The organism is Amycolatopsis sp. NPDC006131, assembly GCF_040614175.1.
Taxonomy (GTDB): Bacteria; Actinomycetota; Actinomycetes; order Mycobacteriales; family Pseudonocardiaceae; genus Amycolatopsis_E; species Amycolatopsis_E tucumanensis.
In genome coordinates this window covers 1-56,772 of record NZ_JBEXTX010000023.1, presented here as the reverse complement: position 1 = coordinate 56,772, position 56,772 = coordinate 1, and the positions used below count along the sequence as shown (strand labels likewise).

Below are 56,772 nucleotides of genomic sequence, written 5' to 3'. Positions count from 1 at the left end.
CCGGTTACGAGCCGCTCGTGCGACAGGTGATGGGCGCGTTCGAGCAGGAGGGGCCCTACCGGCTCGCGACCGCCCGGACGGTGGCCGAAGCCGTCGTCACCGCGGCCGAGGACGACAGCACCCAGCTCCGGTACCTGGTCGGCGAAGACGTCGAATTCTCGGCCCGGATGCGGCGCGAGACGTCCGAAAAGGACTACAACGACTGGGCACTGGCCCGTGTCGGCGCTCAGTGAGCTCGCCGGCGCTCGGAGCTCTGATCGAGGACGGCCGAGGTGATCGCCTGGGTGACCGCTGAGATCGCCGGCGTGGCAGGGCCGGGGAGCCGGGCGACGAGGACCCTGCGGATCTCCGGTGGCGCGCCCTGGACCCGCAGGGGGATCACGCCCGGCGGCAGCACCGGCGACAACCCTTCCGGGATCGTGGTGACGCCGAAACCACCCGCCACCAGATGCAGTTTCGTCAGCCAGTCCCGTGCATTGTGGACGATGTGCGCTCGCCCCGGCAGGCCCGGCCAGACACCGAGCAGTGGCTCCCCGCTCGAGGACGGGCTGGCGATCCACGGCGCGCCGACCAGTTCGTCGACGTGCACGGACGTGCGGCCAGCGAACGTGCCGGTGGCCGACGCCGCCACGAGAAGCTCGATGTCCTGGACGACCGTGGTGTGCAGCCGCGGCGACTCGCCGTCCGGTGGGCGGTGCGGCGGGCGCGAGGTGAGCACGGCGATGTCGATGGAACCGGTGCGCAACGCCCTGGCCATGCCCGGCGTGGTGCCTTCGCGGGTGGAAACCCGGACCCCGGGCGCCGTCCTGGCGAGCCGGGCGAGTGCGGCGGGCAGGATCACCGGGCCGGCGCTGAGGACCAGCCCGAGCCGCACCAGTTCCGTGCGGGGAGCCGCACCGGTCAGGTCACGCTCGGCCGCGTCGACCGACTCCAGGATCGTCCGGGCATGGCGCAGCAGCGTCAGCCCGCGCTGGGTGAGCCGCACCCCGTCGGTCCGCCGCTCGAACAAGGTGGCTCCGACGCTGCGTTCCAGCGCGATCGCCTGGCGTGAGACCGCGGACTGCGTGTAACCCAGCTCCGCAGCGGCAGCGGTGAAGCTGCCCGATTCGGCGATCTGACACAGCACCCGCAGGCTCGCGCTCGACACGTCCATGCTGACCACGCATACCAGAGATGCCGGATCGTCGCTTCCCGCATGTCCCTGCCGCGCCTAGCGTGGCGGAGGACGAGACAGGAAGGTTTTCCATGCGTGCAGCGACACTCACAGCTTTCGGTTCCCCGCTCAAGGTGCACGACGCGCCGGACCCGCGAACCGGCACCGGTGAGGTGCTGGTCGAGGTCCTGGCGACCTGCGTGCCCCCGTACGCGGCCGATGTGTTCAGCGGCGCCCGGCGCTATCCGCTGGAACTGCCGGTCGTGCCGGGTGTCGGCGGCATCGGCCGGGTGGTGAGCGTGGGGCCGGACGCCACCAAGCTCAAGGTGGGGGACGTGGTGTGGTGCGACTCGACGGTCCGCGCCCGCGACGACGCCCTGACACCGGACATCACGCTGCAGGGGTGGAGCTCCCGCGGCGAGGGCGGCGCCAGGCTGGCCCGGTACTTCCACGACGGACCGTTCGCCGAACTCATGCGCGTTCCCACGGAGAACGTGTACCCCCTGCCCGCCGGGGCCGCGGCCGATCCCGAACGCTGGTCCGTGCTGGGGGTGCACACCATTCCCTACGGCGGGCTGCTGGCAGGCCGGCTCGAGGCCGGGGAGACGCTGCTGATCAGCGGGGCGACCGGCAACCTCGGCAGCAGCGCGGTGGCCGTCGCGCTGGCCATGGGCGCCGGGCACGTGGTGGCCCCGGGCCGCAACCGGGCCGTCCTCGACCTGCTCGCCGACCGGTTCGGCGCGCGGGTGAGCCCGGTCGAGCTCAGCGGAGACGAAGACACCGACCGCGCGGCCATGGCGGCGGCCACCGACGGCCGGATCGACATGGTGCTCGATCTCCTGCCGCCCGAGGCGCCCAGCTCGGTGGCCCGCGCGGCCGCCATGACGGTGCGCGAGTACGGGCGGGTCGTGCTGATGGGTGGCGTCGGCATGCTCGGCGGTGCGGATCTTGCCCTGCCCTACCCCTGGATCATGCGCAACTCGGTGACCGTCCGGGGCCAATGGATGTACCCGCGCGAAGCGAACGTCGGCATGATCCGCCTCATCGCGACGGGAGCACTGGACCTCGCGCCCGAGCGCATCACCCGGTTCGGCCTGGACCAGGTCAACGAGGCTGTCGCCCACGCCGCCGCCCACGGCGGCCCCTTCGACCGCACCGTCCTCACCCCGGGGGCAGGCAGTCGCTAGCCGGATGCCGAGGTGAGCGGGTTCGTGCCGATCGGAACCAGGAAAGCGGGCAACCTCAGCATGTCGGTCGACGGTTTCGGAGCCGCGCTGCGGCCCGGACCCGAGGGCTCCGAGAACGTGCCGTGACCGTGACCCATACCGCTCGGTCATCGCTGTGGGACGTCGGTGCAGTAGAGGTTCTCGTCCGGTAGCCGGCCGGTGGTCAGGAACGTCACCGTCGCCTGGTCGACGCAGGTGGAGCCCTGGCCGTAGACGTAGTGACCGCCGTTGTCGGCGCCGACGAAACCCGCGCGCCGGCCGAGGACCTCGGCGAGCCCGAGGCCGTCCTCCCACGGGGTGGCGTTGTCCCGGCGGTTCTGCAGGATCAGGGTGTTGCGTGGTCCCTCGCCGGTCACCGCGACGGGCTCCTCGGCCGGTTCGGGCCAGAAGGCGCACGCCCAGATGTTGGCGGGCATGCCTGCGGTGAGCGGCCAGGCCGCGCGGTCCGCGGCGGCGCTCCGGGCGTAGGTGTCGACGTCGCGCGACCACCGCGCATCACCGCAGATCAGTGCCAGGAACATGGTGGCCTGGTTGTCGGCAGGCACTCCCGGCGTGGCCGGCGGCGCGGCGAACACCTGCTGCAGCACCTGGCCGTCCGCGTCCGTGAGCGCGCCGTCGGCCAGGTGTGCGGCGGCCGACCAGAACTGGGCCAGCACCGGCAGGGTCTCGTTGTGCAGCAGGAGGCTGTAGGTGACGTTGCGCAGCATCGATCCGGCCAGAGCCACTCCCGCGCCCGGTACGGGGGCGGGAGTGCGGTCGAGGCGGTCGGCGAGTGCCAGGTAGTTGCGGGTGACCTCGTCGGCGGTGCTGCCCAGTCCGAGCACGGCGTCCTGCGCGGCGGCGATCCGGGCCGCGTCGGGGAAGCGGTCCGCCATGCCCTTGCCCCAGTTGTCCGTCGCGTGGGCCCAGACCTTCCTGGGATCGACGTTGCCCTCCAGGACGACCCGGTCGGCGCGGTCGGGAACAGCGACGCGTAGACCGCGCCGAGGTTAGGTGCCGTAGGACTCGCCCCAGTAGGAGATCTTCTCCTCCCCGAGAGCCACCCGGATGCTGTCCATGTCGCGGGCGGTGTTGGCGGTGGTGAAGAACTTGAGGTCGGTGCCCGCGTTCGTCGCGCACCGCTCGGCGACGGCACGAGCGCGGTCGACGTTCGCGGCGATCGAACCGTCCGCGGCGGGGTAGGGGAAGAGGCCGGCGACGGACGGGTCGTCCAGACCGCAGCTCCTCGGCGCGCTGTGTGCAACCCCGCGCGGGTCGAAACCGATCAGGTCGTAGGCCGCCAGCACCGACTCCGGCAGGGTCGGCGCCATGACACCCGGCATGTCCAGGCCGGGCAGGGCCGGACCGCCCGGGTTCAGCAGCAGGACACCGCGCCGCTCCTGGGACTGCGCGGAAGGCAGCTTCGAGACGGCGAGGTCGATGATGGCGCCGCCAGGGTTCCGGTAGTCCAGCGGAACTTTGACTATGCCGCAGACGAGCCGGGGATCACGACTGGCGCCCTCGGCCAGTGGCGGGCACGTGCCCCAGGTGACGTGCGGCGGGGCGGTCGCCTCGGCGACGGTCGGTGGCGCGGCATCGTCCGCGTCCGGGTTGCAGCCCGCCAAAGTGGCGACGGCGAGCCCCACCGCCGTCACCAGCCCGGCGAACCTCCGGGAGACTGATGTGTGGTGTTTCGTCAACGCCCTCGCCCTCCAGTTTTCCAGGGCTTTGATGGCCCAGCCGCAACCTAGTGAGCGACCGGAGCGGCGCGGATCCCCTTGGCGTGGACACTTCGGTAGTCCGCACCGGGATCCCCCGAGCGAGCTACGCGAATCGTCGTCTCTGCGGGGATTCCACGCCGGCCGTGCGCTCGTAGCGTTCGTGGCGGTCACCGGTTCGCGGTGGCCAACGGGTCAACCGGGAGGTCGGAAGTGGACGCGGGAGTTGTGGCGAGCACGGGTCACGGAGCTGGGAAGTTCGGCCGCGTTCTGCGGTTTCCGCTCGTGTGGATGCTCGTGGGGATCGCCGGTGTCGGCGGGGTGTCGGCGCTGACCTCCGGCGGGCCGCCGGTGCTGGCCGCCGTCGGGGCTGTCGCGGCGGTCCCCGTCTACTGGCTGGTCATGCGCTACGTCGCGCGGCGGAGCACGCCGGAACTTCTGTCGGCGCGGGCGGTGCCCCGCGCGCTGACCGGCGTCGTGCTCGGGGTCGTGTTCATCGCCACCTCGGTGATCGTCGTGATGACCGAGTTCTCGTTCACCGGGTCCTCGGGCGACAAGGGCGCGATCGTGGCGAGCGTGGTGGCGGTGCAACTGGGAGCGGCGGTGACCGAGGAGCTGATCTTCCGCGGGTTCGCGTTGCAGGCACTGGAACGGTTGTTCGGCAGCTGGGTCGCGCTGGCCGTCACCGCGGTGTTCTTCGGTCTCGTGCACCTGGCCAACCCGGGCGCCACGCTGTGGAGCTCGTTCGCGATCGCCGTCGAGGCCGGTGTGCTGCTCGGCGCCGCGTTCCTGTGGTGCCGCGACATCTGGCTGGCCGTCGGCCTGCACTTCGCCTGGAACACCAGCGTGGGGCTGCTCGGCATCCCGGTCTCGGGGCACCCGGGCGCGGGCCTGCTGGTCGCCCAGCCGACCGGCCCCGACCTGCTCACCGGCGGCGGTTTCGGCCTCGAGGCGTCGATCGTGCCCGTCATCGTGAGCCTGGTCCTCGCCGTGCCGATGCTCGTTGCCGCGCGCAGGCGCGGCAACCTGGTGCCGATGCGCCGTCGCTAGACTCCGGCGGGTGCTCGCCGACACGGCCGCCCCCATCCGCGCGGTGGTCCGCCAGTGGCCCCGTCTCCCGGTTCTCGTCAAGGACACCGCGTTGGCGGTGGTCGTCGCGGTGCTGGACTTCGTGCCCGCGATCTCCCACATCGGGCCGGAGATCGGCGACCTCCCGCGGCGCGACGCCGGCGCGGTGGCCGGGCTGGTGCTGACCCTGGCACTGTGCCTGCCGCTGGCGGTGCGGACCCGGTGGCCCGCCGTGTGCCTCGCCCTCGTCGGCAGCGCGTTCGCCGCCGGTCAGGTGCTCGGCTACCCGGACACGTTCGGCAAGATGGGGCTCCTCCTGGCGTTGTACGCCGCCGGTGCGCACCTCGCCCGGTTCCGTCGCAGGCTGGCGGCGGCGGTCACGGCGGCCTACGCCGTGCTCGCGGTCGTCCTGCACACCCTGGGGGCGCCCCCGCGGTTCCTCGACTACCTCGCGTTCTACTTGATGATGGCGGTGATCTGGTTGGCAGGGACCGGGGTGCGCCGGTGGCGTGCGGAACAAGCCGAACGCGAGCGGCTGGCCGCTGAGGTGGCCACGTCCACCGAGCGGGCGCGGATCGCCCGCGATCTGCACGACGTGGTCACCCACCACGTGACGGCGATGGTGGTCCAGGCCGACGCGGCGCAGTTCCTGCTCGAGGCGGAGCCGGCACGCGCCGGGGACGGGCTGAGCGCCATCAGCGACACCGGGCGCCGGGCGCTCACCGAACTGCGGGCGCTGCTCGACGTGCTCGAGGTGACCGGCGAGTCCCCGGTCCGGACGCCGGCCATCGGGCGGGTGAGCGACCTGGTCGAGCAGGCCCGGTTGTCCGGACAACCCGTCGAATGGACCGAAGAAGGCGTCAGCAGGCCGCAGCCCGTCGACGTGGAACTGGCCGCCTACCGCGTCGTGCAGGAAGCGCTCACCAACGCGATCAAGCACGCGACCGGGCAACCGACCACGGTCCTGCTCCGGCACGGCCGGGAGAACCTGGAGATCGAGGTGACCACCACCGGGCCCGTCACCGCACCGGTGGCGCCGTCCGGCGGACGAGGGCTCCGCGGGCTCCGGGAACGGCTGCGGATGCTCGATGGCGACCTGGTCGCCGGACCACGCCCGGACGGCGGTTTCCGCGTGCACGCCCTGATCCCGGTCGGCGCCGCATGACCGCGCCGATCCGCGTGCTGATCTGCGAGGACCAGGAGCTGGTGCGCACCGGTTACGTCACCGTCCTGTCGTCACCGCCCGACATGACCGTGGTCGGCGAGGCGGCGGACGGCCGCGAGGCGGTGGAGATGGCGCGCCGGTTGCGCCCCGACGTGGTCGTGATGGACATCCGCATGCCCGTCCTGGACGGCATCGAGGCGACCAGGCAGATCGCCGGCCCCGGCGTCGAGGCGCCGCCGAAGGTGCTGGTCGTGACCACCTTCAACGTCGACGCGTACGTCTACGAGGCGTTCCGCGCCGGTGCCAGCGGTTTTCTCCTCAAGGACGCCAAGCCGGCCCAGCTGGTCGAGGGCATCCGCACCATCGCCCGCGGCGAGTCCCTGATCGCCCCGGCCGTCACCCGGGGCTTGATCGGCCACTTCGCGGAACGGCTGCGCCCGGCCGACCCGTCCCGCGCGGCGAGGGACGAGGTCGTGCGGGCCCTGACCCCCCGCGAGCTGGAGGTCTTCGAACAGCTCGCCGCAGGCCTGTCCAACGCCGAGATCGCCGCGGCGCTGGTCCTGTCCGCGGAGACGGTCAAGACCTACGTCTCCCGCATCCTCAACAAGCTCGACCTGCGAGACCGCGTGCAGGCGGTCGTCCTCGCCTACCGCGTCGGTTTGGTGTCCGATGTGGACTGACGCGGTCGGTGCCCGATCAGCCACTTGTCGAGGGTGGCGCCCTTGGCTCGGCGATCGCGCAGCTGGTAGGCGCGGAGCCAGACCGCCGTCGATGCCGTAGCGGGGAATCCGGTCGTAAGCCTCCGTGCATCCCGCAGAGAACGGCCGGCCGGAGTCTCATCGCACTTCCCCGACCCTGTCGCAGCACCGGCGAACCCGCTGGTCAGCACCTCCCCAGTTGTCGCAAGTCCCGCCTGCGCACGTCCGCGGAGCTTGACGTGACCGAGCTCACCCCTCTACCGTCCAAAACCGCTATACGGTTTTCGAAACCGCAGAACGGTGTGCTTGGAGGATGGATGGCTGAGCCGGGGGTGCGCGTGCTCGGGCGCGCGTGCGACGTACTGGATTGCTTCACCGAGGCCGAGCCTCGGCTCGGGGTGGCGGACATCCGCGCCCGCACCGGGCTGCCCGCGACGACCGTCGCGCGGATCGTGTCCACCCTGCTGCAGGAGGGGCTCCTCGTGCGGGAGGGCGACACCTACCGCGTCGGCCTGCGGGTGCTCGTCTGGAGCGCCCCGGCGCGCTCGGGGTCGAGCCTGCTCGGCGTCGCCCGGCCGTTCGTCGAGCAGCTGCGCGACGTGACGGGGGAGAGCGCCGGCCTGTACGTGCGCCAGGGCGCCACCCGCGTGCTGGTGGAGACCGCGTCGTCCCACCACTCCGTCATCTACCGCGGCTACGTCGGCCAGGTGCTCCCGCTGCACGCCGGCGCAGCGGGCAAGTGCTTCATGGCCTTCGACGAGGCCGCGCTCGGGGCCGCGGTCGACGCCGGTCTGGAGCGCTACACCGACTCGACCGTCGTCACGCGCGCGGAGCTGGACCGCCAGCTGGCCCAGGTGCGCGACCGCGGCTGGGCCTTCACCGAGAGCGAGCGCGAGGTGGGCCTGAACTCCGTCGCCGCCCCGGTGATGGGGTTCGGCGGACGGCCGGAGGCGGCCCTGGCGATCGGCGGCCCCTCGATCCGCCTCGACCGCGAGGAGGCCGAGCGCGTCGGCCCGATCGTCGCCGCCACCGCGCGGGCCATCTCCGCGCGCATGGGGCACGTCCCGGCCGAGGAGCACGCCGATGCCTGACGCCACCGTGCTCGCCGGACTCCTGCGCCGCGAACGGCTGCTCGTCGCACCCGGCGTCTACGACGGACTCTCCGCCGCGGTCGTCGCGCGCGCCGGCGCCGAGGCGGCCTACGTCTCCGGCGCGGCCGTCTCCGCCGCCGAAGGCCTGCCCGACATCGGGCTCACCACCGTCACCGAGATGGCCCGCGCGATCGCCGTGGTCCGGCGGCACCTCGACGTCCCGGTCATCGCCGACGCCGACACCGGCTTCGGCGACGAGACCAACACCTTCCGCACCGTGCGCACCTACGAAGACGCCGGCGCGGCGGCCGTCCAGCTCGAAGACCAGGTGTTCCCCAAGCGGTGCGGCCACCTCGACGACAAGTCGCTCATCGCCGCCGACGAGTTCGCCCTCAAGATCGAGGCGGCGGTCGCGGCCCGCCGACGGGGAACCCTGATCGTGGCCCGCACCGACGCGATCGCCGTCGAGGGTTTCGACGCCGCGACCAACCGGGCGAAGACCTACGTCGCGGCCGGCGCCGACGTGATCTTCGTCGAGGCGCCGCAGACCCTCGACCAGGTCGCCGCGATCCCGTCGGCGGTCGGCGTCCCCGTCATCTTCAACGTCGTCCCCGGCGGCAAGTCGCCGGAGGTGTCGCGGGAACAGCTGGAGCAGTTCGGCTACGCCGGCGCGATCCTGCCCGCCGCCACCGTCGGCGCCGCCTTCACCGCCATGACCCAAGCCATGTCCGACATCGCCGCCGGCAGCCTCGTCTCCGGCCCCGTCACCGGACCGCGCGCCCTGTTCGAAGCCGTCGGCCTCGACGAGTGGACCGCCCGGAAAGAGGCAGCCCGTGCCTGACACCATCATCGAGCGGATCCTCGCCCGCGCCGCCGGACTCGACACCGTCCAACCAGGACAGATCGTCACCTGCGACGTCGACATGACCGTGGTGATCGACGTCCAGTTCGCCCACGACCGCCTCGCCGACGTCCGCGCGGTCCACGACCCGGACAAGGTCGCCGTCGTCCTCGACCACGCCGTCCCGGCGCCCACCCCGCGCGACGCCGGCCACGGCGCCAAGGCCCGCGCGTTCGTCGCCAAGCACGGCATCGACCGGTTCTACGACGTGGGCCGGCACGGCATCGTCCACCAGGTCATCGCCGAGCAGGGCCTGGTGCTGCCCGGCACCGTCGTGTGCTGCACCGACTCCCACACCTGCGCCGGCGGGGCGCTGAACTCCGCCGCGCGAGGGCTGGGGCCGCTGGAGATCCTTCAGATGCTGTGCACCGGCCGGACCTGGTACCGCGTGCCGCCGACGATCCGCTACGAGCTCACCGGCACGAAACCGGCCCACGTCAACGGCAAGGACATCTTCCTGACGATCTCCGGCCGCTACGGCGACGCCACCGACCACGCGCTCGAGTTCGGCGGCCCCGGCCTGGCGTCGGTGCCGATGTCCGACCGGCGGACCATCGCCACACAGGGCGCCGAGATCGGTGCCGACTTCACGCTGTTCCCGTGCGACGCGCTCACCGAGGAGTTCCTGGCCGAGGTAACTCCGGGCACGGACTACACCCGCAGCGACCCCGACCCGGACGCCGTCTATGCCGACGTGCGGACGCTCGATCTTAGTGCCGTCGAGCCGATGGTCGCCCTGCCGGGCACCGTCATCAACAATGCCGTGCCGCTGTCCGGCCTCGACCGCACACGCATCGACCAGGCGTTCATCGGATCCTGCGCCAACGGGCAGCTCGCCGACCTGGAGGTCGCCGCCCGCGTCGTCGAGGGCCGCAAGGTCGCGCCGGGCGTGCGGCTCATCGTCACCCCGGCCTCCCAGCAGGTCTACCTGGAGGCGGTCCGGCGCGGCTACGTCAGCACCCTCGTCGAGGCCGGCGCCGTGGTCACCAACTCCACGTGCGGCGCGTGCTTCGGCTACCACATGGGCGTGCTCGCCCCGGGCGAAGTGTGCGTCACCTCCAGCACCCGCAACTTCCGCGGCCGCATGGGCAGCACCGAGGCGCAGGTCTACATGGCCTCGCCCGCCACCGTCGCGGCGTCCGCGCTCACCGGCTACATCGCCGGACCCGACCAGGTCGCGGAGGTGGCGGCATGACCTCACCCCTGCGCGCCCGGGGACGGGCCTGGGTGTTCGGCGACGAGATCAACACCGACGACATGTACCCCGGGTTCGCGATGAAGCTGCCCGTCGAAGAAGCGGCGCAGCACATGTTCGACGCCACCCGGCCCGGCTGGCCCAAGCTCGTCGAGGCGGGTGACATCGTGGTCGCGGGGCGCAACTTCGGCCTCGGCTCCAGCCGCGCGTGCGCCGAACTGTTCGTCCACTTGCGAATCTCGTGCCTGGTCGCCGAACAGTACAACTCGCTGTTCCACCGCAACGCCCTCAACTACGGCCTCCCGGCGCTCACCGTGCCGGACGCGCGCACGTTGATCGACGAGGGTGACGTCCTCGACATCGACGCGGCCGCGGGCCTGCTGCGCAACGAAACCCGGGGGACCGAGCACCACATCGAGCCCCTGCCCGCGTTCGTCGTCGAGCTCATCGCCGGCGGCGGGCTGATCAACCGCCTGGAAGCCGCCGGCTTCCTGGATCGCAACGACGCGACCACAGGAGGAAACACATGAAGCGCGCGACAGCTCTGATCGCCGGCGCGGCCGCCGCCGCACTGGTGCTCAGCGGATGCGGAGGAAGCGCGGACACGGCCGGGGTGACCTCGTTCGACATCGCGGTCAGCAACGCCTCCGAGCCCTACTCGATCCCCTGGCTGGTCGGCAAGGACCAGGGCTTCTTCGCCAAGCGCGGCGTGACCATCGGCGAGATCGTGCCGGGCAAGGGCGGCGGCACCACCGTGCGCAACATGCTCAGCGGCGACCTGCCGATGGCCGACGTCGGCTTCACCTCAGTGCTGGAGTCCACCGAAGCGGGCACCCCGCTGACCGTCGTGGCCGGCGCGACGCAGAGCGTCTACGGCCTCGACTTCTACACACTCGACACCAACACCCGCGTGCAGACCATCACCGACGTCCGGAAGTGGGCCTACACCAACCCGCAGTCGGTCACCCAGTCCCTGACCTACATCCTGCCCAAGGTCGCGGGCGCGACCCAGGACATCGAGCGGGTCTCTTCCGGCGGTGTCGGCGAGGGAGTGGCTCTGCTGGAGGCCGGGTCCGTCGACGTCGCCGTCGTCCCGCCGTCGGTGGCGGCGAAGACCGGAAAGTTCCGGGTGGTCGTCTCCAGCGCCGACTACCTGAAAAAGTTCCAGCAGAGCGTGATCACCACGACCCCGGAGTTCGCCGAGCGCAACCCCGACACCGTCAAGGCCGTGGTCGCCGGCTACGCCGAGGCCGTCGACTTCATCCGCGCCAACCCCGCCAAGGCCGCCCAGCTCTACGCCGACTACATCGACATCGACGTCGCCGCGGCGACCACGATCGTCGAGAAGGCCATCAGCTACGACAACTGGGGCGCCGGCTTCGACGCCGAAGCGATCCAGCAGGCCGTCGAGGCCCAGCGCCTCGCCATGAACCGCACCGACCTGAAGTTCTGCGACCTGTTCCAGAAGACCTACCTGCCCGCGAACGTGCCCGCCACGCTCCCGGCCGAATGCGAGGGCACCCGGTGAACACGCAGACGCAGGCGCAGCGCGGCACCGCGTCCACCACGACCACGCCGATCGTGCGCGTCGAAGGCGTGGAACAGCACTTCGGCCCCGTCCACGCGCTCGGACCCGTCGACCTCACCATCGGACGCGGCGAATTCGTGTCCATCGTCGGGCCCAGCGGGTGCGGCAAATCGACCCTGCTGGAGATCATCGGCGCCCTCCAGGACCCGGCGCGCGGCCGCGTCGAAGTGGACGGCGCACCGCTCACCGGTCCCCGCCAGCGCACCGCGATCGTCTTCCAGGAGTCGGCGACCCTGCCGTGGCGCACCGTCGTCGACAACGTCGCCTTCGCGCTGGAGGTGCGCGGCGTCGGCCGCAAGGAACGGCGGGAACGGGCCAGGGAACTCGTCGAGGTCGTCGGGCTGGGCGGTTTCGAGAACCACTACCCGGCGCAGCTGTCCGGCGGCATGCGGCAACGCGTCGCCATGGCCCGTGCGATGTCCATGGACCCGGACCTCATCCTCGCCGACGAGCCGTTCGGCGCGCTCGACGAGCAGACCCGCATGCTGATGGCCGAGGAACTCCTCCGCGTCGTCGAGACCATCGGGTGCGGCGTCCTGTTCATCACCCACAGCATCCAGGAGGCGGTGCTGCTGTCGGACCGCGTGCTGGTGATGGGCCGCCGCCCCGGCACGTTCATCGACGAAGTCCCCGTCGGCCTGCCCCGGCCGCGCGCGCACGCCGCACTGGCCGAACCGGCGGCGACGGCGGCCCAGGAGCGGATCTGGGCGCAGATCCGCACCGAGGCCGAGGTCGCGATGAGGAGCGAGCGATGAAGACCCGGTCCTCCGTCGTCCCGTCCTACGTGCGGCCGACTCCGCGCCGGGTCGCCGGGCTGCCGTCCCCGGCGTGGACGCTCGTCCTCGTCATCGGGGCCATCGCCGCCATCGAGCTGTACGCGCGGTCCGGCGCCGTGTCCCGGCTCGACCTGATCCCGGTCAGCGAGATGGTCGCCCGCGCGATCGAGCTGCTCGGCGACCGCGAGTTCGTCGTCGGCGCGCTGCTGCGCAGCGTCCTGCTCATCTGCGTCAGCTTCGCCGCCTCGGCGGTCGCCGGGGTCGCCGTCGCCTACGCCATGGCCCGCTCCCGGTGGGTGCACCGGGCCGTCAAGCCCTACGTCAACGTCTTCTACGCGCTGCCGGTCTTCGCGCTCTACCCGGTGATGGTGGTGATGTTCGGGACCGGCGTGCTGCCCATCGTCCTGCTGGCCACGTTGTTCAGCGTCGTCATCGTCATCGCGAACGCCCTGGTCGGATTCGAGTCGGCGCCACCGATCGTCACCAAACTCGCCCGGTCCCTGGAGATGACCCGGGCGCAGCAGCTGCGCAAGATCCTGCTGCCCTCGGCGCTGCCGGACATCCTCGCCGGGCTGAAACTCGGCCTGGCGTATGCGATCATCGCCGTGCTGGCCACGGAGTTCATCCTCGCCACCACCGGGCTCGGGCAGGTGGTCAACCGGGCCTACAACAACTTCGACACCCTCGACATGTACGCGGGCATCGTGTTCGTCAGCGTCTTCGCGCTGCTCGCCAACCTCGCGCTCGGGGCGGCGCTGAGCGCGTTCGACTGGCGGCGGCGATGAGCGCCCGCCGGAGCCCCGGATGGGTGCCGCCGCTGGTCCTCGCCGTCGCCCTCGTGGCGGTGTGGACGGTGACGGCCGCCCTGGCCGACAGCGCCGTCTACCCCGGACCCGGCGAGGCCCTGCAAAGCCTGCGGTCGGACATCACCGACAGCCGGTTCCTCGGCAGCGTCGGCGACACCGCCCGCGTGCTGCTGCTGTCCTACGCCGCGGCCATCGCCGCCGGAGCGGTCACCGGCATGCTCCTCGGCTTGAGCGCGTTCTGGTCGCGGGCCACCCTGCCCGTGGTGTACGCGCTCAACAGCGTCCCCAAGATCGTGCTGTACCCGATCTTCCTGCTGTTCCTCGGCATCGGCGACCTCAGCAGGGGTTCCTTCGCCTTCGTGTCCGGGGTGCTGCCGATGTTCCTGATCATGGTGGAGGCCACCGCCGGGGTGCGCCGGCTGCACCTGAAGCTGTCGGCGAGCCTGGGCATGTCCCGGTGGTCCCTGCTGCGACGGATCGTGGTGCCCAGCGTGCTGCCCTCGCTCGCCTCGGGCATGCGCCTGTGCTTCGGCCTCACGCTGATCGGCCTGCTGCTGGCCGAGATGTTCTCCGGCTCCTCCGGCCTGGGCTACGAGTTGCTGCGCAACCTGTCGCTGGCGCGGGTGGAGAACATCATCGGCCAGGTCCTCCTGATCGGGGTCCTCGCGCTCGTGCCGACGCTCGCGCTGCAGCAGCTGGAAACCCGCATCCGCAACCGTTACGAGGTGAGCGTGTGAACCCGACCGACCCCGACGGCGTGACCGGGCGGCTGGCGACCTGGATCGCCGGCCTGCGGCACGATGACATCCCGGACGCGGTGCGCGAGCGGGCTCGGCACCTCCTGCTCGACGGGCTGGTGTGCGCGCTGGTCGGAGCCCGGCTGCCGTGGTCCGAGCGGGCCGTGGACGCCGTGCTCGCCCTCGAGGGCAAGGGCGACGTGCCGTTGCTGGGCTGGGACCGCACCACCTCCGCCCCGGCGGCGTGCCTGCTCAACGGCACCTTCATCCAGGGGTTCGAACTGGACGACTACCACGTGCGGGCGCCGCTGCACAGCAACTCGCTCGTCGTCCCGAGCGCGGTCAGCACCATCGCGGCCCTCGACCGCACGGTGTCCGGGCGGGACCTGCTCACGGCGCTGATCGCCGGGTACGAGGTCGGTCCCCGGGTGGGGCTGGCGCTGCACGGCGCCGAAATGCTGTCCCGCGGCTGGCACTCCGGCGCGGTGTTCGGCACCCACGCCAGCGCCGCGACGTCGGCGTGGTTGCGGCGCTTGGACGCCGCGCGCGTCGAGGACGCCCTCGGCCTGGCCGCGACCCAGTCGGCGGGGTTGATGGCCGCCCAGTACGAGGCCATGTCCAAGCGGATGCACCACGGTTTCGCCGCCCGCAACGGCCTCTACGCCGCGGCGCTCGCCGAAGCCGGCTACACCGGGATCAAGCGGGTCTACGAGCGCGAGTACGGCGGGTTCCTCGCCACCTTCGGCGAGGGACACGACCCACGCGCGGACCTGATCACCGCCGGGCTGGGGGAGGAGTGGGTGCTCACCGACACCGGGGTGAAGGCCTACGCGGCCATGGCCGCCACCCACGCGCCCATCGACTGCGCGCTGGAAGCCCGGTCGCGCGGCATCACGGCCGACGACATCGCGGCCATCACCGTGGAGGTGTCGCACGCCGCCTACCACCACGGCTGGTGGCGGCCGGAGCGTCCACTGGAGACGATCGGCGCGCAGATGAACATCGGCTACGCCGTGTCGGTCGCCCTGCTGGACGGCCAGGTCCTCGCCGGGCAGTTCACCCGTGACCGGATCGCCGCCGACGATGTGTGGTCGGTGCTGGATCGTGTCGACGTCCGCCACTGCCCGGACTTCGACACGCCCCAGGACCGGTTCCGCACCCGCATGCGGCTCGCGCTGCGCGACGGCGGCACGGAAGAGATCGAGGTGGACGGCCCGCTCGGCGGCCCGACGCGGCCCCTGCCGAACCCGGCCGTCGTGGACAAGGCACGCCGCCTCGCCGAGTCGATCGGCATCACCGGCCGGTGGGCTCGCATCGAGCGGATGGTGCTGGACCTCGACTCCCTGCCCGACGCGTCGGTCCTGGTCGGCGAACTCGCGGCCGCCGTGCCCGCGCTGCCCGTGACGCTCTGAGAGGACTTCGAATGACGAACCTGGCCACCCTGCTCACCGGCACCGCCGCCGAGCACCCCGACCGCGCCGCGATCGTGTTCGGCGACCGCCGGATCGGCTACGCCCAGCTCGACGGCGCCGCCAATCAGGTCGCGAACCTCCTGGCGCGCCACGGCGTGCGCCCGGGGGACAAGGTCGCGTTGTCCTGCCCCAACCTGCCGCACTTCACGATCGTCTACTTCGGAATCCTCAAGGCCGGCGCGGCCGTGGTGCCGCTGAACGTGCTGCTCAAACCCCGTGAAATCGCCTACCACCTCGGCGATTCCGGCGCGGTCGCCTACTTCGCCTTCGAGGGCACCGCGGACCTGCCGATCGGCGAGTGGGCAGCGGAGGCTGTGTCGGAGGCCTGCTCGCTGTTCGTCCTGCCCGCCGCGGCGCCCCCACCCTGGGCGGACGAGGCCACCGAGTTCGACACCCTCGACGTTGACGACGACGACACCGCGGTCATCCTCTACACCTCGGGCACCACCGGCCGGCCCAAGGGCGCGGAACTGCGGCACCGCAACATGCGCGACAACGCGCTGGCCGGCCGGGACCTGTTCGCCGCCGACCCGGCGAACCCGGACACCTATCTGTGCGTGCTGCCGCTGTTCCACTCGTTCGGGCAGACGGTCGTGCAGAACGGCGCCGTCGCCTTCGGCGGCACCATCGTCATGCTGCCGCGGTTCGAGCCGAGGGCCGCGCTCGGGTTGATGCTCCGGGAGACCGTGACGTTCTTCGCCGGCGTGCCGACCATGTACTGGGGGCTGCTGGGCGCGCTGGACGAGAGCGTGGACGTGTCCGCGCTGGCGGCTCGCCTGCGCGTGGCGGTGTCCGGCGGCTCGGCGCTGCCGGGGGAGGTGCACCGGGACTTCCGGGACCGGTTCGGCGTCACGATCCTCGAAGGCTACGGCCTGTCGGAAACCTCGCCGGTGGCGTCGTTCTCCGTCTACGGTGAGGAACCCCGCGTCGGATCGATCGGCGTGCCCATCCCGGGCGTCGAGATGAAACTGATCGACGACGACTGGTCCGAGGTGACCGGCGGGGTCGGCGAGATCGCGATCAAGGGCCACAACGTGATGAAGGGCTACCTCGGCCGCCCCGAGGCGACCGCCGAGGTGCTCCGGGACGGCTGGTTCCGCACCGGCGACCTGGCCCGCAAGGACGCCGACGGCTTCTACTACATCGTCGACCGCGCCAAGGACCTCATCATCCGGGGCGGCTTCAACGTGTACCCGCGCGAGATCGAGGAGCTGCTGATGACCCACCCGGCGGTCTCGCTGGCCGCCGTCGTCGGCGTCCCCGACGCGTCCCACGGAGAGGAAATCAAGGCGGTGATCGTCCGGGCCAAGGACTCCGACGACGTCACCGAGGCCGACATCGTGGCCTGGTGCAAGGACCGGCTGGCCGCCTACAAGTACCCACGGGTCGTCGAGTTCCGCGACACGTTGCCGATGACCGCGACGGGCAAGATCCTCAAGCGGGAGATCTGAGACCGCGTTTCGCTGCCGCCACCGCCGAAGCCGAACGGCTCGACGACGCGGTTCGGGAGATCCGGGGCAAGGCGGCGGTGCGCATCGGCCTGTGCGCGAACGGACGAGCGCCGACGCCGGATCCCCTCTTCCGCGAGAGCTCGATCACCGGTGACACGGGCGGGCGCCGCTGCTGATCTCGCACCGGCATGACCGCCGAAGCTTCCCGCTTGCGACCGGGGAGTGGGCGCTGGACTCCGGTGCGTACCCATCAGCGGCGCACCGTGCGCAACTACCTGCACCTGCGGGAAGCCGGTGCCTGGACCTGTCGATCACCCCCACCCTCCAGGGCGACGCCATGGCCGGCTACCCCTGGTGCGCCGATGCCTACTAACGTCACGGGATTCGCGTCGGCGACGCTGCCGCTGGTCGGGATCAGCAGCGTCGTTCAACTGCCTGCGCTACGCCCTGCGCGGGCACCGCCAACTACGCCGATGCCTGTCCGCGCCGAAGCGCCCGGCCCGCCGTCGCGGCCGATCTGAGGTGCGTGACGCGGAGCCTCGACCTGGCGTCGGCCGCCAAGGTGTGGGGGTCAGTTCGTTGCTCTGATCATGGTCTCGTCGAGAGCCGGTGCCCGGTGCCGCGCCGTCGCTGGCCTCGTCCGATCGCGAAGCAATCGTATTCAATATTGACTGACGTCATCATATACGTCATTGTATGCACATGTCTTCCAATGGTGGTGACGTCGGCGCGATGCCGGAACTGGCGGGCTGCGGGGGAAGGCCGCCAATGGGTCCGCCCCCTGAGCTCGGCCAGGTAGCGCTCGCAACGCGGCGAGGGGGTGGGGCTCGGTGATCGCCACCTTGTTGAGCGGGCTGGCGTTGGGTGCCGTTTACACCCTGGTCGGAATCGGATTCAACCTTGCCTGGCTGACTACCCGCGCGATCAACTTCGCGCAGGGCGGATTCGTGATGGCCGGTGCCTTCCTGACGGTTTTCCTGCACTCACAGGGACTTCCGGCCGTAGTGATCTTCGTGCTGCTGCTGGCGATCGGCGCGCTCGTGTCAGCGGTCGAGTACAGCCTGGCGATCCGTCCGGTGCAAACGCGTGGTGAGCACGCCGAGCTGGTGACCACGGTCGGGTTCATCACCGTGATCCAAGGCGTCATCCTGTTCTTCGTCTCCGACGACGCGCTGCGCGTCCCGTCGCTGGTGCCGTCCGGGCTTATCCCGGTGCCCGGCGGTTTCGTGAGCCCGGCCGAGCTCCTGTTGGTCGTGGTCGCGGTGGTCGTGGGTGTGGCCGCGCACCTGTGGGCGTGGCACACCCGATTCGGCCTCGCCGCGATGGGTGTGTCCGAAGACCGCGAGGCGGCGATGATCCTCGGCGTCGACACCACCCGCTTCTCCTACCTCACCTTCATGGCCTCGGGTGCCCTCGGATTCGGCGTCGCGCAGGTGGTGGGACCGGAGACGTTCGCGGTCGTGTCCCTCGCGACTCTGATCTCCATCAAGGGGTTCGTGGCGCTGGCGATCGGTGGATTCGGCAGCAACCTGGGGGCGCTCATCGGCGGGCTCGTGGTCGGGTCGGCGGAGACGCTCGTGGCCAGGGCGTTCGGCGCCTCCTGGCAGAACACGGCCGTCTTCGTCATCTTCGTCGTCCTGATGCTCCTGCGTCCGCGAGGCCTGTTCGGTGAGGCGAAGGAGAGGGTGGTCTGAAATGGTTGCCACAGCGGTGAACGCGCGCGTCAAGGGCTGGGGCCGGATCGCGGCCTGGGTCGTGGTCACAGCAGCTCTCGCCTTCTCTCCGGCGCTCGGCCTCGGTGCGTCCGAAGTGCGCCAGCTGATCCTCATCCTGATGCTCGCGATGATCGTGAGCGGCGTGAACCTGAGCTTCGGCTATGCCGGGGAACTCTCCTTCGCCCAGGCTGCGATGTACGCGACCGGCGCTTACCTGACCGCCACCTTGTCGGTTCACTGGGTGAACGATCTGCTCCTGACGCTGGTCATTTCGGCGTGCGGCGGCATGGTGCTCGGTCTCATCGCCGGAATTCCCAGCATGCGTCTCGGCGGGTGGATGCTGGCGATCACGTCGCTCTACGTTGTCCTCATCGTCCCGGACGTGGTCACGATCTTCCGCACATGGACCGGCGGCCACTCCGGGCTGACCGGGATCCCCATCGCCCAGCTCTTCGGACACGAACTGTCCGACGACGAGTACCTCGTTGCCATCGTCGTCGTCGCGTCGGCGTGGTTCGCGGTCTTCCGCAACCTGATCGCGTCCCGGGCGGGCACTACGTTCGCGGTTCTGCGCCAGAGCCCGATCCTGGCCTCCTCACTCGGCATCTCGGTACCTGCGACCAAGTTCAAGACGTATGCCCTCAGCGGGCTGCCCGCGGCAATGGCCGGAACCTTTTTCGCCTACCTCGACGGATTCGTGACCCCGGCGAGCTTCGGGGTCGGGTACGCGATCGTTCTCCTGGCCGCATCGATTCTCGGTGGCTCCCGCAGCGTCTACGGCGCTCTCGTCGGCGCGGCCATCATGCAGCTCGGTCCGCTGCAGAGCAGCACCTTCGGCGAGTACGCGTTCGTGGCGTACGGGATCTTCCTCATCGTCGCCGGAGTCCTTTTCCAGCGTGGCATAACCGGTCTCGTGCGCCGCGGTGCGGAACGGATCCGTGCCCGCAGGCGAACCGGTCGCGACGAGGAAGCACACGCACCGGGGGAGGTCGTCCTGCCACCGATGCGGGGTCGGGCACTGGTGGTCGACGGCGTCGACAAGCGCTTCGGGGGCAACCAGGTCCTGCAGGACGTCTCGCTGACTGTGCCACCGGGTGAGGTCGTGGCTCTGATCGGCCCCAACGGATCCGGGAAGACCACCTTGCTCAACCTCATTTCCGGCTACTACCGGGCCGACAACGGCGCGATCCGGCTCGGCGAGCAGGAGATCACCTCGATGCCCCCGCACGTGGTGGCCCGCGCAGGGGTGAGCCGTACGTTCCAGACGCCGCTGATCCCGTCGATGACTGTCCGGCAGGTCGTCGAATCGGCTCGCACGAACGTCACCCCGGTGTCGGTTGTCGAGACGATGCTCCGTCTGCCGCGGTACCGGCAGGCGGTCCGCCGCGACCGCGAGGCCGTGGACGGCCTGCTCGCTGCGGTCGGCCTAGCCCACCTGGCCGATGAAGACGCCGGATCGCTCCCACTGGGAACCCGCCGCCTCCTCGAACTCGCGAGGGCACTGGCCGCCGACCCGTCCATCGTCCTGCTGGACGAGGTGGCATCGGGACTCGACGACGACGAGATCATCGGGCTCAGCCGGGTTGTCGACGCCGCCCGCCGGTCCGGTGCATCGGTGCTGCTCGTCGAGCACAACTTCGCTCTCGTCCGGTCTCTGGCCGATCAGGTGGTCGTGCTGTCCCGGGGCTCGGTCGTGGTCCAGGCGGCCCCGGACGTCGTCGCCACCCACCCCGAGGTCCTCGAGCACTACCTGGGCGGCCCGGTTGGGGCGGCCACGACGAAGGCGGTGGCAAGCGATGGCTGATCTCCTCGAACTCCAGTCGGTCAGCTCCGGCTACGGCGATCTGACGATTGTCCGGGACGTGTCCTTTTCGGTTGCGGAGTCCTCCGTCACCGTGCTGCTGGGACCGAACGGGGCGGGCAAGACGACCCTCCTGCGGACCATCGCGGGCCTGAACCCATTGCGCCACGGCTCGATCGCGTTCGCCGGGCGTGACCTGGGCGGACTGCGTCCGCACCGCCGTCAGGCGCTGGGCCTCGGGTTCACGCAGGAGAACAAGCGGATCTTCAAGAAGCTGACCGTGGAGCAGAACCTCCTGTTCGGCGCCGTGCGGCTGTCCTCACGCAAACGCGAGCGGCAGGAACTGCTGGCGGAGGCCTACGCCCGATTCCCCATCCTGGGGGACAAGAGGAAACAGACGGCGGGGTATCTGAGCGGCGGTCAGCAGCAGATGCTCGCCATCTCCATGGCTCTTGTCGCACAGCCGTCCCTGGTCATGCTCGACGAGCCGTTCTCCGGCCTGGCCCCGTCGATCGTCAACGACGTGATGGAGACCGTGCGCCGGCTGCGCAGCGAGGAGGGCCGCACCTTGCTGATCGTGGAACAAGCCGTGGACCTCGCCCTCGCCCTCGCCGACTCGGTACTGCTCCTCGACGTCGGCCGGCTCGTCCACCAGGGACCGGCGGACGAACCGGGAATACGTTCGATCGTCGAGTCGACGTACTTCGGAGCGCACGCGGCGAACGCTCGGCGTTCCACCGCTTCCTAGCCCAGCCCTTCACCCCTCACTGCAGAGAAAAATCGGAGGTCCACATGCGATCTGCACGCTCTTGGCGACGAAGCCTGGCGGCCGCCGCGACCACCGTCGCGTTGCTTGCGGCCACGGCCTGCGGGTCGCAGTCAGCCGGCCGCGGCGGGGACGCCCCGCTGCGCATCCTTTACGTCAGTGGCATCACCGGCCTGCTCGCACCGGCGAGCAAGGCGGTGCAGCGCGGGATGACGGCGGCCATCGAGAGCGTCAACGCGTCCGGGGGTGTGCGTGGCCGCAAGCTGGAGCTCACCATCGAAGACAACCAGAGCGACGCAACCCGGGGCTTGACCCTGATCCAGCAAGCACTCACCGGCGACCAGCCGCCGGACCTCATCGTCCCGGGTGTGTCCTCCAGCGAATGCCTCGCGGTGGCGCCGTTGCTGACCCGGCAGAAGCAGGTGGGTATTGGGGTCTCGTCGACCTCGGAACTGAACGACCCCCAGCGGTTCCCGTACTACTTCTCCCAGGCCGCGAGCCAGAAGGCGCCATTGGAGGCCGTGGCCGCTCACGTCAAGGACGCGGGCGGGCGGACACTCGCGCTGGTCGTGCCGAACGACGGACTCGGCGAGTCGATCAGCGACAACCTGGACGCCACACTGGGGCAGGCGGGCATCACCTACTCGGTCGAGCGTTTCGCCGCCGACGGCGTGGACTACAGTGCGGCGTTCGCCGCGGCGGTCTCGAAGAACCCCGACTTCATCTTCGCGGACGCGAGCGCTGCGCAGGTGCCCTACCTCCTGGAGAGCCGCATCAAGGCCGGGGCCGGTCGCATCCCCCTGATCGGCGGGACGTCCATCGCCGTGCAGCCTGTCCTGGACTTGGCCAAAGGCACCGACCAGCTGCAGAACTTCCAGCTCGTGCTCGGCCCGGGCTCCGTCCACAAGCCCCCAGCCGAGGCATCGGAGGCGTTCAAGGAGTTCTACGACAAGGTCAGTGCCCAGGGTGGGCTCGAGGTGCCGCTCAACACCTATGGCTACGGGTGGGACGTGATCCAGACCTTCGCGGCGGCCGCACGCGCGACCGACGGCGAGCTGACGCAGGAGGCGCTGAAGGACGCCCTGGAGCACCTCGGCCAGGTGCCGCAGCTGGTCGGTTTCACCCGGCTCTACTCGACCACCACGCATCAAGTGAGCCCGGCCGCGGGTGACATCACCATCGCGACACCGGTCGAGAAGAACGGCGGCCAGTACGTGGTCAAGTGATCCGTTGTGGACGAGAGGGACGATGGAGGAGGCGTTGTGAACGAGGATGTCTACCGGGAACTGGCGCGCGAACAACCGGACGATGCGGTGCTGGGCGGCGCCCTCGTCACGCTCGTCGAACCGCTGCCCGGGTGCGCCCGGTCGTACAACCGCTGGTACGAGGACGACCACATCTACGCCGGCGCGATGATGAGTCCGTGGGTGTTCGCGGGGAAGCGGTTCATCGCGACCAGGGAGCAGTCGGCGAACTCGCTTCCGCCCGGGGCGGGCGGGCGCTTTCTGGCCTTGTACTGGTACACGGCCGGGCAGGCCCGGCCGGTCGAGGAGTGGGGCGTCACCCGGCTCGTCGACTCACTGGTGCCGCAGGGCCGGGGAAACACCGATCGCCGGCACCACTACTCGGCGTTCCACGACCACCAGTTCAGCCACGTCTTCGACCCGGATCCGATGCGTGACATCCACGCGCTCGACCATCCCTACGCGGGACTCGTCCTGGAACTGGTCGACCTGGCCGAGACCGGAACTCGCGCGGACTGTCTCGCGCGGTTGCGGGATGAGTTCGTCCCGGCGCACGCGCCGGCAGGGGCTGGGCAGTGTGTGGCCCTGACTCCCCGCGTCGTCGACGGCTGGTCTGCCGACGTGGGCCTGCTAGGCCCGGATGACCTCAGGCGCCGTGTTTGCCTGCTCTGGTTCCTCAGGCGCCCCCTCGGTGATCCCACCCAGCCCTTCCACGACCATGCGGCGACGCTGAGCGCCGGTGGGTACGCCCGGTTGACGTTCGCGCTGCCGATGGTGCCAGCCGTTCCCGGCACGGACACCTACATGGACCAGATGTGAACCCCGAAGCGGTCCGCCCCAGTGCCGCGTACCAGGAATTTCTCGATCGCGGGGTGTTCGCCCTGCCCACCTGCGGGCGGTGTGGCGAGAGCCACTTCTCACCGCGGATCCTCTGCCCGCATTGCGGCTCGACCGAGCTGACGTGGCGCGAGTCGACGGGGGAGGGAACCGTCTACTCCACGTCGACCGTGTTCCGGCGCGACCGGGAGCCGTGCGCGGTGGTCCTGGTGGACCTGGACGCCGGTCCCAGGCTCATGAGCAACGTCATCGGCACACCGGCGGAGGAGGTCAGGATCGGCATGCGGGTGAGAGCGGAGATCGGGCTGCGGGAAGGCCAGGCAGTGCCGCTGTTCCGGGCGGTCCCGCGGTGACGGGTGGGGAGGCTTGGCTGCGGGGAAGCACGGCTGTGGTCGGCGTGGCCGAGTCGGACCTCGGCCGCGTCGGCCCAGGCCTGACCGCACTCGACCTGATAGCCCAGGCGACGGCCGGCGCGCTCGACGACGCCGGCCTCGAGAAGGCCGACATCGACGGCTTGTTCTGCCACTCCGCGTTCTTCCAGAACCCGCCACTCGCGGTTGCGCAGTACCTCGGGATCCGGCCTCGTTACTCCGATTCCAGCGCCCTGGGCGGCAGTTCCTTCGTGGCCTACCTGCGTCATGCGACAGCAGCGATCAACGCGGGTATGTGCGAGGTCGCGCTGATCGCCTACGGCAGCACGCAGCTGTCGTCCTCCGGTGGCCTCGTCCGCTCGGGTGCGGCAATGCTCAAGTCCTACGAGCTGCCCTTCGGGCCGAGGCTGCCGGTGACGGCGTACGCGTTGGCGGCGGCCCGGCACATGCACCAGTTCGGGACGACCCGCGAGCAGCTCGCAGAGATCGCTGTCGCGGCGCGGAAGTGGGCTCAGCTGAACCCCCGGGCATATGAGCGGCAGGACCTGACGGTGGCGGACGTCCTGGCATCCCGGATGGTGTCGACTCCGCTGACGATCCGCGACTGCTGCCTGGTCACCGACGGCGGCGGTGCGGTGATAGTGACCTCGGCCGAACGTGCCAGGTCGTTGCGCAAGGCGCCCGTCTTCATCCTGGGCGCGGCGGAGGCCCAGTGGCACAACGACATCTTCCAGATGCCGGAACTCACGACCACGGCCGCCGTCGAGAGCGGTGCCCGGGCGTTCGAGATCGCCGGTCTCAGGCCCGCCGATGTCGACGTGGCTCAGCTGTACGACGCCTTCACGGTGAACACCCTGCTGTTCCTCGAAGACCTCGGCTTCTGCGGCAAGGGAGAGGGCGGGTCGTTCGTGGAACGGGGCGCACTGGCTCCCGGCGGGCGTCTCGCGGTCAACACCAGTGGCGGCGGGCTTTCCTACTGCCACCCCGGCATGTTCGGGGTCTTCCTGATCATCGAGGCCGTGCGCCAACTGCGCGGCGAATGTGGCGACCGCCAGGTCGGCGACTGTCACGTAGGGCTCGTGCACGGCAGTGGGGGCATGCTCTCGTCCCAGGTAACGGCCGTGCTGGGCGATGGATCGACGCTGTGAAACGACGAGCGGGCACATTGCGGAAGGACGACGCGATGACGGATGGGAAGCTGAAGGGCCGGACCGCGGTGGTCACAGGCGCGGGCCAGGGGATCGGGCGGGCGATCGCCGAGCGCTACGCCACCGAGGGGGCGGAGGTGGCTGTCGTGGACTTGAACGAAGACAAGGTGAACGAGGTGGCCGCCGCGATCGCCGCTCGTGGCGGGGCGGCGCTCCCCGTGGTCTGCGACGTGGCCGACCGGGCGCAGGTGGTGGACGCCGCACAGGTCATCGCGGAACTGTGTGGCCCCGTCAACGTACTCGTCAGCAACGCTGGAATCACCCGGCCCGCGATGGCCTGGAACATGACCGTCGACGAGTTCGACGCGGTCATCGACGTGCACGTCAAGGGAAGTTTCTACTGGCTGCAGGAGGTTCTCGGGCCGATGCGGGAGGCCAGGTCCGGCAGCGTCATCCTCACCTCGTCGGGCGCCGGGCTCATCGGATCGGTCGGGCAGCTCAACTACGCCACCGCCAAGGCAGCCCTGCTGGGCATGACCAGGGCCGCGGCGCTCGAGCTCGCGGATTCGAACATCACGGTCAACGCCGTCGCGCCGGCGGCGGCGACACCGATGACGGAGAAGATCCGCACCGACGATCGGTTCAAGGACCGCATGCTCGCCAGCATCCCGCTGGGCCGCTGGGCGGAGGCCGAGGAGATCGCGGGCGCCTACGTCTTCCTCGCGTCCGACGACGCCCGCTACATCACGGGGCAGGTTCTGTCCGTCGACGGCGGGCGCGTGATGGTGCGGTGAAGGCTGTATACACATTTGACTTCTAAAGTGCATTCGATGCACACTCAGACTGGTCCGCAACTGTTTCCCGACCACGAAGGCTCAGAGAAGCGCTGGAGTGATGGATGACTGGTACGACGGAAGCGCGGTCCATGGCGGAAGGCCACGGGCAGCTCCGGCTCCTTTCCGACCCGAACACCTCGCGGCCACGGCGCCAGGACGGCGAGCGCATTCTCACCGGGCGGGCTGTCTACCTCGACGACGTGGTGCTCCCGGGGATGTTGCACGCGGCGGTGCTCCGGAGCCCGCACCCGCACGCGCGGATCCGCAGTATCAACACCTCGGACGCCGAGGCGATGCCCGGCGTTCGCGCCGTGATCACCGGACAGCGTGCGGCCGAGCTGGCCAAGCCGGTGCCGCATTTCATGGACCCGGGGGTGTTCGGCCTCAATACGGCCGAGTTCCCGGTACTGCCCACGGACAAGGTCAGGTGGGTCGGTGAGCCCGTGGCGGCCATCGCCGCGGAGACACAGGCAGCGGCCGAGGCCGCCTGCGACGCCATCGAGGTCGAGTACGAGTCGTTGCCCGCGGTGCTGGATGCCGAGGATGCGCTGCAACCCGGTGCGCCCCGCCTGTTCGAGCACTGGACCGAGAACGTGATCGGACGGTTCCCCAACGGGCAGGGTGACGCGGCGAGGCGGATCGGCGAGGCGGCGCACAAGCTTTCGTTCCGGCTGCGGGTGGGGCGACACCAGTCGGCTCCGATGGAGACCCGAGGTTACATCGGATCCTGGGTCTCGCCGGACCGGATCGAGTGGTGGGGTTCGACGCAAAATCCGCACGTCCTGCGAACCAGGATCGCCGACACGCTGGGCCTGCGTGAGGAGCGGGTGCGGATCGTCGCGACCCGGCTGGGCGGGGCCTTCGGGCACAAGTTCGCCGGATTCGCCGAGGAACTGATCGTCTGCGTCCTCAGCAGGCTCGCCGGGGCGCCGGTGAAGTGGATCGAGACGCGAGCCGACGCGTTGCTCGTCGGGGCTCGGGAGTTCAGGCACGAGATCGAAGTCGGGTTCTCCGACGACGGTGTTCTGACCGGGCTCTCCGACCGCATGGTCGCCAACGTCGGCTCCCTCGCTTCATGGGGCGGCTGGGGCATGTGCGCCATGAGCTCGTTCACCTTTCCCGGCCCCTACCGTTGCGACGGCTACGCGGTCGAAACGATTCCCGCCGTGACCAACAAGGCTCCCTGGAGCGGTTACCGCGGCTACGGCAAGGAACAGGCTGCCGTCGTCATGGAGCGGGTGATGGACTTGATCGCCGCAGAGCTCGACCTTGACCCGGCGGAGGTCCGGTCACGGAACTTCTGGCCCACCGACACCTTCCCGGGGTGGGCGCAGAACAAGCACATCGACTCCGCCGACTATCCGTCCCTGTTGCGGAACGTGCTTGAGCTGGCCGGCTATCCGGAGTTGCGGGAGCGCCGCCGTGTGGCGCAAGAAGAAGGACGGCTGTTCGGCATCGGCATCGGCGTCGAACTCGTACCCGAGGGAGGGGAGCTTCTGGACACACTGGTCCGCGGGCACGACAGTGCCACCGTTCGGGTGCATCCCAGTGGTGCCGTCACCGTGCTGACCGGTGTCACGAGCCCCGGCACGGGCAACGAGACCACCATCGCCCACCTGGTCGCCCGCGAGTTGGGCATCGACCACAAGCGCGTGGACGTCGTGCAAGGCGACACCGATCGGTGCCCCTACGGGTACGGCAACTTCAGCAGCCGGTCGATCACCACCGGCGGCGCGGCGGCGGTGCTTGCCGCCCGGGAAATCCGCGGGCAGATGGCGGCCTTCGCCGGCGCCGGCTGGGGCTGCGACCCCGCGGAGATCACGTTCGCCGGCGACCTGGTGCGCCGGGCGGCGACCGGTGAGACGGTCGGGTTTGCCGAACTCGCCGGCCGCATCTTCGTGCGCGGCTCGAGCGACCCGGGCGCGACGAACGCGCTGCTGGAAGCCACCCGCCTGGACGGCCCGCACAACTTCCACCACGAGCCCGACGACAACGGCATGACGAACGCCTACCCGTCGTATTCGTCGTCAGCGGTGGTCGCCGTGGTCGAAGTGGACCGTGCCACGGGGGTGGTCGAGGTTTTGAACTGTTGCGCGGTGGGGGACTGCGGAACGATCATCAACCGCAACTTCGTCGACGGCCAGCTGCACGGTGCCCTCGCCCAGGGGATCGGCGGCGTGTTGTGGGAGGACCTGCCCTACCACGCCGACGGTACTCCAGCCGCCACGACGCTCAAGGAGTACCTCGTGCCGCGGGCCTCCGACCTCCCGGATTTCCCGGTTGGGCACCAGCAGACGCCGTCGCCGTTCACCGTCTTCGGAGCCAAGGGCGCAGGCGAGTCCGGGGTCGGCGCGAGCATGGCGGCGGTGACGAACGCGGTGAACGACGCCCTCGCGCCGCTCCGGGTGCGCGTCCACGACCTGCCGCTCACGCCGCCCACCGTGCTGGCGGCGATCGAGCGGAGCGCGAGCACGTGATGGCCACAGCCGGGCCCGCCCGACGAGTTCCGTGGTCGGCGCAACGTGACACCGGTGCCCGGTCCACACAGGAAGGCGAGTTCATGAATCAGACGACCTCGACACCAGTCGTACCCATCCGCTTCGACGACAAGGTCGTCGTCATCTCAGGGGCGTCCCGGGGCATCGGTCGGGTGCTCGCCCGTGGTTTTGCGGCCGCCGGCGCCGACACCCTCTTCGTCGCCCGGCGGGAGGACGAGCTGCGGCGCCTCGAAAAGGAGCTGCTGGACGCCGGTCACTCCGGGTTCGCCCACGTCGCGGATCTGTCCGAGCCCGAAGGGGTCGAGTCGATGATCGACGCTGCGCTGTCGCGCTTCGGGGGAATCGACGTCCTGGTCAACAACCTCGGCGTGGCCGGGCCGACCGCCCGCATCGAGGACACCGACCTGTCTGACTGGGAGTCGACCATCGCCGTCAACCTGACCAGTGCGTTCCTCGCCATCCGCGGCGCCGTTCCGTCGATGAAGGCGCGCGGCGGCGGAGCGATCGTGAACATCGGATCGATTCTCGGCAAGACACCATACCGCTACCGCTCGAGTTACGCCGCCACCAAGATGGGCTTGATCGGCGTGACTCGGGTGCTCGCTCAGGAACTGGGACCCGACCGGATCCGCGTCAACGCCATCCTTCCCGGATCGGTTTCCGGCGAGCGTGGTGAGGAGATCTTCGCTGCGCAGGCCAAGGCGCGCGGGATCACGGTGCAGGAGGCGAGGCAGCAGCTGCTGGACATGTCGCCCCTGGGAACTCAGGTGTCGCCGGAGAGCATCCTCAACATGGCACTGTTCCTGGCGTCGGAGCACGCCGAGCACATGACCGGGCAGGACATCAACGTGACCGCCGGCGTCGTCATGTACTGAGGCACCAAGGACTCCGTTCATTTGATGGGGGCGGACTCCGCTTTGCAAAGTATACATTTTAGCATTCAGAATGGATGTTGCTCATGTCTCGTCACGCACTGATCGTCGGCGCAGGGCCAGGCCTCGCGCTCGAGAACGCTCGCCGTCTGGGGGCGGCCGGTCACGAGCTGCACCTCGTCGCGCGCTCCGCCCAGCGCCTGGCCGGGATGGCCGACACCCTGGCAGACGAGGGGATCACCGCTACCGCCCATGTCGGAGATGTCGCGCGGCACGCCGAGCTGACCCGGCTGGTGCGGCTGATCGACGATCAGGCGCCACTGGACGTCTGCGTGTTCCAGCCAGGTGTGCGGGAGGATCACCTCGTCGACGTGCTGGAGCTGACACCGCGGTCGTTCCGCCCGGACCTGGAGATGTTGCCGCTGGGCGCCGCCGCGGTCGGTGAGGCGCTGATCCCTGCCATGCGTGAGCGCGGTCGCGGCACCTTCGTCTGCGTCGGCGGCGCATCGGCGAGGCTCAGCCTGCGGGACTTCGGCAACCACGGCCCGGCCGGGGCCGCATTGCGGTCGTACGCCTTGACATTGGCGAGTGCCCTGGCAGGGTCCGGCGTGCACGTGTCGTTCCTGGCGATCGGCGGCATGATCGGAACCGACGGCCCGCAGGCCATCCCCGCCGGACGCATCGCCGAGCGCCTGGTCAAGCTCATCCACGACAACGATGTGCGTGAGCTGATCCTGACGCCCGAGGGCGAGATCGTCCCGAGGGGGGCGAAATGACGGACTCCGGCCTCGACGGCCCGCCGATGTTGCACCGGTACCTGAGGACGGCCTCGGACGAGAGCGGCGACCAGGTCGCACTGACCTTCCAGGGGCGGGATTTCACCTACCGTGAGATCGAGGACCGGGCCAACGCGGTGGCACACCGGCTCGTGGCGGCCGGGCTTGGGCCTCACCGGCGGGGCATGGTGGTGGTCAGCAACCGTCCGGAGTGGATGATCTGCACCCAGGCGGTGCTCAAGACCGGCGCCGCGGTGGTGACTCCGCTTGCCACGTGGACGGCCTACGAACTGGGTCACGCGTTGGAGGTCTCCCGGCCGGACGTCATCGTGGCGGAGGCCTCGAGCGCCCGGACGCTCGGCGCTCGCCCACCGGGTTCAGGGACGCTCCTCTGTGTCGACGAGCCCTCGCCGGCGGGGTGGACCTCGATCCGCGACGTCGTCGACCAGCGCCTCGACGACGCGATGGGAGTGGTCGTGAATCCCGATGACGATGCGTTCCTCTTCTTCAGCTCCGGAACCACGGGCCTGCCGAAAGCCGTGCGGCACTCGCATTCGTCGATGTCGGCAGTCGTCGCACAGTGGACCCGGCAGGCGGGGCTGACCGCGGCCGATCGCGTGCAGTTCTTCATGCCGGCACCGACGATCTTCGGCATGGCTACGACGCTGGCCTGCTTCGCCGCCCGTGCGAGGATGTCCTTCTTCCAGCGCTTCCACCTCGACACGATGCTCCGGGACATCCAGGCCAACGAGATCACCATCGGCATGGCCGCCGCGCCGGTCGCGGTCGCGATGGCCGCCCACCCGGAGCTGGAGCGGTTCGACCTCTCGTCGTTGCGTTACCTCATCTGGGGCGCGACGCCGATCATCACGGACGTCGCGGAAACCGTGACCCGGCGCAGCGGGGTCCGGTGGCTGCACGTCTACGGAACCAGTGAGCACGGTCAGCTGGCCAGCAACCCGGTGCACGAACCGCATCGTTGGCGGCTGGACTCGCCGGGAACCATGAGCCCGGACGGGGAGTACCGGTTTCTGGACGAGACGGGCGCCGAGGTGCCACCGCACACGCCAGGAGAACTGTGGGTCAAATCGCCGCAGACGATGACCGGGTATCTCCCCGAATCGGCCGACGCCGACGTCTTCGACGGCGCCTGGGTGCGCACCGGCGACATCGCCTACCTCGACCGAGACGGGTTCCTCCACATCGTCGACCGCGCCAAGGAAATGATCAAGGTCGCCGGATTCGCGGTATCCCCGGTGGAGGTCGAGCGGACCCTGTTCGCGCACCCGGACGTGGACGACTGCGCGGTGTTCGCGGTGGCGGACGGGCGCAACGGGCAGCGCCCCGCCGCAGCCGTGGTTCCGCGCGCCGGATCCGTCGTGACCCCGCAGGAGCTCATCGAGTGGGCGGCCGAACGGGTCTCGTCGTACAAGCGGCTGGCCGATGTCGTCTTCGTGGCCGCGATTCCCCGCAGCGCGGCCGGAAAAGTGCTGCGCAAGCATTTGCCGGAAGTCGTGAGCACGGCCCTGGCCGCAACTTCGGGGCGGACTGATGCGTAGCGCTTCCGCCCTGCTCGTCGAACGGCACGGCGGCGACGTACTCGAAGCGACGCTCGCCCGGCCGGACTCATACAACGCGATCAACGCCGAGTTGCGCGACCGGTTGATCGAGCTCTTCACTTCGGCGGAACGGCACGGAGCCAGAGCCATACTGCTGACCGGGCAGGGCAACGGCTTCTGCGCCGGCGTGGATCTCAAGTCCGTCGGATCCGCCGGCGGGTTCGCCACGACTCGCACCATGCGTGAATCGACCCAGCGTCTCGTGACGGCCTTCCTCGAGTGCCCGGTGCCGGTCGTCGCCGCGGTCCACGGTGCGACGGCCGGGATCGGGCTCACCTTGGCTCTGGGCGCCGACGTGTGCGTCGCGGCCGATGACGCGCGGCTCGTCCCGGCGTTCCTGCAGCGCGGGATCGTGCCGGACGGCGCGCTGGCTCACATTCTGCCCCGGTTGATGGGAATGGCCCGCGCGAAGTCGTTCCTGCTCCGAGGCGCCGAGATGTCGGCGAAGCAGGCCGTGGCCGCCGGGGCGATCGCCGAGTGCGTCCCCCTGGCGGACCTGCGCGACCACGCCCGGAACCTCGCGCGTGAGCTGGCAGAGCTGCCCACCGTGCAAGCGTCGCTGCTCAAGGAGATGCTCAGCCGTTCGTTCTCCGATGACGTGGCCGCCACCCTGTCCTCGGAACGGATCGCACAGGGACTGGCGTCCACAACGGAGGACGCGGCGGAAGGGCGCCGCGCGTTCGTGGAGCGCCGGACGCCTGTTTTCCGTGGTTTCTGATCCCCGTTGTCCACCAGGAGGAACTCATGTCCGTCGAATCACCGGTGCTGACCGTCAAGGCCGACGGTCCGGTGCGGATCGTCACGTTCAACAAACCCGACACGCTCAACGCGATGTCGCGGGATCTGCGAATGGCGGTGAACTCGCTGTGGCACGAGCTCGGCGACGACTGGGAGGCGAGGGTGGTCGTGCTGACGGGCGCGGGACGCGCCTTCAGCGCCGGCGGTGACGTGCCGGAGTTCGTCGAGACCATCGAAAACGAAGACCTGCGGCGGGCGAACTTCCGCGAGGCGGGTCGCCTGGTCGCCGAGATGGTCCGGTTCCACCTGCCGGTCATCTCCGCCGTGAACGGGCCCGCGGTGGGACTCGGGGCGAGCATCGCGGTGATGGCGGACATCGTCTTCATGGCCGACAACGCGTTCATGGCCGACCCGCATGTGGCGATGGGGCTGGTCGCTGCCGACGGCGGGGTCGTCACCTGGCCGCTCATGATGAGCCTGTTGCGCGCAAAGGAATACCTGTTCACCGGCGAGCGCATCCCGGCGCGGGACGCGCTGTCCATGGGGCTGGCGAACCGGGTGGTGCCCGCTGACGCGCTCCTGGACGAGGCGGTCGTCTTCGCGCACAAGCTGGCGGCCCTGCCCGCGCAGGCGCTGCAGGACACCAAGCGTGCGCTCAACCTGCACGTAGCCGCGGCGGCGAACGCGGTCCTGCCCTTCGCGCTGATGGCCGAGGAGCTGTCCTTCGGATCCGGCGACGTGGCGCGGAAGGTCGGCGAGTTCGGTGCTCGGCGCAAGCCCGCCACGGAGAAGTGACATGATGGTGATCCACGGCGTCGACGACCTCCTCGGCCGGGCGGGACAGGAGCTGGGGGTGAGCCCCTGGTTTCCCCTCACCCAGGACGACGTCGACGTGTTCGCCGAGGTCACGCGCGACCACCAGTGGCTGCACGTCGACACCGACCGGGCCAAGGGCTCGGTCTTCGGTGGGACGATCGCGCACGGCTTCCTGACCCTGTCCCTGATCACGCACCTGCATCACGAGGTCTTCGAGATGAGGGACTACACCCACGGTCTGAACTACGGGATGGACCGGGTGCGGTTCCCGGCTCCCGCGCGCGTGGGCTCGTCCGTCCGAGCCAGGGTGACCGTGGCGGAGGCCCAGGATCGAGGCGATGCCGTCCAGGCGACGTTCCACACCGTCATCGAAAACGACGCGACGGACAAACCGGTGTGTGTCGTCGACTTCCTGGTGCGGTACTACGGCCCCCGACTGCACCCGCGCTCCCGGGAGGCGTGAACCGGTGGACCTGACATTCACCGCGGAGGATGAACAGTTCCGCGCCCGGGTAAGTGCCTGGCTCGACGAGAACCGCCCAACGAGCCGCCTCCTGCCCCCCACGACGCCAGAGGGCTTCCGGCAACACCTGGACTGGGAACGCCGGCTGTTCGAGGCCGGGTTCGCCGCGCCTGGGTGGCCGGAGGAGTTCGGTGGTCTCGGTCTGGACCTGTGGGGAGAGACGGTCTTCGACGAAGAGTACGTCGCGCGCAGGCTGCCGGAACGACTCAACAAGATGGCCCTGATCCACGGTGCTCGCACCGTGATGGCCCACGGCACCGCCGAGCAGAAGGCCCGCTGGCTCCCGGGCGTGCTCGACTGCAGCGACATCTGGTGCCAGGGGTTCTCCGAACCAGGCGCGGGCAGCGATCTGGCCGCCATCCGAACCACAGGCCGCATCGAAGGCGACGAGATCGTCCTCGACGGCCAGAAGACGTGGACGTCCAACGGTGCCATCGCCACCCGGATGTACGCCCTGATCCGCACGGACCCGCGGGCGAGCAAGCATCGTGGCATCAGCTTCGTCGTCTTCGACCTCGACATCGACGGGGTCGAGATCCGCCCGATGCGGCAGTTGCACGGCAACTCAGGCTTCGCCGAGGTCTTCTTCACCGGAGCGCGGATCCCCGTGTCGAGCGTCGTGGGCGGACTGGGTGACGGCTGGCGGGTTGCCCAAACGGCGCTCAAACTCGAGCGAGGAGCCTCCCGGGGGTCGCACACCAGGTTGAAAGGGCACCTGGACGGCCTGGTCACCGTGGTGGACCAGGCCGGTGCCGACCGCGCCCTGACGGAACGCCTCGGCGCACTGCGCTCATGGGTCTACGCCTACGTGCAGTCGACCTACGCGTTGACCGACACCGTCGCGCGCGGCGGCGACGAAGGTGTTGCGGCCAGCATCAACAAGCTGCGCTCGACCGAACTCCAGACCGCGATCGGGGAGCTGCGGCTGGAGATTCTCGGTGCTGCCGGACCAGTCGTCGACGAACTGGGCCCGGCGGGAGAGCTCGGGGGATTCCACCGGGACTACTGGCACGGCCGTGCGGCCGAGATCTTCGCGGGCACGAGCGAGATCCAGAAGAACATCATCGCCGAGCGGGGGCTCGGCCTGCCGAGGGAGCCAACCGCGTGAAGGTGGAGTTCGAGCCCGAGCAAGAAGCCCTTCGGCAGGCTGTCCGCCGCGTGTTCGAGAAGCATCTGGGTCCCGAACGGTTGCGTCAGCTGTGGGACAGCGAAACCGGCCGGGACGAGGAGTTGTGGGGCCGGCTGGCCGAGATCGGCCTGCCCGCCCTGCTGATCCCCAGTGAACACGGCGGACTCGACGCGGACGAGCTCGACATGTTCCTGGCCCTTGAGGAAGCCGGCCGCGCCGCGCTCCCGGACGCTGTGGTCGAGTCGTGGCTGCTGGCCCCGGCCCTGCTCGGTGGCGCCGGGGACGCCGATCTTGCCGGCTTGTGGCTTCCGCGACTCGCGGCCGGGACAGCCCGCGCCACCGTCGTTTTCGACGGGGGAACCCTCGCGGCTGACGCGCACCTCAGCGACCTGGTCCTGGTGGAGTCCGGTGGGCAGGTGGTGGCCTACGAGCGTGCCGACCTCGTTCTGACCCCGGTCGCCTCGATGACCCCCGGGCAGCGCTTGTTCCGCATCGTCCCGCAGGAGGGCGCGGGGGTGGTGATCGGTTCCGGTGGCCTGGCGCTCGCGCGGTCGCGTCGTGCTGTCGGCTCGGCAGCCCTGTTGGGCGGCCTGTCGGCTTACCTGATCGAGCGTGCGGTGGAGTACGCGATGGTTCGTGAGCAGTTCGGTCGGATCATCGGGTCCTTCCAGGCGGTCAAGCACATGCTGGCCGGCGCCGCGAGTCTCAACGCGCTGGCCAGGCATGCCTCGGTGGCGGCGACGTTCGAGGTGGCCAGGCGGCGTGCCGATCACGGGGATGCCGCCACGCTCGCTCACGTGTGCGCGATCGACGCGGCGCGCGAAAGCAACCGGGTCTGCCTCCAGGTGCACGGGGGCATCGGGTTCACCTGGGAGCACGACCTGCAGATCTGGTTGAAACACGGGAAGAGTCTCGAGCTGGCCTACGGAAGCCGCCGGGAGGCGGCGTGGGCAGCGGGGCAGCAAGCACTCGCGGCCCGGAGCTGCGAGCGTTGTGAGACGCTTCCGAGCCGAAGGACGAGCGCGACGCCGGTCCCTTGAACAGGCCGGCGTCGCGCTCATCGTTGTCCGAGGCGATTCTTATCTCCCGGTGAATTCGGGCGTCTCGCGCGCCAGGCTGGCGGCGATGCCGATGCGGCTGTCGACCGTGCGCCACAGCCGGCGCTGTTCGTCGAGTTCGTGCTGAAGCGCGGCGCGGACCTGCACTGCGAGCTCCGAGCGCAAGGTACGCCTGATCGCGTGCACGGCGAGCGGGGCTCGCTCCGCGATCTCGGTAGCCAGCGCCACAGCAGCGTCGTGCTCGCCGCCTGGCTCGGCCAGCCGGTCGGCAAGGCCCAGCCGCAGGGCTTCTGTGCCGCCGACACGCCGCGCCGTCAGGAGCATGTCGAGCGCCGGCTGAGCGCCGATGATCCGGGGAAGCGTCACGGAGAGACCGAAACCGTGGTGGAAGCCGAGTGCGGTGAAGTTCGCGACGAATCGCGTCGCGGTCGAGGCGACCCGGAAGTCGGCTGCGCAGGCCAGCCCGAGCCCACCGCCGATCGCCGCGCCCTGCACGGCCGCCACGATGGGCAGTTCGAGTTCGAACAGGCGTGCTCCCTGTTCGTAGATCTCCGCAGCAGCGCGGTCACGGTCGCCCTCCAGCGGTCCTGCCCCGAAGTCGGCGCCGGCGCAGAAGTGCTTTCCTGCCGAACTCAGCACGATAGCGCGGGCGTTGCCTGCGGAGGCCACGTGCTCGCCGATGTCCGCGACGCGGCCGAGTGTTTTCGCGTCGAAGAAGTTCGCGGGGCCGCGATGAATCACGATGTCGGCTACCAAGCCGTGGATGTCCACGGTCACGTCGTCGGCCATGTCACCTCGATTTCCGGGTCGTGGTCGGCCACCGTGCGGGCGAAGGAGCGTTTGGCCACCGCAGCGCCGATCGCCGCGGAGAGCTCCGGCTCGGTGCCGAACTCGTGTTGCCAGGCGTAGAGCCTGCGGGTGTGCAGGTGCAGCGGGTACTCGCGGGTCATGCCGATCGCGCCGTGCGCTTGGTGGGCGGCCTGCGCTGCCACGCGTGCGCATTCGTTGGCGACGAGCTTGGCTGCGAACGCTTCGAATCGCGCCGGGCGCCGTGCGGCCGCTGCTGCCGCACGCCAGGTGCTCATCGTGGTGATCTCCGCCGCCTGGGCGATGGCCACGGTGTGCGCTTGAACCGCCTGGAACGTGCCGATCGGCCGCCCGAACTGGACGCGGTCCTCGACGTAGCGGCTGGTGAGCAAGTGCGTGGCGGTGAGCGTGCCGGCCAGCTGACCGGCACGCAGCAGGGCTCCCCGGGCGAACAGGTCCACCGGGGTGACCGCGGTGGCGTCCTCGAGCACCGGCGGTTGGGCGACGTGCAGGTGGTCCCTGGGATGACCGGCCAGGTCCTCGTGATCCTCGCGTTCGCACCGGGACGGGTCGAACGCGACGACACGGAGGTGGCCGTGGTCGTCGTGCAGCAATGCGACCACCAACGCGGCGAACCTGCCCCAGGGAACGTGCCGAACGGTGCCGTGCAGCTGTCCATCGGTGAAGCGGAGCGGGTCCTGTCTCCACGCGGGCGCGACGCTCAGCGGGCCATTGGGGACAGGGAGGCCGGCCGAAGCGAGGAGGTACGCCGCCAGGGCGGTCTCGGCGAGCGGGAGCGGGGCGGAGTGGCACGCCGCCGTCATGAGGACGGTCAGCAGGTCCGTCAGCGAGCCACCCGAGCCACCGTGGGACTCGTCGATCCCGATCAGAGTAAGCCCGAGCTCTTCGGTGGCGTCCCAAAGCTCGCGGGGGAACTGCTTCTTCCGGTCGAAATCCGCAGACGGTTCGGACGCGCGGTCGTCGAAGAACTCGCCCACACTGGCGGCGAGGTCCGCGTCTGGACTGATGTCGTCGTTCATCGGCGGTTCAAACCTTTCGCGGCGACCGAACGCAGGATCTCGTTCGTCCCGCCGCGGATGGTCCACGACGGGGCGACGAGCATCGCGCGGGCGAGCAGGGACTCCCAGGGGTTCGCCGACGTCATGTCCGGGGCGCGGCCGAGGTGGCGGGCAACGAACCGGACACAGTCGGCCTCCCAGCGTGTGGCGAGTTCCTTCACCATGGCGGCTTCGGTCACCGGTGACCGGCCGTCGTCGACGAGCCGGGCGATCGACAAGGACAGGCCGCGCAGGGCCCACATGCGCGCGGTGATCGTCCCGAGGTCCTCGTGCGCGGAGTGGTCGTACCAGGGGATTTCCGTGGCCCAGTGCTCGATCACGGGGAACATCGACATCCACCGGTCCACGCCACCACGTTCGAGAACCAGCTCGCCGGTGTTCTGTGCCCAGCCTGCCCCGACTTCGCCGAGCCGGTCCTCGTCGCCGAGGTCGACGTCGTCGAAGGACACCTCGCAGAAGTCGCTGGTCCCGTCGATGAAGGTGATGGGAGCGATAGTCACACCGGGGGTGTCGCAGGGGATGATGAACTGGGTGAGGCCGTGGTAGCGATCCTCGGACGTGCGGAACAAGCCGAGGATGTGGGTGGCGTGTGCGGCGCCGGTCGTCCAGATCTTCGTGCCGGTCAACCGCCAGCGGTCCCCTCGGCGTTGCGCGCGGGAACGCAGTGACGCGAGGTCGGAGCCGGCGTCGGGCTCGCTCATGCCGATGGAGAAGGACAGCTCACCGCGGGCGATGCGCGGTAACAGCTCCTGCTTCTGGGCCTCCGAGCCGTACCGTTCGATCATCGGCCCGCTCTGCCGGTCGGCTATCCAGTGGTAGCCGACCGGGGCGCCGCGGGCCAGCAGTTGCTCGACGACGACGAGCCGCTCGACGGCGCTGCGTCCGTGCCCGCCGTACTCCGGAGACAGTGCCATGCCCACCCAGCCCTGACGAGCCAGGTCACGGGAGAACACCGGATCCCATCCGCCGATACCGAGGTTCATCGGATAGCTGCCGGGAGGAAGCCGGTCGTCCAGGAAGGTCCGGACCTCTGCTTGCAGGCGTTGTTCGTCCGGGGTCAGTTCGGTGGGAGAGAGGTTCACCCACGCACCTCCGATCGCTGAGTCAGGGTTTCGGCTTCGTCGAGAGCGTCCCGGGTGTGTTCACCGATCAACGGCGCGTGCCGGTGGAGGGTGCCGGGCGTGCGGGAGAACCGAGCCATCTGCGGGATCACGCGGTACGGGCCGGACACGGGGTGGGTCGCGAGCGGGAGGTCGTCCACCAGATCCTGCAGCGTCGCGACGCGGGTGGCGGGGATGCCGGCGCTCCCGCAGAACTTCAGCCACTCGTCCGTCGTCCGGGTGGTGGCGATGGCGCGGATGTCGCGATAGAGGGAGTCGGAGTTGCGCAAGGCCGCCCGCTGGTCGGCGTAGCGCGGGTCGCGGTCGGCGCCGTCCACACCGGCGGCCGCGAAAATCGCCGCGTAGTGCTTCGGCAGATAGGGGAACAGGTGTATCTGCCCGTCTTTCGTGACGTGCGGGCGTCGCTCGGCCGACATCACTCGCGGATAGCCGGCAGCGGGGACACCGGGGTAGGCGACCGGAGGTTCCTGGATCGCCCCGCTCCCGTGTTCCGTCAGCATGAACGCGGCAGTGGCCTCCTGCATCGCGACCTCGACGTGCTGGCCCTCTCCGGTGCGTTCCCGGTGCACCAGCGCTGCCGTGACCGCTTGTGCGATCACCAGTCCGCAGACCTTGTCCGTGAAGACCGTCGGCAGTAGTGCCGGCTGCCCCCACACCCGTTCCATCATGTCCGAGACGCCACTCGCCGCCTGGATGATGTCGTCGTACGCCGGGTCGTTCGCGCGGGATGTGTCCAGGGGAAAGCCCTGCGCCTGGCAGTAGATCAGGTCGGGTTTGAGCGCCGACAACGTCGCGTAGTCCAGTTGCAGGCGCTCAAGCGCGGCTGGCCGCATCGTCGCGATGACGACGTCACACGTAGCGGCGAGGCGGTGGGCCGCGGCGATCCCGGCCGGGGTCTTCAGATCGAGATCCACGGATCGCTTGTTGCGCAACAGGTTCAACGCGATACCGGACAGTTCCGGGTGCGGGCCTGGTCCCATCACCCGGTTGGTGTCTCCGCCGTTGGCCTCGACCAGGATCACGTCCGCGCCCTGGTCAGCGAGGATCTGCGTGGCGAGTGGGCCCATGATCACCCGGGTCAGATCGAGGATCCGGATGCCCCGCAACGGCCCGGTCACGGCACTAGGATCACGATGAGGAGCCGGGGTGTCATCGCTCCGCACATTCACCTCCACGACTGCGGCGTCCACTTACCGTGAGGACTATACTTTTTTGTATGCATTCTTGTCTACCGGCAGCGGAGGCGTCCTGGCTTATGCATACCTGTTGATATACAATCGAGCCTGACTACGGGCTGGAGGTGGCGAGGTGAAACCGGGCGGGTTGGTGACGACTGCTGATCCGGCCCGACGTGGTGCCTGTAGGGTGCTGGATGCACACTGTTATCCACTCAGGTTCGCCTCAGCGCTGCGGGGAGGAGCGTGAATGAGCGAGGACACCGGTGCGGTCGGCACCAAGTCCGTCGGCTCCGGCGTGGACAAGTGCCTCGCCGAGATCCGGGCCATGGTGCTGAGCGGAGAACTTCTCCCCGGGCAGAAGGTTCAGCAGGGGATGCTGGCGGAAATGCTGGGTGTGAGCCGCATCCCCGTGCGTGAGGCGCTGTCCCGGCTCCATTCCGAGGGAGTCCTCGATCACAAGCCCAACACGGGCTACACGGTAGCGCGGTTCAACAGCGAGGACCTGGCGGAGATCTACCTGATGCGCCGGCTGCTGGAGACCGAGCTGGTGAAATCCGCGGATCTCGACAGCGTCGACGCGGCCGCCATGGAGCGGCTGCACGACGGGATGGCGGCAGCTGCCCGCGAGGAGCAGCCGGACGAGTTCCAGCGCCTCAACCGCGACTTCCACTTCGCGATCTTCGACGCCTCCCCGCTGGCCGTGGTCCGGCAGGAGTTGCGACGGCTGTGGTACATGTCGGACTTCTACCGATCCATGTACCTGTACGAACCAGAGATCACCGAGCGTCTTGTCGCCGAGCACAAGGCGATCTTGAGCGCGGTCAAGAACCGGGACCGCAAGCAGTTGATCAAGGAGCTCGACGGCCACCGGGCCGGCACCGAGCAGATCGTTGTCCGGCGCCTCGGTCGCAGGCGTCGCTGACATGTCCTAGCCGGGCCGGCCTCCCGGGCGGTGGCGGTGGGTCCAGGAGCGGTAGGTCCCCGCATTTCCTGGTGGACGTCATACGTTGACCCGCAAGGTGTATTCATTTTAGCATGCAAATGCTCCGAGCGGCCTTGATGTGCCGTGTCCTCCGGGGCTCTGTGGGTTCGCTCGCGTCGAGCATGAGCGGCCATCCCGCGTCGTCTCCGTCGGCGCTGCTCTGGCGTGCCTGTCGAACATGATCCGAAAGGCGGTTCCATGACATCCGGCAAGACCATTCTGGTGACGGGCTCGACAGACGGGCTCGGGCGCCGCGTAGTGGAGAAGCTCGTCGCGCCGGGAACGCACCTTCTCGTTCACGGTCGCGACAACGCCCGGGGCAAGGAGGTGGTGGAGGCGGTTCGCCGGGGCGGGGGGACGGCCGAGTTTCTGGCTGCCGACTTCGCTGCGCTGGACGAGGTACGACGCCTCGGCGAGATCGTCACCGCGAAAGTCGGTCACCTCGACGCGCTGATCAACAACGCCGGCATCGCGCAGGTCGACTCGCCTCGTCGGGTGAGCCGCGACGGTCACGAACTGCATTTCGCGGTGAACTACCTGGCTCCCGTGCTGCTGACGCACCTGCTCCGCCCGGTGCTCGGCGGGCAGGCATCGTCGCGAGTGGTCAACCTGACCTCGGCGGCTCAGAACTCGATCGACTTCGATGACGTGATGCTTGAGCGTCGTTACTCCGGATATCGCGCCTATGGACAGAGCAAGCTCGCCGACATCATGTTCACCTTCGATCTGGCGGAGGACTGGGCCGGAACGAACGTGACCGTCAACTGCCTCCACCCCGCCGACCACATGGACACGGCTCCCGTGCGTGCCGCGGGAATCAGGCCGATCAATTCCGTGGACGCCGGCGCCGACAACACTGTCGCGCTCGCGACGGATCCCGCGCACGACGGTCGCGGTGGGCGCTATTTCAACGGTGGCAGCGCGTCGCGGGCGAGCTCTCAGGCCTACGACAGGGCGGCGCGCAGGCGTCTGCGTGACCTCACGCGGGAACTCGTGGGCCTCGACGCCAAGTTGTGACTGCCGGGAAACGCAGATCTCGACGTAGGCCAGCCGGGATCGGCCGTCGGTGACCGTGCGGGAGCGCGGTCGCGATGCGGGCGTGCCGGTCGGTACTCCACTTGCCGGTGCGGTGCGAGATGGCGGATCTGTTGCGGCGCTGTGCTGCCGGCCGACGAGCTAATGCCCGCCGCCGTGCGTCCCGAGCCGGCCGGCGCCGTGGCTTAGGTCCAGCCGTCCTCGACGATCAGCGTTGGACACCAAGGCCTCCAGGTTGTGAACGTGGTTCCTCGACGGCGCCCACCTCGCAACCTGGAGGCCTTCCCTGTCTGCACGACTCGCCACCAGCCTGCGGAACAACCTCCTTGGACATCGCACCTGGTGATCGGCGGCGAAGTCCGAACCAGAAGCTCTGCGGGACTTGTGACTTGCGACAATATGTGTACACTATCGCATACAATCTGACGAGTCAGCCGGGATTTCGACGTTCGATGCTGAGCGACGGGAGATGTTGGGCGTCGCACCCAGCTCGATCGAGGAGGGTGCGACGTGAACCTTCGGCAGCTGCCATCCACGACGACGGAGCGGGCCGGCGGTGTGAACGATGTTCTCGATCGGCAACCGCTTCGACAGCATGGTGAACGGGTGCTCACGGGCCGCGAGGAGTACGTCGGCGACGTGACGCTTCCCGGAATGCTGCACGCGGCCCTGGTGCGCAGTCCGCATCCGCATGCGCGGATTGTTTCGATCGATGTCACTGCGGCCGAGGAGATGGCCGGCGTACAGGCCGTCCTCACCGGTGAACGCGCCGCTCGCATGGCCAAACCGGTGCCCCATTTCATGGATCCAGGGCTGATGGGATGCAACACCGCGGAGTTCCCGGTGCTGGCGACGGGAAAGGTCCGATGGGTCGGTGATCCGGTCGCGGCCGTCGCCGCGGACTCGCCGGCAGCGGCGGAAGCCGCCGCCGCGGCGATCCGGGTCGACTACGAGGTGCTTCCCGCCGTGTTCGATGCCGAGCAGGCGTTGAGGCCGGATGCGCCACGCCTTTTCGACCACTGGCCGGACAATGTGATCGGTCATCTGCCCAACGCGCAAGGCGATCCCGGCACGAAGATCCGGGAGGCCGTGCACCGCGGTCACACCCGGATCGCGGTGGGGCGGCACCAAGCGGCGCCGATGGAAAACCGCGGTTACGTGGGTTCGTGGGTCACGCCCGACCGGGTCGAGCTCTGGGCGTCCACGCAGAACCCGCACATCCTGCGAACCCGGCTGTCCGACGTGCTCGGCGTGTCGGAAGAACGGGTTCGCGTGGTGGGAACACGCATGGGCGGGGCGTTCGGGCAGAAGTTCGTCGGCTACCCCGAGGAAATCCTGGTGTGCCTGCTGAGCCGCCTCGCCGGGGCGCCGGTGAGGTGGCTGGAGTCCAAAGCGGAGGCATTGCTCGCCGGTGCCCGGGAATTCCTCCACGACGTGGAGTTCGGTTTCGATGCCGACGGCGTCCTGCAGGGCCTCAAGGTTCGGATACTGGGCAACGTCGGATGCCTCGCCTCGTGGAGCGGCTGGGGCCTCACCGCCATGGGCGGCTTCACCTTCCCCGGTCCCTACCGATGCGCCGACTACGAGGTCGACGGGGTCGCGGTGGTGACGAACAAGGCCCCGTGGGCGGGGGCTCGCGGCTACGGCAAGGAACAGGCCGCCATCGTTCTCGAGCGGGTCATGGATCTGATCGCCGCCGAGCTCGGCCTGGACCCTGCCGTGGTCCGGTTCCGCAACTTCCAGCCGCCCCAAGGAATCCCGGGATGGGTGCACAACAAGCACATCGACTCCGCGGATTATGCCGGCGCTCTCACGAAGGTGCTCGACCTGGCGGGCTACGACGCGCTACGGCGACAGCAACGGGAAGCACGACAGCACGGCAGGCTGTTCGGCGTCGGGGTCGCCTTTGAGCTGTGTCCCGAAGGGGGCGAGCTCATCGGCACTCTGACCCGCGGTCACGACAGCGCGACCGTCCGGGTGCATCCCAGCGGCGCGGTCACGGTTCTCGCCGGTGTCACCAATCCGGGGACCGGCAACGAAACGACCATCGCGTACCTGGTCGCCCGGGAGCTCGGGATCGACATCCAGCGCATCGAGGTGGTCCAGGGCGACACCGACCGGTGCCCGTACGGATTCGGATCGTTCGGCAGCCGAGCTGCTACCTCCAGTGCCGCCGCCGCGGTTGCGGCCGCCCGGGAGATTCGGGGGCACATGGCACTCGCGGCGGCGGGGCGGCTGGGGTGCCCCGCGGAGGAGATCGAGTTCGCCGCGGGACAGGTCCGTGCGTCCTCCGACGGTGCCAAATCCGTGTCATTCGACGAGCTCGCCCAGTGGATCTTCACCAATGGCTCGACCGCGGCCGGCATCAACCACGCCCACCTCGATGTGACCAAACTCGAGGGGCCGCAGAACTTCCGCCATCAACCGGACGCGGCGGGCCGCACCAACTTCTACCCCGCGTACCCATACACGGCGGTGGTCGCTGTCGTCGAAGTCGACCGCGAGACTGGCGTGGTGACGCTCGGGGAGTGCTCTGCCGTCGGTGACTGTGGAGCGATCCTCAACCGCAACTTCGTCGACAGCCAGATCCTCGGAGCGTTGTCGCAGGGTGTGGGCGGAGTGCTGTGGGAGGAATTGCCCTACGACGGGGACGGGCATCCGCTCGCGCGGACGCTCAAGTCGTACCTCCTCCCGCGCTCGACCGACCTGCCCGGCTTCCGGGTCGAGCACCAGGAGACGCCGTCGCCGTTCACCATGTTCGGCGCCAAGGGAGCGGGGGAGAGCGGTCTGGGTGTGGCCATGGCCGCTGTGACCAACGCCGTCAACGATGCGGTGGCCCCGCTCGGCGCGACCCTGCACAACTTGCCGCTCACACCGCCCAGAGTGCTGGGCGCGATCGAAGGGGTGTCGTTCACATGATCCGAACGCCACTGCGTTACCACCGGCCGCGGTCGCAAGCGGAGGCCAGCGAGATCCTGCTCGCGCACCACGGAGACGTCGCGGTACTGGGAGGTGGCACCCAGCTCCTGCCGAGGATGAACCGGCACGAGGCCGAGGTCGGGAACCTCGTGGACCTCAGGGATCTCGGCCTGACTGGAATCACGAGCGTGGACGGCGCGATTGAGATCGGCGCCAGGGTGACCTACGACGACGTGCTGAAGTCGGAACTGCTGCGGTCCCGGCTGCCGTTGTTGCCGAGGATGGCCCGGGGAGTGACCGGCGGGCGTCAGCTCACGCAGCAGGCGACACTGGTCGGCGCGGCCTGCTTCGGTTTCCCGAGTTCCGACGCGCCCGGTGCGCTGGTCGCTCTCGACGCGCTGGTCGAGATCCACGGGCCGGACGGGATTCGGTCGCTGGCGATGGCGGACTTCCTGGTGGATGCCTTCACAGTGGACCTCGGCCCGGGCGAATTCGTCCGCGCGCTGCGATTGTCGCCGCAGCCATCCGGCGGCTACTGCAAGGTGAAGCACAGCACCGGGTCGTGGCCCATCGTCACGGCGAGCGCCATCCATGGATCCACCGGCGGTGTGCGCGTCACGATCGGAGCCGCTGCGGCTGTTCCCGTCGTCGTTCACCTCGACGACCCGGACGACCGGACCGCGCTGAAGAGGCGCGTGGACGCTGCGATCACCGCACCGTGGTCGGACGTGCTGGCCCCTGGGAAGTACCGCGCGGCGATCGCGGCGACCGTCGCGCGCCGAGCCGTCGACGACCTTCGAGGAGTGTGAGATGACCACATCGGCAACACCCGCGGGTGAAGTGGGCAGCCAGGACGAGCCGCCGACGCGGATGATCACGCTGAGCGTCAACGGCCGCCGGAAGCGGGTCCTCATCGAGGACCGGCAGCTTCTGGTCGACGTGATCCGCGAGCAGTTGCACCTGACCGGCACCCGCATCGGCTGCTACAACGGCGACTGCGGCGCGTGCACGTTGCGAGTGGACGGCCGCATCGCCAAGTCGTGCCTGGTGCTCGCCGCGAGCGCCGACGGCGCCGAGATCACCACTATCGAAGGCATCGCGCCGGAAGGGGAACTCGGTGACGTCCAGCAGGCGTTCTGGGACTTCGATGCGTTCCAGTGCGGCTTCTGCGTCGCTGGTCAGCTCTTCGCGGTCGACGACCTGCTCGACACCAGTGCGGATCCGTCCGAAGACGAGATCCGCACTGCGCTGCAAGGAAATCTGTGCCGCTGCACAGGCTACGTGAACATTGTGAAAGCGGCGAAGGCCGCCGCTCAGCGTCGTCACGAGAAAGGCGAATAGTGTGACCGAGGACATCCAGTCGAAGGACATCGCGGCCGGAACGCGAGGGCTGCGGCCGGTCCGCAGGGTGGTGACGGGAGTCGACGCCGACGGCCGGTCGACCATCGTGAGTGACGGGATCTGCCCCTTCACGTTCGCCTTCCCCGGCGTGCCCGACTACGGTGCGACCGACATCTGGCGCTCGAGCGTGCCGGCGGACAATGCCGACCCGGCGGAGACCTGCTACACCCCGTTCGAGGTGGAGCCGGCGAAGGGGGGCGTGGTCTTCCGGATCTCGCAGTTCCCGCCGGACGCGTTGTTCATCGACGACTTCGACCGGGATGCGGCGTTCGGTTCCATGCCGGGCACCGCCCATGTCACCGAAGGTGCGTCGCTCGGCAACGGCACGTTCCACCGGACCGCGACCGTCGATCTGGCCGTTGTGGTCTCGGGTGAGATCTATGCCCTGCTCGAGACCGGGGAGGTCAAGCTGACCGCAGGCGACACACTGGTCCAGCGCGGAACCGTGCACGGGTGGAGCAACCGCAGTTCACAGGACTGCCTCATCGCGTTCGTTCTCGTCGACGAGGAGCGGCCCCCCGGCGGGGGAACCCGGTGACGACCGCGAGCGTCCCTGTCCTGCCCGTGAGCTACGAGGACAAGGTCGTTCTCGTGACCGGTGCCTCGCGGGGGATCGGCCGTGTGCTCGCGAAGGGGTTCGCGGCCGCGGGCGCCAGGACCCTGTTCGTGGCTCGGCGCAAAGCCGAGCTGGAGGGACTCGAGAAGGAGATCGCCGACGCCGGGCACGCGGGCCGTGCATACGTCGCAGACCTTGGGGAACCGGCCGCGGTCGAAGCCGTGCTCGCGGCAATCCTGAAGGAACACGACGGCGTCGACGTGCTGATCAACAACGTTGGCATCGCGGGGCCGACCGCGCCCATCGAGGACACGCCGCTGGACGGATGGAACGAGACGATCTCGGTCAACCTCACCAGCGCCTTCCTCGCGATCCGCGGCCTGGTTCCGGCCATGAAACAGCGTGGCGGCGGTTCGATCGTCAACATCGGTTCCGTCAACGGCAAGGCTCCCTTCGCGCAGCGGTCCTCGTACGCGGCGACGAAGATGGGCCTGATCGGGATGAGCCGGACACTGGCACTGGAGCTCGGGCCGAGTGGTATCCGGGTGAACTGCGTCCTGCCCGCGAACGTCGCCGGCGAGCGGGCTGACGAGATCTTCGCCGCCCAGGCGAAGGCGCGCGGGGTCACCCTCGACGAGGCGAAGGGGCAGATCCTCGCCATGTCGCCACTGCGCACGCAGGTCGCACCCGAGAGCATCCTGAACGTGGCACTGTTCCTCGCGTCCGACTACGCGCGCCACATGACCGGGCAGGACGTGAACGTCACGGCGGGCATGATCATGTACTGAGGTGGCGCTCGCGAACCTCGCGCACGGTGTCACCGCCGTGCCTGGCACTTGTCCCGCCGGGTGCAACCGGTCCTCGTCGTGGACCTGCCCGTCGGTATCTCGGTGCTCGCACTCTCGGGGCGGTCGGCGGACGCCTGCGCAGGCGGCGCTCGCGACCGCGGCAGGCCGAGCCGGGGACGGCAAGAAAGTCACCCCACTCTCGAAAGGACGACATCATGACCGGTGCCGGCGCACTCCCGAAATACGCCGACCTGCCGACTCCGGACGGCATGCGAGCCCCTTCCTCGTGGGGGCTTTGGGGGCGGGACGACCGCTGCGGTGCGCTCAACCTCATCACCGGCGAGCGGATCAGGGCAGGCGCGGCCGAGGTGCGCAAGGGCGCGGCGTTTCCGCTGAACCTCGAGCTGGAGCTGCCCGACCCACCGCTGAGCGAGCGCCCGAGGTTCGGTTACCGCGTCGTTCCCGTCGCGGCCGGGTTGGGCAACGACGACGAGTACGACAAGTTCAACCCCCAGGCCAGCTCACAGATAGACGGTTTTGCCCACGTGCGGCACCCGCGGCTGGGCTTCTACAACGGTCTGGAGCGGGAGAAGCACGGGATGCACCACTGGGCGCGACGGGGCATCGCGGCTCGGGGCGTGCTCGCCGACGTCGCGGCGTGGCGGGAGCGGCAGGGTCGCCCGCTGGTCCAGGGCACCACGGATCCTGTCACGCCACAGGACCTGCTCGCCACTCTCGACGCCCAGGGATCGGCCGTCGAACCAGGGGATGTGCTGCTGATCCGCACCGGATTCGTCACGTGGTATCGCGGGCTCGGCCGTGCGGAGCGGGAGGCCTTCACGGCGGATCTGCGCATGCCGGGGCTCGCCCAAGGCGCGGAGATGGCGCAGGTCCTGTGGGATCTGCACCCGAGCCTCGTAGCTGCGGACAACATGGCGCTGGAGGTGTGGCCGCCGCGAGCCGACCCCGGTCTGCTGATGGACGATCCGGACGCAGCCGAGGAACGCTTCTTGCACGTCGCGCTCATCCCTCTGCTGGGGATTCCGGTGGGGGAGCTCTGGGACCTGGACGGGCTCGCGGCCGACTGCGCGGCGGACGGGCGGTACAGCTGCCAGGTGGTGAGCGCCCCGATGAACAAGGAGGGCGGAATCGCGACGATGGCCAACGCCCTGGCCGTCAAATAGATCTCGAACAGGAGCTCTCGTGCAACGATTCAAGGGACAGACCGTGGTGATCTCGGGTGCGGCCAGGGGGCAGGGGCGCTCGCACGCACTGGGTTTCGCCGCGGAAGGCGCCAACGTCGTCGGGTTCGACATCTGCGGCCCGGTGGAGAGCAGTCCGATCACGCTCGCCTCGGCGGGCGATCTCGCCGAAACCGCCGAGGAGGTCCGGGCACTGGGTGCCGGGGCGCTGTTCACCAAGGCGGACGTTCGTGACGGAGCGCAGGTCGCGCAGGTCTTCGAACAGGCGCGTGACCGGTTCGGCCGGATTGACGTCGTGGTCGCCAACGCCGGGATAATCGGACACTTCGCACCGACGTGGGAGATCGACGACGCGGTCTACCGCGAGGTGGTCGACATCGACCTCATCGGGGCGTGGCGGGTGCTCAAGTACGGGGTGACCGCCATGATCGAGGGCGGGGTGCCGGGGGCGGTGATCGTCACCGGGTCGGGTGCGTCCATCAAAGGACTGGCCAACTTGTCGCCATACGTAGCGGCGAAGCACGGCCTGGTCGGCATGGTCCGGACGGCTGCGCGGGAGCTGGGGCCCCACGGGATCCGCGTCAACTTGATCGCGCCGGGCAACGTGAACACGGACCTGATCATCAACCCGTTCGTGTACGGCGTGTACTTCCCGGACGCCGAGTCGCCGACCAGGGAGGACTTCGAGGCCCTCGCATCCAGTCAGAACCCCATGCGGCAGCCCTACGTCGAGCCGGAGGACGTTACACGCACGGTCCTCCACCTGGCGTCCGACGACGCCAAGTACGTCACGGGGACGGTGATTCCGATCGACGGTGGTCAGGGGATACCATAGACCTTGCTCGTGTCTACATTAATGTATACTATTTGAGACGACGGAGGAGGCAGCAATGGGTCGGATGGACGACAAGGTCGTGCTCGTCACTGGTGCGGCGCGTGGCCAAGGGCGCTCGCACGCCCTCCGCCTGGCCAGGGAGGGTGCCGGTGTCGTCGCGCTGGATGCCTGCACGACGTACGACCACATCGACTACCCGCTGCCGACCCCGGCCGACCTCGAAGAGACCGCCCGGCTGGTCAAGGCGGACGGCGGCCGGATCGAGACCATGATCGCGGACGTCCGGAACTCCGACGAGCTCGGCGCGGCCGTCAAGCTCGCGGTCAGCAGCTTCGGGACACTCACCACCGTCTGCGCCAACGCGGGGATCGGCGGTGAACGTGGCACCATGTGGAACACGCACGAGGAGGTGTGGCGCACCGTCCTCGACGTGAACCTCCTCGGTGTGTGGAAGACCGTCCGCGCCGCGATGCCGGCACTCATCGACAACGGCGGCGGCTCCGTCATCCTCACGAGTTCGCTCGGCGGCATCCGCGGCCTCCGGCACACCTCGGCCTACGTGGCGGCCAAGCACGGCGTGGTTGGTCTGATGCGGACGCTGGCCAATGAAGCCGGTCAATACAACATCCGGGTCAACGCGGTGCTGCCCGGGACGACGAACACACCCCTGGCCATGAACAAGGCAACGTTCCGCCTCTTCCGGCCGGACCTCGACGACCCGACGATGGACGACGTCCGCGACACGATGCAGGGGCTCGCGCTGTTGCCCACGCCGTGGGTCGAAGCCGAGGACATCACCAACGCCGTGCTGTGGCTCGCCAGCGACGAGTCCCGGTTCGTCACAGGTGTGGAACTGCCGGTGGACGGCGGTTGGCACGCCAAGTTCTAGAGATTGGTCGCGAAAGGACATTCATGAAGACCCCCACCATCACGCACTGGGCCGGCGGAGCGCCGTTCACTGGATCCAGTGACCGCTGGTCCGAGGTGACCAATCCGGCCACCGGACAGGTCGCCGGACGGCTGGCCCTGGCCTCGCGCGGCGATGCCGAGTACGTCATCGCCGAAGCGAAGGGTGCGGCCGCCAAGTGGCGTGCAACCTCGCTCGCGCGCCGGACCCGGGTGCTCTTCGCGTTCCGCGAGCTGCTCAACGCCCGGCGTGCCGAGCTCGCCGAGATCATCACGGCCGAGCACGGCAAGGTGTTCTCGGATGCCGAGGGTGAGATCGCTCGCGGTCAGGAGGTCGTCGAGTTCGCCTGCGGTATCTCACACCTGCTCAAGGGAGGGCATTCCGAGGGTGTCTCGACGGGGGTGGACGTGCACTCCAAGCGTGACCCGCTCGGCGTCGTGGGCATCATCTCGCCGTTCAACTTCCCGGCGATGGTACCGATGTGGTTCTTCCCGATCGCGATCGCGGCGGGCAACACGGTCGTGCTCAAGCCCAGTGAGAAAGACCCCTCGGCGTCGGTGTGGCTGGCTCGCCTGTGGCAGGAGGCCGGACTGCCGGACGGTGTGTTCAACGTGCTCCACGGCGACAAGGAAGCTGTTGACGCGCTCTTGCAGAGTCCGGACGTCGAGGCGATCAGTTTCGTCGGGTCCACCCCGATCGCGCGGTACGTCTACGAAGAGGCGAGCAAGAGTGGCAAGCGGGTGCAGGCGCTCGGTGGTGCGAAGAACCACATGGTGGTGCTGCCGGACGCCGACCTCGACCTGGCCGCGGACGCCGCGGTGAGCGCCGGCTACGGGAGCGCCGGCGAGCGATGCATGGCCATCAGCGTCGTCATCGCAGTGGGATCCGCGGGTGACGAGCTCGTGGCGCGGATTGCCGACCGGACCCGGACCTTGGTGACAGGCGACGGTAGTGCCGAGTCCTCCGCGTCCGCGGGACGGGAAGCCGACATGGGTCCGCTCGTGACGCGGGCGCATCGGGACCGAGTCGCCTCGTTCATCGACTCAGGCGAACGCGACGGGGCGAAGGTCGTCGTCGACGGCCGCGCTGTGGTCGCGCGCGGCGGCGATGGAGGTTTTTGGCTGGGACCGACGCTGTTCGACCACGTGTCGACCGACATGGAGATCTACCGCGAAGAGATCTTCGGACCGGTGCTCTCCGTGGTCCGAGTCGACAGCTACGATGACGCGGTAGCGTTGATCAACTCCAATCCGTACGGTAACGGCACCGCGGTTTTCACCAATGACGGTGGAGCTGCCCGCCGGTTCGAAACCGACGTCAACGTCGGGATGATCGGGGTGAACGTGCCGGTACCGGTTCCCGTTGCGTACTACTCCTTCGGGGGTTGGAAGAGCTCGCTGTTCGGCGACACGCACGCGCATGGAACCGAGGGCGTGCACTTCTTCACTCGAGGGAAGGTCGTCACGACACGGTGGACCGACCCGGTGCGGCGGCAGGAGGGCGGCCTCGAGCTCGGGTTCCCCCGGAACGACTGAGTCCCTCCTCCAGGTCTGTCCTTTCCGGACGCGGTCGGCCGGCCAACCCGGCGCTAGGTGGTGTTCCCGCGCCGTTCCTGGGTGTGCTCGGCAACGCCGGGCGTGCCCTTGGTGACAACGAGACCGCGAACCGACCGCAATCCGCTTGACGGGCAACCGATCCCGACCTAGCCTTTCTGTATACTATTTAGCTTACAAAGTGCCACATAGCGCCGGCTGCTGCCGCACAGAGGAGTGAACGATGGCACCGACATTCGACCCCGGCACACTTCTTCTCGTCAGCAGCTCGACGGCGAAGAACCTCGACTTCTTCGACCTCGCGACGGGAGCCAAGGTCGCGACGATCGACGACTTGATCGCCGAGCCGCACGAGATCGCGTTCGACCCAGGCCGGCGGCGGGCCTACGTTGCGCACACGTACCGGCACGGGGTGTACGATCAGGACGTCCCGAAGTCCCACGAGATTTCTGTGATCGACATCGACGGGCGACGCGTCATGTCGGTCATCGACATCGCGCCCTACTACGCCCCGCACGATGTCGAGTACGACCCGGAGCTCGACCTGATCATCACCGGCGTCGAGGACTTCGAGGGCCGTAATGGGGTGGTTCTCGTCAACGCCGAAACGCACCAGGTCGAGGCAAACATCAAGACCGAGGCCAGGAACTGCCACTGGCTGGCGCTCATTCCCGGCCGCAAGGTTTTTGCCACCCACAAGGAAGCTCCCGTCATCACCGTGATCGATCTGGCAAGCCGGCGAGTCGAGGGCACGATCAGTGTTCCCGGCGGCGCTGAGGAGATCGACGCCTCGCCCGACGGTGACTTCGTCTACGCGGTGACGCCGCGCATGCGCGTCGAGGTGGACCTCGACAGCGGACACTTCTTCCGGCCGGCGTCGCGTGCAGGCGAACCCGCACCGCGAGTGGTCAAGATCGACGTGGAAAGCAACAAGATCGTCGACGAGATCGAGTTCGACAACTACCAGATCGGTATTCGCGCGGGGTGCGGGCAGCGGTTGTACGTAACCGGGATGAACAACCGGGAGCGCCCGGCCGACCCGTCCGCCGATCTCAAGGCGCTGCCGCGCAACAACGGAAAGCTGCACATCGTCGACGCCTCCGACATGTCGCTCGCCGGGGTGGTCGATGTTGGTCCCCAGCCCATGACGGTGCGCTCGACGGAGGACAACTCGACGGCCTGGGTCGCCAACCTGGGCAGCGGGCTGGTGTCGGTGATCGACGTCGAGGCCCAGAAGCACATCGGCGATCTGGACAACAACGGCGGAGGTTCCTACGGCGGAACGCACGGAATGGCGCTCGTCACGCCCAGCTAGCGGATAGCATGAGCGTTGCTTCGTCAGAGAGGACTCCGGCCTCGCCGTCGGAGCCGGAGGCACGCATGCGTGCCGCTCCGCCTTCTTCGCATGACGCCGGTTCTGCGCGACGTCGCCGCACTGGAGCAACTGGCCACCGCGCCCGGCGTGATCGACCACAGTGGACCGTATCCCGTCGTCGCGGGAAAACTCGAGGTATCCGGCCCGGTGTCGGACGTCAACGTCGAGGGCCGCGACACCACCACCGCCGCCGCGGTCAACCAGCCCGTGGTGGCGCGCGGCAGCTGGGTCAGCGACGGCGGCATGGTGCTCGAAACCCCGTTCGCCGGCTCGCTCGGCGCCGGGGCGATCCTCGACCCGCGGCGCACGGCGGCCGCCCGGTTCGGCGCCGGCCCGGACACCGTGGTGGTGGTCCGGCCCGACGGCTACGTCGCGGCACGCGTGCCGCTGTGGGAGGCCGTCCAGGTCCGCGACCACGTCCAGCGGCTGACCGGCCGCCAAGCCGTTGCCGCATAAGGGCAACGCGGCTGGGATCGTCGGGCGGTCTCGGCCCTCCCAGCCGTCATCGGTGCGTTCCGGAGGCGGTGCGAGTGCGGTGCGGTCACAGCCAGCCGCGCTCGTCGGCCACCCGCAGGGCTTCCATCCGGTTGCGGGTGCCGGTTTTGGTCGTGCCTCCGGACAGGTAGTTCCGCACGGTGCCCTCGGCGAGGTACAGCCGGGCCGCGATCTCGGCCACGGTGGCGCCCGAGCGGGCGGCGGTGAGCACGTCCCGTTCGCGGGCGGTCAGTGGCGACTCGCCCGCGGCCAGCGTCGCCGCGGCCAGCGCCGGGTCCACCACCCGTTCCCCGGCCGCCACCCGCCGGATGGCGTCGGCGAGCGTGTCGGCCGGGGCGTCCTTGACGACGAACCCGGCCGCGCCCGCCTCCATGGCCCGGCGCAGGTAGCCGGTGCGGCCGAAGGTGGTCAGGATGATCACGCGGCAGCCGGTCACCTGCGCGGTGAGCACCGCGGCCGCCGCGAGCCCGTCCAGCCCGGGCATGTCGATGTCCAGCAGCGCGACGTCCGGCCGGTGTGCCAGAGCTGCGGCCGTCACCTCGTCGCCCCGGCCGACCGAGGCGACGACCTCGAAGTCAGGCTCCAGGTCGAGCAGTACGCGCAGGGCCTGCCGGATCAGTTCCTGGTCGTCGGCCAGCAGCAGCCGGATCGTCATGCCGGCGCCTCCACCCGCAGCGACCACCCGCGGGGCGATGCCGGGCCCGCGGTCAGCACTCCACCGGCCGCGGCCACTCTGGCGCGCAGGCCGGTCAGCCCGGACCCGGCGCCGGCCGGGCCGCCGACCCCGTCGTCGCGCACCTCGACGGAGGTCGGGGTCAGCTCGACCGTGCACCGGTCGGCCCGTGCGTGCCGCACCACGTTCGTCACCCCTTCCCGCAGGACCCAGGCGAACAGCTCCTGCCGCTCCGGTGGCACCGCGTCGTAGGCCGTGGGCAGGTCGGCGGTGACCCCGGCCGCCCGCAACAGTTCCCGGCCGCGGGCCAGCTCACCGGCGAGCGTGACGTCCTGGTACCCGGACACCGCGGCACGGACGTCGGCCAGCGTCCGGCGGGCCAGCTGCTCCACCGATTCCATCTCGGCCAGCGCCGCGGGAGGTGCGCCGACGGCCAGCCGCCGGGCCAGACCGCTCTTCACGGTGATGGCGGTGAGCGAGTGGCCGAGCAGGTCGTGCAGGTCTCGGGCGATCCGGTTGCGCTCGGCCTCCGAGGCAAGCCTGGCCACTTCCGCTCTGGCCTCGCGCAGCTGCTGGTTGGCCGTCGCGGTGCGGCTGAAGGCGTGGACCAGCAGCGCGGTGAACACGACGGCCACCGCGTAGTACCCGGCCGGGTCGGTGCTCCAGCCGGGTACCGCCATCGGCACCACGACGCACGCCGCGGCGCCCAGAACCACGAGAGCCACCGCCGTCCGGCCGTTGACGCGCGCCGCCGCCGACGGCACGATCACCGCGGCGAGGATCAGCACGTTCTCGTGGGCCAGCGGCGCGACCAGCACCGCCAGCACCGTCATCCCCGCCAGCAGCCACCAGTAGGACCGCCACGCCGACCGCATCGAGGCCACCACGATGCCCAGGTAGCAAGCGGAGACGGCCACCAGCAGCAGGTAACCGGCGACGAGACCGGGCCCGCGCGTGTGCTGGGCGACGCCCACGGCTGTCAGGAACGGATAGCAGAGCATGCCCAGCGAGAGCAGCAGCCGGCGCCACTCGTCCTTGCCGCGCGATTCCTCCACGCCGACGACCGTACCGACCGCCGGGCCGGCTCTCGCGGATGTCGTGATCACCGGGCCGCGAAGGTGATGCGCACGGACCGGGCGAAGGTCAGCAGGACGACGATGATCAGCAGCGTTCCGCACACCCCGTTCTCGATCTTGAACCAGACCGGGAAGGCGCCGGGAACGCATTCGATCACGATGATGGCCACCACCTGGGCCAGCGCGATGATCTGCACCCTGCGGTGGCTGCTCCGGGAACCCTTGGCCATGGACACGCCGAGCGCGAAGGTGATCAGCGAGGCGACGGCGAGGATCGAGCCACGGATCCACACCGCATCGGTGACGATGCCGGGATTGCCGCTGAACACCACGATCGCCAGCAGGGTCAGCACGCTCACGGCCGCGTAGCCGCCGAGCAGCACCTGGGCGATGTGCAGCTTCTCGCGGGCGTCGGGGTCGGTCACGGTCACGGCCGGGGGGATCTGCTTCGTCATGCCCGCAATGCTGATCAACCCGCGTTCTCGCTGGTAGCGACGTTGCCCATCACATGGTCGTGACATCTGTCAGAAACCGGACATCCCGGCTGTGAGCATCCTCGTGGCGACCGGTGTGGCACGTGCCCGTCGCACTGGTTGTCACACGCATCCGAACAGGACACGACGTGCCCGTTCCAGTGCGCGCAGCCGCTGGGAGAGCGCAGAGGTGGTGATGCCGTGCAGGCGCGACACCGGGCCTAGGACGATGAGCGCGAGGAGCTCCTGCAGGAAACCTCGCCGGAGCGCCGATTGGTGAAGCATCTTCGGGGCCGAAACGAACATCGCGAAGGTGGACCGACGGCTCCTGGAGGACCGGCGCAGTGTGCGAAGGGCACCTGATGGGCGGGACGGCGCTGGGGTGCACCGCGAGCTGTGCGGCCCGGAAGCAGCGGCGGCCGAACAAGCGAGTTGACCGGGAGGAGCGCCGGCCGGGGGGGCGGCCCGCCGGGCGCCCGGGGGGCCGGGCAGGGCGCGAACACCCCCCAACGGGCCGCGGGGAGGGGGGGCGGGGGGTGGGGGACG

The 56,772-nt window shown here is 69.5% G+C and carries 55 protein-coding genes (1 of these 55 only partly in view); 45 read left to right on the top strand and 10 right to left on the bottom strand.

Going from position 1 to position 56,772, the window contains the following annotated elements; genetic code table 11:
- Positions 1-233 carry the end of an SDR family oxidoreductase gene (locus tag ABZ215_RS15120; protein WP_020415896.1) on the top strand. It extends 607 nt beyond the left edge of the window, so 233 of the gene's 840 nt are visible here — the last part of the coding sequence; its start codon lies off the left edge, out of view; the stop codon is at positions 231-233.
- Here the strand turns inward: ABZ215_RS15120 and ABZ215_RS15115 are convergent.
- Entirely contained in the window at positions 227-1,153 is a 927-nt protein-coding gene (locus ABZ215_RS15115; protein ID WP_354949966.1) for a LysR family transcriptional regulator, read from the bottom strand. The genes ABZ215_RS15120 and ABZ215_RS15115 overlap by 7 nt on opposite strands.
- Before the next feature lie 92 nt (positions 1,154-1,245).
- On the opposite strand from ABZ215_RS15115, the gene ABZ215_RS15110 reads away from it, so the two are divergent.
- Positions 1,246-2,340: a zinc-binding dehydrogenase gene (locus ABZ215_RS15110; protein ID WP_354949965.1), complete on the top strand. Its 1,095-nt coding sequence runs from the start codon at positions 1,246-1,248 to the stop codon at positions 2,338-2,340.
- A 146-nt stretch (positions 2,341-2,486) separates the two neighbouring features.
- On the opposite strand, the gene ABZ215_RS15105 is transcribed toward ABZ215_RS15110, so the two are convergent.
- Entirely contained in the window at positions 2,487-3,254 is a 768-nt protein-coding gene (locus ABZ215_RS15105) for an alpha/beta hydrolase (RefSeq protein ID WP_354949964.1), read from the bottom strand.
- 114 nt (positions 3,255-3,368) lie between these two features.
- Entirely contained in the window at positions 3,369-4,013 is a 645-nt protein-coding gene (locus ABZ215_RS15100) for an alpha/beta fold hydrolase (RefSeq protein ID WP_354949963.1), read from the bottom strand.
- Between the two features lie 354 nt (positions 4,014-4,367).
- Between ABZ215_RS15100 and ABZ215_RS15095 the strand changes: the two genes are divergently transcribed.
- The 30 genes from ABZ215_RS15095 to ABZ215_RS14950 all read left to right on the top strand — a co-directional run bounded on the left by ABZ215_RS15095 (position 4,368) and on the right by ABZ215_RS14950 (position 35,753).
- Positions 4,368-5,126: a CPBP family intramembrane glutamic endopeptidase gene (locus ABZ215_RS15095; protein WP_354949962.1), complete on the top strand. Its 759-nt coding sequence runs from the start codon at positions 4,368-4,370 to the stop codon at positions 5,124-5,126.
- Between the two features lie 10 nt (positions 5,127-5,136).
- Complete coding sequence (locus ABZ215_RS15090) at positions 5,137-6,309, top strand: histidine kinase (protein WP_354949961.1); 1,173 nt, start codon at positions 5,137-5,139, stop codon at positions 6,307-6,309.
- On the top strand, positions 6,306-6,989 hold the full coding sequence (locus tag ABZ215_RS15085) for a response regulator transcription factor (RefSeq protein ID WP_354949960.1): 684 nt from the start codon (positions 6,306-6,308) through the stop codon (positions 6,987-6,989). The genes ABZ215_RS15090 and ABZ215_RS15085 overlap by 4 nt, the downstream gene beginning before the upstream one ends.
- Positions 6,990-7,324: 335 nt before the next feature.
- Complete coding sequence (locus ABZ215_RS15080) at positions 7,325-8,098, top strand: IclR family transcriptional regulator (RefSeq protein ID WP_354949959.1); 774 nt, start codon at positions 7,325-7,327, stop codon at positions 8,096-8,098.
- On the top strand, positions 8,091-8,939 hold the full coding sequence (locus ABZ215_RS15075) for an isocitrate lyase/PEP mutase family protein (protein ID WP_354949958.1): 849 nt from the start codon (positions 8,091-8,093) through the stop codon (positions 8,937-8,939). The genes ABZ215_RS15080 and ABZ215_RS15075 overlap by 8 nt, the downstream gene beginning before the upstream one ends.
- Complete coding sequence (locus ABZ215_RS15070) at positions 8,932-10,194, top strand: aconitase/3-isopropylmalate dehydratase large subunit family protein (RefSeq protein ID WP_354949957.1); 1,263 nt, start codon at positions 8,932-8,934, stop codon at positions 10,192-10,194. Before ABZ215_RS15075 ends, ABZ215_RS15070 begins: the two co-directional genes overlap by 8 nt.
- Complete coding sequence (locus ABZ215_RS15065) at positions 10,191-10,724, top strand: 3-isopropylmalate dehydratase (RefSeq protein WP_354949956.1); 534 nt, start codon at positions 10,191-10,193, stop codon at positions 10,722-10,724. The genes ABZ215_RS15070 and ABZ215_RS15065 overlap by 4 nt, the downstream gene beginning before the upstream one ends.
- Positions 10,721-11,722 (top strand): ABC transporter substrate-binding protein, encoded by a 1,002-nt coding sequence (locus ABZ215_RS15060; protein ID WP_354949955.1) that lies wholly within the window; start codon positions 10,721-10,723, stop codon positions 11,720-11,722. The genes ABZ215_RS15065 and ABZ215_RS15060 overlap by 4 nt, the downstream gene beginning before the upstream one ends.
- Positions 11,719-12,537 (top strand): ABC transporter ATP-binding protein, encoded by an 819-nt coding sequence (locus ABZ215_RS15055; protein ID WP_354949954.1) that lies wholly within the window; start codon positions 11,719-11,721, stop codon positions 12,535-12,537. The genes ABZ215_RS15060 and ABZ215_RS15055 overlap by 4 nt, the downstream gene beginning before the upstream one ends.
- Positions 12,534-13,343 (top strand): ABC transporter permease subunit, encoded by an 810-nt coding sequence (locus ABZ215_RS15050; RefSeq protein ID WP_354949953.1) that lies wholly within the window; start codon positions 12,534-12,536, stop codon positions 13,341-13,343. The genes ABZ215_RS15055 and ABZ215_RS15050 overlap by 4 nt, the downstream gene beginning before the upstream one ends.
- Positions 13,340-14,101: an ABC transporter permease subunit gene (locus ABZ215_RS15045; protein WP_354949952.1), complete on the top strand. Its 762-nt coding sequence runs from the start codon at positions 13,340-13,342 to the stop codon at positions 14,099-14,101. The genes ABZ215_RS15050 and ABZ215_RS15045 overlap by 4 nt, the downstream gene beginning before the upstream one ends.
- A complete protein-coding gene (locus tag ABZ215_RS15040) occupies positions 14,098-15,513 on the top strand; it encodes an MmgE/PrpD family protein (protein ID WP_354949951.1) in 1,416 nt (471 codons plus the stop codon). The genes ABZ215_RS15045 and ABZ215_RS15040 overlap by 4 nt, the downstream gene beginning before the upstream one ends.
- An 11-nt stretch (positions 15,514-15,524) precedes the next feature.
- A complete protein-coding gene (locus tag ABZ215_RS15035) occupies positions 15,525-17,024 on the top strand; it encodes a long-chain fatty acid--CoA ligase (protein WP_354949950.1) in 1,500 nt (499 codons plus the stop codon).
- An 830-nt stretch (positions 17,025-17,854) separates the two neighbouring features.
- Positions 17,855-18,718, top strand: coding sequence for a branched-chain amino acid ABC transporter permease (locus tag ABZ215_RS15030; protein ID WP_354949949.1), 864 nt, complete (start codon positions 17,855-17,857; stop codon positions 18,716-18,718).
- A gap of 1 nt (position 18,719) precedes the next feature.
- Positions 18,720-20,543, top strand: a complete 1,824-nt coding sequence (locus ABZ215_RS15025) for an ATP-binding cassette domain-containing protein (RefSeq protein ID WP_354949948.1) — start codon at positions 18,720-18,722, stop codon at positions 20,541-20,543.
- Positions 20,536-21,288, top strand: coding sequence for an ABC transporter ATP-binding protein (locus ABZ215_RS15020; protein WP_354949947.1), 753 nt, complete (start codon positions 20,536-20,538; stop codon positions 21,286-21,288). The genes ABZ215_RS15025 and ABZ215_RS15020 overlap by 8 nt, the downstream gene beginning before the upstream one ends.
- Positions 21,289-21,332: 44 nt before the next feature.
- Positions 21,333-22,532, top strand: a complete 1,200-nt coding sequence (locus ABZ215_RS15015; RefSeq protein ID WP_354949946.1) for an ABC transporter substrate-binding protein — start codon at positions 21,333-21,335, stop codon at positions 22,530-22,532.
- Between the two features lie 36 nt (positions 22,533-22,568).
- Entirely contained in the window at positions 22,569-23,369 is an 801-nt protein-coding gene (locus tag ABZ215_RS15010) for a hypothetical protein (RefSeq protein WP_354949945.1), read from the top strand.
- Positions 23,366-23,740 carry an OB-fold domain-containing protein gene (locus tag ABZ215_RS15005; protein WP_354949944.1) on the top strand — a complete coding sequence of 125 codons (375 nt, stop codon included), beginning with the start codon at positions 23,366-23,368 and terminating at the stop codon, positions 23,738-23,740. Before ABZ215_RS15010 ends, ABZ215_RS15005 begins: the two co-directional genes overlap by 4 nt.
- Positions 23,737-24,906, top strand: coding sequence for an acetyl-CoA acetyltransferase (locus ABZ215_RS15000; protein WP_354949943.1), 1,170 nt, complete (start codon positions 23,737-23,739; stop codon positions 24,904-24,906). Before ABZ215_RS15005 ends, ABZ215_RS15000 begins: the two co-directional genes overlap by 4 nt.
- 35 nt (positions 24,907-24,941) lie before the next feature.
- Positions 24,942-25,700 carry an SDR family NAD(P)-dependent oxidoreductase gene (locus tag ABZ215_RS14995; protein ID WP_354949942.1) on the top strand — a complete coding sequence of 253 codons (759 nt, stop codon included), beginning with the start codon at positions 24,942-24,944 and terminating at the stop codon, positions 25,698-25,700.
- A gap of 104 nt (positions 25,701-25,804) precedes the next feature.
- Positions 25,805-28,219 carry a xanthine dehydrogenase family protein molybdopterin-binding subunit gene (locus tag ABZ215_RS14990; protein WP_354949941.1) on the top strand — a complete coding sequence of 805 codons (2,415 nt, stop codon included), beginning with the start codon at positions 25,805-25,807 and terminating at the stop codon, positions 28,217-28,219.
- Positions 28,219-29,115: an SDR family NAD(P)-dependent oxidoreductase gene (locus ABZ215_RS14985; RefSeq protein WP_354949985.1), complete on the top strand. Its 897-nt coding sequence runs from the start codon at positions 28,219-28,221 to the stop codon at positions 29,113-29,115. Before ABZ215_RS14990 ends, ABZ215_RS14985 begins: the two co-directional genes overlap by 1 nt.
- A gap of 74 nt (positions 29,116-29,189) precedes the next feature.
- Positions 29,190-29,888 (top strand): SDR family NAD(P)-dependent oxidoreductase, encoded by a 699-nt coding sequence (locus ABZ215_RS14980; protein ID WP_354949940.1) that lies wholly within the window; start codon positions 29,190-29,192, stop codon positions 29,886-29,888.
- Positions 29,885-31,447 carry an AMP-binding protein gene (locus ABZ215_RS14975; RefSeq protein WP_354949939.1) on the top strand — a complete coding sequence of 521 codons (1,563 nt, stop codon included), beginning with the start codon at positions 29,885-29,887 and terminating at the stop codon, positions 31,445-31,447. Before ABZ215_RS14980 ends, ABZ215_RS14975 begins: the two co-directional genes overlap by 4 nt.
- Positions 31,440-32,225 carry an enoyl-CoA hydratase-related protein gene (locus ABZ215_RS14970; protein ID WP_354949938.1) on the top strand — a complete coding sequence of 262 codons (786 nt, stop codon included), beginning with the start codon at positions 31,440-31,442 and terminating at the stop codon, positions 32,223-32,225. Before ABZ215_RS14975 ends, ABZ215_RS14970 begins: the two co-directional genes overlap by 8 nt.
- A gap of 26 nt (positions 32,226-32,251) precedes the next feature.
- The gene (locus tag ABZ215_RS14965; RefSeq protein WP_354949937.1) at positions 32,252-33,040 is read left to right on the top strand and encodes an enoyl-CoA hydratase/isomerase family protein; all 789 of its coding nucleotides are present in this window, start codon (positions 32,252-32,254) and stop codon (positions 33,038-33,040) included.
- A gap of 1 nt (position 33,041) precedes the next feature.
- Entirely contained in the window at positions 33,042-33,524 is a 483-nt protein-coding gene (locus ABZ215_RS14960; protein WP_354949936.1) for a MaoC family dehydratase, read from the top strand.
- Between the two features lie 4 nt (positions 33,525-33,528).
- Positions 33,529-34,692 (top strand): acyl-CoA dehydrogenase family protein, encoded by a 1,164-nt coding sequence (locus ABZ215_RS14955; RefSeq protein ID WP_354949935.1) that lies wholly within the window; start codon positions 33,529-33,531, stop codon positions 34,690-34,692.
- Positions 34,689-35,753 (top strand): acyl-CoA dehydrogenase family protein, encoded by a 1,065-nt coding sequence (locus tag ABZ215_RS14950; protein ID WP_354949934.1) that lies wholly within the window; start codon positions 34,689-34,691, stop codon positions 35,751-35,753. The genes ABZ215_RS14955 and ABZ215_RS14950 overlap by 4 nt, the downstream gene beginning before the upstream one ends.
- A 39-nt stretch (positions 35,754-35,792) precedes the next feature.
- On the opposite strand, the gene ABZ215_RS14945 is transcribed toward ABZ215_RS14950, so the two are convergent.
- From ABZ215_RS14945 to ABZ215_RS14930, 4 genes are read right to left on the bottom strand one after another with little or no spacing between them, the layout of a single operon-like run.
- Positions 35,793-36,560: an enoyl-CoA hydratase/isomerase family protein gene (locus tag ABZ215_RS14945; protein ID WP_354949933.1), complete on the bottom strand. Its 768-nt coding sequence runs from the start codon at positions 36,558-36,560 to the stop codon at positions 35,793-35,795.
- A complete protein-coding gene (locus ABZ215_RS14940; protein WP_354949932.1) occupies positions 36,545-37,618 on the bottom strand; it encodes an acyl-CoA dehydrogenase family protein in 1,074 nt (357 codons plus the stop codon). The genes ABZ215_RS14945 and ABZ215_RS14940 overlap by 16 nt, the downstream gene beginning before the upstream one ends.
- Positions 37,615-38,739, bottom strand: a complete 1,125-nt coding sequence (locus ABZ215_RS14935; RefSeq protein ID WP_354949931.1) for an acyl-CoA dehydrogenase family protein — start codon at positions 38,737-38,739, stop codon at positions 37,615-37,617. The genes ABZ215_RS14940 and ABZ215_RS14935 overlap by 4 nt, the downstream gene beginning before the upstream one ends.
- Positions 38,736-39,968 (bottom strand): CoA transferase, encoded by a 1,233-nt coding sequence (locus ABZ215_RS14930; RefSeq protein ID WP_354949930.1) that lies wholly within the window; start codon positions 39,966-39,968, stop codon positions 38,736-38,738. The genes ABZ215_RS14935 and ABZ215_RS14930 overlap by 4 nt, the downstream gene beginning before the upstream one ends.
- Positions 39,969-40,203: 235 nt before the next feature.
- Between ABZ215_RS14930 and ABZ215_RS14925 the strand changes: the two genes are divergently transcribed.
- The 13 genes from ABZ215_RS14925 to ABZ215_RS14865 all read left to right on the top strand — a co-directional run bounded on the left by ABZ215_RS14925 (position 40,204) and on the right by ABZ215_RS14865 (position 53,965).
- A complete protein-coding gene (locus ABZ215_RS14925; protein ID WP_354949929.1) occupies positions 40,204-40,878 on the top strand; it encodes a GntR family transcriptional regulator in 675 nt (224 codons plus the stop codon).
- Between the two features lie 258 nt (positions 40,879-41,136).
- Positions 41,137-41,955 (top strand): SDR family NAD(P)-dependent oxidoreductase, encoded by an 819-nt coding sequence (locus ABZ215_RS14920; protein WP_354949928.1) that lies wholly within the window; start codon positions 41,137-41,139, stop codon positions 41,953-41,955.
- A 528-nt stretch (positions 41,956-42,483) separates the two neighbouring features.
- Positions 42,484-44,892, top strand: a complete 2,409-nt coding sequence (locus tag ABZ215_RS14915) for a xanthine dehydrogenase family protein molybdopterin-binding subunit (protein WP_354949927.1) — start codon at positions 42,484-42,486, stop codon at positions 44,890-44,892.
- Entirely contained in the window at positions 44,889-45,701 is an 813-nt protein-coding gene (locus ABZ215_RS14910) for an FAD binding domain-containing protein (protein ID WP_354949926.1), read from the top strand. Before ABZ215_RS14915 ends, ABZ215_RS14910 begins: the two co-directional genes overlap by 4 nt.
- A 1-nt stretch (position 45,702) precedes the next feature.
- Positions 45,703-46,233, top strand: a complete 531-nt coding sequence (locus tag ABZ215_RS14905; protein WP_354949925.1) for a (2Fe-2S)-binding protein — start codon at positions 45,703-45,705, stop codon at positions 46,231-46,233.
- Between the two features lies 1 nt (position 46,234).
- Positions 46,235-46,831, top strand: coding sequence for a cupin domain-containing protein (locus ABZ215_RS14900; RefSeq protein WP_354949924.1), 597 nt, complete (start codon positions 46,235-46,237; stop codon positions 46,829-46,831).
- Positions 46,828-47,637, top strand: a complete 810-nt coding sequence (locus ABZ215_RS14895) for an SDR family NAD(P)-dependent oxidoreductase (RefSeq protein WP_354949923.1) — start codon at positions 46,828-46,830, stop codon at positions 47,635-47,637. Before ABZ215_RS14900 ends, ABZ215_RS14895 begins: the two co-directional genes overlap by 4 nt.
- Before the next feature lie 215 nt (positions 47,638-47,852).
- Complete coding sequence (locus ABZ215_RS14890) at positions 47,853-48,821, top strand: cyclase family protein (RefSeq protein WP_354949922.1); 969 nt, start codon at positions 47,853-47,855, stop codon at positions 48,819-48,821.
- A 19-nt stretch (positions 48,822-48,840) separates the two neighbouring features.
- Positions 48,841-49,674: a mycofactocin-coupled SDR family oxidoreductase gene (locus tag ABZ215_RS14885; RefSeq protein WP_354949921.1), complete on the top strand. Its 834-nt coding sequence runs from the start codon at positions 48,841-48,843 to the stop codon at positions 49,672-49,674.
- 55 nt (positions 49,675-49,729) lie between these two features.
- Positions 49,730-50,563: a mycofactocin-coupled SDR family oxidoreductase gene (locus ABZ215_RS14880; protein ID WP_354949920.1), complete on the top strand. Its 834-nt coding sequence runs from the start codon at positions 49,730-49,732 to the stop codon at positions 50,561-50,563.
- A 23-nt stretch (positions 50,564-50,586) separates the two neighbouring features.
- Positions 50,587-52,116 carry a CoA-acylating methylmalonate-semialdehyde dehydrogenase gene (locus ABZ215_RS14875; RefSeq protein WP_354949919.1) on the top strand — a complete coding sequence of 510 codons (1,530 nt, stop codon included), beginning with the start codon at positions 50,587-50,589 and terminating at the stop codon, positions 52,114-52,116.
- A 241-nt stretch (positions 52,117-52,357) separates the two neighbouring features.
- Positions 52,358-53,449: a hypothetical protein gene (locus ABZ215_RS14870; protein ID WP_354949918.1), complete on the top strand. Its 1,092-nt coding sequence runs from the start codon at positions 52,358-52,360 to the stop codon at positions 53,447-53,449.
- 90 nt (positions 53,450-53,539) lie between these two features.
- Entirely contained in the window at positions 53,540-53,965 is a 426-nt protein-coding gene (locus ABZ215_RS14865) for a hypothetical protein (RefSeq protein WP_354949917.1), read from the top strand.
- An 85-nt stretch (positions 53,966-54,050) separates the two neighbouring features.
- Here the strand turns inward: ABZ215_RS14865 and ABZ215_RS14860 are convergent, their stop codons facing one another.
- Genes ABZ215_RS14860 through ABZ215_RS14850 form a run of 3 tightly spaced genes read right to left on the bottom strand, consistent with a single transcriptional unit; the run spans position 54,051 to position 56,208 of the window.
- Positions 54,051-54,659 (bottom strand): response regulator transcription factor, encoded by a 609-nt coding sequence (locus tag ABZ215_RS14860; protein WP_354949916.1) that lies wholly within the window; start codon positions 54,657-54,659, stop codon positions 54,051-54,053.
- Positions 54,656-55,732 carry a sensor histidine kinase gene (locus ABZ215_RS14855; protein ID WP_354949915.1) on the bottom strand — a complete coding sequence of 359 codons (1,077 nt, stop codon included), beginning with the start codon at positions 55,730-55,732 and terminating at the stop codon, positions 54,656-54,658. Before ABZ215_RS14855 ends, ABZ215_RS14860 begins: the two co-directional genes overlap by 4 nt.
- A gap of 47 nt (positions 55,733-55,779) precedes the next feature.
- Complete coding sequence (locus tag ABZ215_RS14850; RefSeq protein ID WP_354949914.1) at positions 55,780-56,208, bottom strand: hypothetical protein; 429 nt, start codon at positions 56,206-56,208, stop codon at positions 55,780-55,782.
- Positions 56,209-56,772: the final 564 nt, after the last annotated feature.

Excerpts from the sequence above, each read along its gene's own strand:
- ABZ215_RS15115 (WP_354949966.1), bottom strand. The coding sequence starts at position 1,153 with ATGGACGTGTCGAGCGCGAGCCTGCGGGTGCTGTGTCAGATCGCCGAA.
- ABZ215_RS15110 (WP_354949965.1), top strand. The coding sequence starts at position 1,246 with ATGCGTGCAGCGACACTCACAGCTTTCGGTTCCCCGCTCAAGGTGCAC.
- ABZ215_RS15105 (WP_354949964.1), bottom strand. The coding sequence starts at position 3,254 with ATGGCGGACCGCTTCCCCGACGCGGCCCGGATCGCCGCCGCGCAGGAC.
- ABZ215_RS15095 (WP_354949962.1), top strand. The coding sequence starts at position 4,368 with ATGCTCGTGGGGATCGCCGGTGTCGGCGGGGTGTCGGCGCTGACCTCC.
- ABZ215_RS15085 (WP_354949960.1), top strand. The coding sequence starts at position 6,306 with ATGACCGCGCCGATCCGCGTGCTGATCTGCGAGGACCAGGAGCTGGTG.
- ABZ215_RS15080 (WP_354949959.1), top strand. The coding sequence starts at position 7,325 with ATGGCTGAGCCGGGGGTGCGCGTGCTCGGGCGCGCGTGCGACGTACTG.
- ABZ215_RS15075 (WP_354949958.1), top strand. The coding sequence starts at position 8,091 with ATGCCTGACGCCACCGTGCTCGCCGGACTCCTGCGCCGCGAACGGCTG.
- ABZ215_RS15065 (WP_354949956.1), top strand. The coding sequence starts at position 10,191 with ATGACCTCACCCCTGCGCGCCCGGGGACGGGCCTGGGTGTTCGGCGAC.
- ABZ215_RS15060 (WP_354949955.1), top strand. The coding sequence starts at position 10,721 with ATGAAGCGCGCGACAGCTCTGATCGCCGGCGCGGCCGCCGCCGCACTG.
- ABZ215_RS15050 (WP_354949953.1), top strand. The coding sequence starts at position 12,534 with ATGAAGACCCGGTCCTCCGTCGTCCCGTCCTACGTGCGGCCGACTCCG.
- ABZ215_RS15045 (WP_354949952.1), top strand. The coding sequence starts at position 13,340 with ATGAGCGCCCGCCGGAGCCCCGGATGGGTGCCGCCGCTGGTCCTCGCC.
- ABZ215_RS15035 (WP_354949950.1), top strand. The coding sequence starts at position 15,525 with ATGACGAACCTGGCCACCCTGCTCACCGGCACCGCCGCCGAGCACCCC.
- ABZ215_RS15025 (WP_354949948.1), top strand. The coding sequence starts at position 18,720 with ATGGTTGCCACAGCGGTGAACGCGCGCGTCAAGGGCTGGGGCCGGATC.
- ABZ215_RS15020 (WP_354949947.1), top strand. The coding sequence starts at position 20,536 with ATGGCTGATCTCCTCGAACTCCAGTCGGTCAGCTCCGGCTACGGCGAT.
- ABZ215_RS15015 (WP_354949946.1), top strand. The coding sequence starts at position 21,333 with ATGCGATCTGCACGCTCTTGGCGACGAAGCCTGGCGGCCGCCGCGACC.
- ABZ215_RS14995 (WP_354949942.1), top strand. The coding sequence starts at position 24,942 with ATGACGGATGGGAAGCTGAAGGGCCGGACCGCGGTGGTCACAGGCGCG.
- ABZ215_RS14990 (WP_354949941.1), top strand. The coding sequence starts at position 25,805 with ATGACTGGTACGACGGAAGCGCGGTCCATGGCGGAAGGCCACGGGCAG.
- ABZ215_RS14985 (WP_354949985.1), top strand. The coding sequence starts at position 28,219 with ATGGCCACAGCCGGGCCCGCCCGACGAGTTCCGTGGTCGGCGCAACGT.
- ABZ215_RS14980 (WP_354949940.1), top strand. The coding sequence starts at position 29,190 with ATGTTGCTCATGTCTCGTCACGCACTGATCGTCGGCGCAGGGCCAGGC.
- ABZ215_RS14975 (WP_354949939.1), top strand. The coding sequence starts at position 29,885 with ATGACGGACTCCGGCCTCGACGGCCCGCCGATGTTGCACCGGTACCTG.
- ABZ215_RS14970 (WP_354949938.1), top strand. The coding sequence starts at position 31,440 with ATGCGTAGCGCTTCCGCCCTGCTCGTCGAACGGCACGGCGGCGACGTA.
- ABZ215_RS14965 (WP_354949937.1), top strand. The coding sequence starts at position 32,252 with ATGTCCGTCGAATCACCGGTGCTGACCGTCAAGGCCGACGGTCCGGTG.
- ABZ215_RS14960 (WP_354949936.1), top strand. The coding sequence starts at position 33,042 with ATGATGGTGATCCACGGCGTCGACGACCTCCTCGGCCGGGCGGGACAG.
- ABZ215_RS14945 (WP_354949933.1), bottom strand. The coding sequence starts at position 36,560 with ATGGCCGACGACGTGACCGTGGACATCCACGGCTTGGTAGCCGACATC.
- ABZ215_RS14940 (WP_354949932.1), bottom strand. The coding sequence starts at position 37,618 with ATGAACGACGACATCAGTCCAGACGCGGACCTCGCCGCCAGTGTGGGC.
- ABZ215_RS14925 (WP_354949929.1), top strand. The coding sequence starts at position 40,204 with ATGAGCGAGGACACCGGTGCGGTCGGCACCAAGTCCGTCGGCTCCGGC.
- ABZ215_RS14920 (WP_354949928.1), top strand. The coding sequence starts at position 41,137 with ATGACATCCGGCAAGACCATTCTGGTGACGGGCTCGACAGACGGGCTC.
- ABZ215_RS14910 (WP_354949926.1), top strand. The coding sequence starts at position 44,889 with ATGATCCGAACGCCACTGCGTTACCACCGGCCGCGGTCGCAAGCGGAG.
- ABZ215_RS14905 (WP_354949925.1), top strand. The coding sequence starts at position 45,703 with ATGACCACATCGGCAACACCCGCGGGTGAAGTGGGCAGCCAGGACGAG.
- ABZ215_RS14890 (WP_354949922.1), top strand. The coding sequence starts at position 47,853 with ATGACCGGTGCCGGCGCACTCCCGAAATACGCCGACCTGCCGACTCCG.
- ABZ215_RS14880 (WP_354949920.1), top strand. The coding sequence starts at position 49,730 with ATGGGTCGGATGGACGACAAGGTCGTGCTCGTCACTGGTGCGGCGCGT.
- ABZ215_RS14875 (WP_354949919.1), top strand. The coding sequence starts at position 50,587 with ATGAAGACCCCCACCATCACGCACTGGGCCGGCGGAGCGCCGTTCACT.
- ABZ215_RS14870 (WP_354949918.1), top strand. The coding sequence starts at position 52,358 with ATGGCACCGACATTCGACCCCGGCACACTTCTTCTCGTCAGCAGCTCG.
- ABZ215_RS14865 (WP_354949917.1), top strand. The coding sequence starts at position 53,540 with ATGACGCCGGTTCTGCGCGACGTCGCCGCACTGGAGCAACTGGCCACC.
- ABZ215_RS14860 (WP_354949916.1), bottom strand. The coding sequence starts at position 54,659 with ATGACGATCCGGCTGCTGCTGGCCGACGACCAGGAACTGATCCGGCAG.
- ABZ215_RS14850 (WP_354949914.1), bottom strand. The coding sequence starts at position 56,208 with ATGACGAAGCAGATCCCCCCGGCCGTGACCGTGACCGACCCCGACGCC.